Source organism: Pseudomonas sp. Mn2068, assembly GCF_049319725.1.
Classification (GTDB): Bacteria; Pseudomonadota; Gammaproteobacteria; order Pseudomonadales; family Pseudomonadaceae; genus Aquipseudomonas; species Aquipseudomonas gingeri.
The window spans coordinates 1-55,719 of sequence record NZ_JBMOUG010000014.1; the positions used below are offsets into that span (position 1 = coordinate 1).

Annotated in this window: 58 protein-coding genes (1 of these 58 only partly in view); 45 read left to right on the forward strand and 13 right to left on the reverse strand. The window is 63.3% G+C overall.

From position 1 onward, the window contains the following. Positions 1–200: 200 nt before the first annotated feature. On the reverse strand, positions 201–1,940 hold the full coding sequence (locus tag ACL9RJ_RS25330) for a dipeptidase (RefSeq protein ID WP_212810687.1): 1,740 nt from the start codon (positions 1,938–1,940) through the stop codon (positions 201–203). 69 nt (positions 1,941–2,009) lie between these two features. Next, positions 2,010–2,651 carry a LysE family translocator gene (locus ACL9RJ_RS25335; RefSeq protein WP_212810688.1) on the reverse strand — a complete coding sequence of 214 codons (642 nt, stop codon included), beginning with the start codon at positions 2,649–2,651 and terminating at the stop codon, positions 2,010–2,012. A 107-nt stretch (positions 2,652–2,758) separates the two neighbouring features. On the opposite strand from ACL9RJ_RS25335, the gene ACL9RJ_RS25340 reads away from it, so the two are divergent. After that, positions 2,759–3,709, forward strand: a complete 951-nt coding sequence (locus ACL9RJ_RS25340) for a LysR family transcriptional regulator (protein WP_212810689.1) — start codon at positions 2,759–2,761, stop codon at positions 3,707–3,709. A gap of 151 nt (positions 3,710–3,860) precedes the next feature. On the opposite strand, the gene ACL9RJ_RS25345 is transcribed toward ACL9RJ_RS25340, so the two are convergent. Beyond that, a complete protein-coding gene (locus ACL9RJ_RS25345; RefSeq protein WP_017126375.1) occupies positions 3,861–4,268 on the reverse strand; it encodes a PA2817 family protein in 408 nt (135 codons plus the stop codon). 63 nt (positions 4,269–4,331) lie between these two features. Further along, positions 4,332–6,779, reverse strand: a complete 2,448-nt coding sequence (locus tag ACL9RJ_RS25350; protein ID WP_422765787.1) for an acyl-CoA dehydrogenase — start codon at positions 6,777–6,779, stop codon at positions 4,332–4,334. Between the two features lie 247 nt (positions 6,780–7,026). On the opposite strand from ACL9RJ_RS25350, the gene ACL9RJ_RS25355 reads away from it, so the two are divergent. The 4 genes from ACL9RJ_RS25355 to ACL9RJ_RS25370 all read left to right on the forward strand — a co-directional run bounded on the left by ACL9RJ_RS25355 (position 7,027) and on the right by ACL9RJ_RS25370 (position 10,195). Beyond that, on the forward strand, positions 7,027–7,686 hold the full coding sequence (locus ACL9RJ_RS25355) for a transglutaminase-like domain-containing protein (protein WP_177085160.1): 660 nt from the start codon (positions 7,027–7,029) through the stop codon (positions 7,684–7,686). Between the two features lie 43 nt (positions 7,687–7,729). Further along, a complete protein-coding gene (locus ACL9RJ_RS25360; RefSeq protein ID WP_212810690.1) occupies positions 7,730–8,353 on the forward strand; it encodes a glutathione S-transferase in 624 nt (207 codons plus the stop codon). Positions 8,354–8,486: 133 nt separating this feature from the next. Beyond that, positions 8,487–9,419, forward strand: coding sequence for an ABC transporter ATP-binding protein (locus ACL9RJ_RS25365; protein ID WP_017126379.1), 933 nt, complete (start codon positions 8,487–8,489; stop codon positions 9,417–9,419). Further along, positions 9,416–10,195 carry an ABC transporter permease gene (locus ACL9RJ_RS25370; RefSeq protein ID WP_017126380.1) on the forward strand — a complete coding sequence of 260 codons (780 nt, stop codon included), beginning with the start codon at positions 9,416–9,418 and terminating at the stop codon, positions 10,193–10,195. Before ACL9RJ_RS25365 ends, ACL9RJ_RS25370 begins: the two co-directional genes overlap by 4 nt. Before the next feature lie 85 nt (positions 10,196–10,280). On the opposite strand, the gene ACL9RJ_RS25375 is transcribed toward ACL9RJ_RS25370, so the two are convergent. Then, entirely contained in the window at positions 10,281–10,802 is a 522-nt protein-coding gene (locus tag ACL9RJ_RS25375) for a DUF2062 domain-containing protein (protein ID WP_212810691.1), read from the reverse strand. Positions 10,803–10,940: 138 nt separating this feature from the next. On the opposite strand from ACL9RJ_RS25375, the gene ACL9RJ_RS25380 reads away from it, so the two are divergent. The 12 genes from ACL9RJ_RS25380 to ACL9RJ_RS25435 all read left to right on the forward strand — a co-directional run bounded on the left by ACL9RJ_RS25380 (position 10,941) and on the right by ACL9RJ_RS25435 (position 22,557). After that, complete coding sequence (locus tag ACL9RJ_RS25380) at positions 10,941–13,169, forward strand: DNA internalization-related competence protein ComEC/Rec2 (protein WP_422765788.1); 2,229 nt, start codon at positions 10,941–10,943, stop codon at positions 13,167–13,169. Positions 13,170–13,429: 260 nt separating this feature from the next. Next, the gene (locus tag ACL9RJ_RS25385) at positions 13,430–14,065 is read left to right on the forward strand and encodes a MotA/TolQ/ExbB proton channel family protein (protein ID WP_017126384.1); all 636 of its coding nucleotides are present in this window, start codon (positions 13,430–13,432) and stop codon (positions 14,063–14,065) included. Continuing rightward, positions 14,062–14,490: an ExbD/TolR family protein gene (locus ACL9RJ_RS25390; RefSeq protein ID WP_017126385.1), complete on the forward strand. Its 429-nt coding sequence runs from the start codon at positions 14,062–14,064 to the stop codon at positions 14,488–14,490. Before ACL9RJ_RS25385 ends, ACL9RJ_RS25390 begins: the two co-directional genes overlap by 4 nt. After that, a complete protein-coding gene (lpxK, locus tag ACL9RJ_RS25395; RefSeq protein ID WP_177119669.1) occupies positions 14,490–15,500 on the forward strand; it encodes a tetraacyldisaccharide 4'-kinase in 1,011 nt (336 codons plus the stop codon). Before ACL9RJ_RS25390 ends, lpxK begins: the two co-directional genes overlap by 1 nt. A gap of 26 nt (positions 15,501–15,526) precedes the next feature. Beyond that, complete coding sequence (locus ACL9RJ_RS25400; protein ID WP_010447200.1) at positions 15,527–15,712, forward strand: Trm112 family protein; 186 nt, start codon at positions 15,527–15,529, stop codon at positions 15,710–15,712. Beyond that, entirely contained in the window at positions 15,709–16,473 is a 765-nt protein-coding gene (kdsB, locus tag ACL9RJ_RS25405) for a 3-deoxy-manno-octulosonate cytidylyltransferase (protein WP_177085152.1), read from the forward strand. Before ACL9RJ_RS25400 ends, kdsB begins: the two co-directional genes overlap by 4 nt. Beyond that, entirely contained in the window at positions 16,473–16,937 is a 465-nt protein-coding gene (locus tag ACL9RJ_RS25410) for a low molecular weight protein-tyrosine-phosphatase (protein ID WP_017126388.1), read from the forward strand. Before kdsB ends, ACL9RJ_RS25410 begins: the two co-directional genes overlap by 1 nt. After that, positions 16,934–17,953 carry a UDP-N-acetylmuramate dehydrogenase gene (gene murB / locus ACL9RJ_RS25415; RefSeq protein ID WP_422765789.1) on the forward strand — a complete coding sequence of 340 codons (1,020 nt, stop codon included), beginning with the start codon at positions 16,934–16,936 and terminating at the stop codon, positions 17,951–17,953. Before ACL9RJ_RS25410 ends, murB begins: the two co-directional genes overlap by 4 nt. Before the next feature lie 231 nt (positions 17,954–18,184). Next, positions 18,185–18,655, forward strand: a complete 471-nt coding sequence (locus ACL9RJ_RS25420; protein WP_017126390.1) for a (2Fe-2S)-binding protein — start codon at positions 18,185–18,187, stop codon at positions 18,653–18,655. Then, the gene (locus tag ACL9RJ_RS25425) at positions 18,652–20,970 is read left to right on the forward strand and encodes a xanthine dehydrogenase family protein molybdopterin-binding subunit (RefSeq protein WP_017126391.1); all 2,319 of its coding nucleotides are present in this window, start codon (positions 18,652–18,654) and stop codon (positions 20,968–20,970) included. The genes ACL9RJ_RS25420 and ACL9RJ_RS25425 overlap by 4 nt, the downstream gene beginning before the upstream one ends. Beyond that, the gene (locus ACL9RJ_RS25430) at positions 20,970–21,956 is read left to right on the forward strand and encodes an XdhC family protein (protein ID WP_017126392.1); all 987 of its coding nucleotides are present in this window, start codon (positions 20,970–20,972) and stop codon (positions 21,954–21,956) included. Before ACL9RJ_RS25425 ends, ACL9RJ_RS25430 begins: the two co-directional genes overlap by 1 nt. Beyond that, the gene (locus tag ACL9RJ_RS25435; RefSeq protein ID WP_017126393.1) at positions 21,949–22,557 is read left to right on the forward strand and encodes a nucleotidyltransferase family protein; all 609 of its coding nucleotides are present in this window, start codon (positions 21,949–21,951) and stop codon (positions 22,555–22,557) included. Before ACL9RJ_RS25430 ends, ACL9RJ_RS25435 begins: the two co-directional genes overlap by 8 nt. A gap of 93 nt (positions 22,558–22,650) precedes the next feature. Here ACL9RJ_RS25435 and rne read toward each other — a convergent pair whose 3' ends face one another. Beyond that, entirely contained in the window at positions 22,651–25,995 is a 3,345-nt protein-coding gene (gene rne / locus ACL9RJ_RS25440) for a ribonuclease E (protein ID WP_177116413.1), read from the reverse strand. Between the two features lie 710 nt (positions 25,996–26,705). On the opposite strand from rne, the gene rluC reads away from it, so the two are divergent. The 3 genes from rluC to sppA are packed head-to-tail and all read left to right on the forward strand — an operon-like array spanning position 26,706 to position 29,324. Continuing rightward, positions 26,706–27,662: a 23S rRNA pseudouridine(955/2504/2580) synthase RluC gene (gene rluC, locus ACL9RJ_RS25445; RefSeq protein WP_017126395.1), complete on the forward strand. Its 957-nt coding sequence runs from the start codon at positions 26,706–26,708 to the stop codon at positions 27,660–27,662. Beyond that, complete coding sequence (locus tag ACL9RJ_RS25450; RefSeq protein WP_017126396.1) at positions 27,652–28,314, forward strand: HAD-IA family hydrolase; 663 nt, start codon at positions 27,652–27,654, stop codon at positions 28,312–28,314. The genes rluC and ACL9RJ_RS25450 overlap by 11 nt, the downstream gene beginning before the upstream one ends. Before the next feature lie 20 nt (positions 28,315–28,334). Then, positions 28,335–29,324: a signal peptide peptidase SppA gene (sppA, locus tag ACL9RJ_RS25455; RefSeq protein ID WP_422765790.1), complete on the forward strand. Its 990-nt coding sequence runs from the start codon at positions 28,335–28,337 to the stop codon at positions 29,322–29,324. A 96-nt stretch (positions 29,325–29,420) separates the two neighbouring features. On the opposite strand, the gene ACL9RJ_RS25460 is transcribed toward sppA, so the two are convergent. After that, entirely contained in the window at positions 29,421–29,999 is a 579-nt protein-coding gene (locus tag ACL9RJ_RS25460; RefSeq protein ID WP_422765791.1) for a Maf family protein, read from the reverse strand. A gap of 105 nt (positions 30,000–30,104) precedes the next feature. Here ACL9RJ_RS25460 and ACL9RJ_RS25465 point away from each other — a divergent pair, with 105 nt between their 5' ends. The 22 genes from ACL9RJ_RS25465 (at position 30,105) to lpxO (ending at position 49,480) form a co-directional block, all read left to right on the forward strand. Next, positions 30,105–30,632: a YceD family protein gene (locus ACL9RJ_RS25465; RefSeq protein ID WP_083875327.1), complete on the forward strand. Its 528-nt coding sequence runs from the start codon at positions 30,105–30,107 to the stop codon at positions 30,630–30,632. 13 nt (positions 30,633–30,645) lie between these two features. Then, on the forward strand, positions 30,646–30,828 hold the full coding sequence (rpmF, locus tag ACL9RJ_RS25470) for a 50S ribosomal protein L32 (protein WP_003179396.1): 183 nt from the start codon (positions 30,646–30,648) through the stop codon (positions 30,826–30,828). 3 nt (positions 30,829–30,831) lie between these two features. Continuing rightward, entirely contained in the window at positions 30,832–31,842 is a 1,011-nt protein-coding gene (gene plsX, locus ACL9RJ_RS25475; protein WP_422765792.1) for a phosphate acyltransferase PlsX, read from the forward strand. A gap of 138 nt (positions 31,843–31,980) precedes the next feature. Continuing rightward, positions 31,981–32,919, forward strand: a complete 939-nt coding sequence (fabD, locus tag ACL9RJ_RS25480) for an ACP S-malonyltransferase (RefSeq protein ID WP_177057522.1) — start codon at positions 31,981–31,983, stop codon at positions 32,917–32,919. A 16-nt stretch (positions 32,920–32,935) separates the two neighbouring features. After that, positions 32,936–33,676 (forward strand): 3-oxoacyl-ACP reductase FabG, encoded by a 741-nt coding sequence (gene fabG, locus ACL9RJ_RS25485; RefSeq protein ID WP_177057521.1) that lies wholly within the window; start codon positions 32,936–32,938, stop codon positions 33,674–33,676. A 196-nt stretch (positions 33,677–33,872) separates the two neighbouring features. Then, a complete protein-coding gene (gene acpP, locus ACL9RJ_RS25490) occupies positions 33,873–34,109 on the forward strand; it encodes an acyl carrier protein (protein WP_007987170.1) in 237 nt (78 codons plus the stop codon). A 111-nt stretch (positions 34,110–34,220) separates the two neighbouring features. Then, complete coding sequence (fabF, locus tag ACL9RJ_RS25495) at positions 34,221–35,465, forward strand: beta-ketoacyl-ACP synthase II (RefSeq protein ID WP_177057520.1); 1,245 nt, start codon at positions 34,221–34,223, stop codon at positions 35,463–35,465. Next, positions 35,465–36,280, forward strand: a complete 816-nt coding sequence (gene pabC / locus ACL9RJ_RS25500) for an aminodeoxychorismate lyase (protein WP_177057519.1) — start codon at positions 35,465–35,467, stop codon at positions 36,278–36,280. Before fabF ends, pabC begins: the two co-directional genes overlap by 1 nt. Position 36,281: 1 nt before the next feature. Further along, the gene (gene mltG, locus ACL9RJ_RS25505) at positions 36,282–37,481 is read left to right on the forward strand and encodes an endolytic transglycosylase MltG (RefSeq protein WP_177057518.1); all 1,200 of its coding nucleotides are present in this window, start codon (positions 36,282–36,284) and stop codon (positions 37,479–37,481) included. 19 nt (positions 37,482–37,500) lie between these two features. Continuing rightward, positions 37,501–38,133, forward strand: a complete 633-nt coding sequence (gene tmk, locus ACL9RJ_RS25510; RefSeq protein WP_177057517.1) for a dTMP kinase — start codon at positions 37,501–37,503, stop codon at positions 38,131–38,133. After that, complete coding sequence (locus ACL9RJ_RS25515; RefSeq protein WP_177057516.1) at positions 38,126–39,109, forward strand: DNA polymerase III subunit delta'; 984 nt, start codon at positions 38,126–38,128, stop codon at positions 39,107–39,109. The genes tmk and ACL9RJ_RS25515 overlap by 8 nt, the downstream gene beginning before the upstream one ends. Before the next feature lie 54 nt (positions 39,110–39,163). Further along, a complete protein-coding gene (locus ACL9RJ_RS25520; RefSeq protein ID WP_017905754.1) occupies positions 39,164–39,520 on the forward strand; it encodes a PilZ domain-containing protein in 357 nt (118 codons plus the stop codon). 15 nt (positions 39,521–39,535) lie between these two features. Further along, positions 39,536–40,321, forward strand: a complete 786-nt coding sequence (locus tag ACL9RJ_RS25525; protein ID WP_177057515.1) for a TatD family hydrolase — start codon at positions 39,536–39,538, stop codon at positions 40,319–40,321. Between the two features lie 442 nt (positions 40,322–40,763). Further along, positions 40,764–41,402 (forward strand): TetR/AcrR family transcriptional regulator, encoded by a 639-nt coding sequence (locus ACL9RJ_RS25530; RefSeq protein WP_017126411.1) that lies wholly within the window; start codon positions 40,764–40,766, stop codon positions 41,400–41,402. Positions 41,403–41,588: 186 nt separating this feature from the next. Further along, positions 41,589–42,557, forward strand: coding sequence for a GTP 3',8-cyclase MoaA (locus tag ACL9RJ_RS25535; protein ID WP_177057514.1), 969 nt, complete (start codon positions 41,589–41,591; stop codon positions 42,555–42,557). 246 nt (positions 42,558–42,803) lie between these two features. Further along, a complete protein-coding gene (locus ACL9RJ_RS25540) occupies positions 42,804–43,409 on the forward strand; it encodes a DUF4823 domain-containing protein (protein ID WP_177057513.1) in 606 nt (201 codons plus the stop codon). A gap of 17 nt (positions 43,410–43,426) precedes the next feature. Continuing rightward, positions 43,427–43,990: a DUF1285 domain-containing protein gene (locus tag ACL9RJ_RS25545; RefSeq protein WP_177057512.1), complete on the forward strand. Its 564-nt coding sequence runs from the start codon at positions 43,427–43,429 to the stop codon at positions 43,988–43,990. Between the two features lie 188 nt (positions 43,991–44,178). Beyond that, a complete protein-coding gene (locus ACL9RJ_RS25550; protein WP_177108447.1) occupies positions 44,179–44,892 on the forward strand; it encodes a GntR family transcriptional regulator in 714 nt (237 codons plus the stop codon). Next, positions 44,889–45,893: an ADP-ribosylglycohydrolase family protein gene (locus ACL9RJ_RS25555; protein WP_422765793.1), complete on the forward strand. Its 1,005-nt coding sequence runs from the start codon at positions 44,889–44,891 to the stop codon at positions 45,891–45,893. The genes ACL9RJ_RS25550 and ACL9RJ_RS25555 overlap by 4 nt, the downstream gene beginning before the upstream one ends. A 109-nt stretch (positions 45,894–46,002) precedes the next feature. Next, positions 46,003–47,469, forward strand: a complete 1,467-nt coding sequence (locus tag ACL9RJ_RS25560) for a purine-cytosine permease family protein (protein WP_017126417.1) — start codon at positions 46,003–46,005, stop codon at positions 47,467–47,469. After that, a complete protein-coding gene (locus ACL9RJ_RS25565) occupies positions 47,462–48,388 on the forward strand; it encodes a PfkB family carbohydrate kinase (protein ID WP_103033033.1) in 927 nt (308 codons plus the stop codon). Before ACL9RJ_RS25560 ends, ACL9RJ_RS25565 begins: the two co-directional genes overlap by 8 nt. Positions 48,389–48,580: 192 nt before the next feature. After that, positions 48,581–49,480 (forward strand): lipid A hydroxylase LpxO, encoded by a 900-nt coding sequence (lpxO, locus tag ACL9RJ_RS25570; protein ID WP_177085124.1) that lies wholly within the window; start codon positions 48,581–48,583, stop codon positions 49,478–49,480. A 104-nt stretch (positions 49,481–49,584) separates the two neighbouring features. Here lpxO and ACL9RJ_RS25575 read toward each other — a convergent pair whose 3' ends face one another. Then, positions 49,585–50,187 (reverse strand): hypothetical protein, encoded by a 603-nt coding sequence (locus ACL9RJ_RS25575; protein WP_177109440.1) that lies wholly within the window; start codon positions 50,185–50,187, stop codon positions 49,585–49,587. Positions 50,188–50,428: 241 nt separating this feature from the next. Then, the gene (locus ACL9RJ_RS25580) at positions 50,429–51,295 is read right to left on the reverse strand and encodes a LysR family transcriptional regulator (RefSeq protein WP_422765794.1); all 867 of its coding nucleotides are present in this window, start codon (positions 51,293–51,295) and stop codon (positions 50,429–50,431) included. Between the two features lie 108 nt (positions 51,296–51,403). Here ACL9RJ_RS25580 and ACL9RJ_RS25585 point away from each other — a divergent pair, with 108 nt between their 5' ends. From ACL9RJ_RS25585 to ACL9RJ_RS25595, 3 genes are all read left to right on the forward strand, one after another. Then, the gene (locus tag ACL9RJ_RS25585; RefSeq protein WP_177119040.1) at positions 51,404–51,982 is read left to right on the forward strand and encodes a DUF4865 family protein; all 579 of its coding nucleotides are present in this window, start codon (positions 51,404–51,406) and stop codon (positions 51,980–51,982) included. After that, positions 51,969–52,103, forward strand: a complete 135-nt coding sequence (locus tag ACL9RJ_RS25590) for a hypothetical protein (protein ID WP_017126423.1) — start codon at positions 51,969–51,971, stop codon at positions 52,101–52,103. Before ACL9RJ_RS25585 ends, ACL9RJ_RS25590 begins: the two co-directional genes overlap by 14 nt. Before the next feature lie 63 nt (positions 52,104–52,166). Beyond that, positions 52,167–52,652, forward strand: a complete 486-nt coding sequence (locus ACL9RJ_RS25595) for a GNAT family N-acetyltransferase (RefSeq protein ID WP_017126424.1) — start codon at positions 52,167–52,169, stop codon at positions 52,650–52,652. A 127-nt stretch (positions 52,653–52,779) separates the two neighbouring features. On the opposite strand, the gene ACL9RJ_RS25600 is transcribed toward ACL9RJ_RS25595, so the two are convergent. The 4 genes from ACL9RJ_RS25600 to ACL9RJ_RS25615 form a co-directional block, all read right to left on the reverse strand. Further along, entirely contained in the window at positions 52,780–54,150 is a 1,371-nt protein-coding gene (locus ACL9RJ_RS25600; RefSeq protein WP_177085112.1) for a gluconate:H+ symporter, read from the reverse strand. 153 nt (positions 54,151–54,303) lie between these two features. Next, positions 54,304–55,155 carry a copper homeostasis membrane protein CopD gene (copD, locus tag ACL9RJ_RS25605; RefSeq protein ID WP_177119042.1) on the reverse strand — a complete coding sequence of 284 codons (852 nt, stop codon included), beginning with the start codon at positions 55,153–55,155 and terminating at the stop codon, positions 54,304–54,306. Positions 55,156–55,159: 4 nt separating this feature from the next. Beyond that, complete coding sequence (copC, locus tag ACL9RJ_RS25610) at positions 55,160–55,534, reverse strand: copper homeostasis periplasmic binding protein CopC (RefSeq protein ID WP_177119043.1); 375 nt, start codon at positions 55,532–55,534, stop codon at positions 55,160–55,162. Positions 55,535–55,672: 138 nt separating this feature from the next. After that, positions 55,673–55,719, reverse strand: partial view of a CbtA family protein gene (locus ACL9RJ_RS25615; RefSeq protein ID WP_422765795.1) — the 3' end only. 682 nt of this gene lie beyond the right edge of the window; the window shows 47 of its 729 coding nt (coding positions 683–729); its start codon lies off the right edge, out of view; it ends in the stop codon at positions 55,673–55,675.

The window sequence follows — 55,719 nt, forward strand, 5'->3', positions numbered from 1 at the left end:
GGGAATAGCTCAGTTGGTAGAGCACGACCTTGCCAAGGTCGGGGTCGCGAGTTCGAGTCTCGTTTCCCGCTCCAAATTCAATGAAAACGCCGCTCAGTGATGAGCGGCGTTTTTGTTTGTGCGTGATTTTGTCAACTGCCAGTTGATTTCATGGCGGATCGAGACGGTGGACCCGCCGCGACGGCGGGTCCTGAGCGCACTCAGAGCTTGGGCAACTGCCCGATCCGGCCCATCATTTCGGTAACGATCTGCAGGTCCAGCAGGAACTGCTCCACGGTCTTGAACTCGTTGTCGGTGTGGCCGGTGTACTTGACCTCGGGGCGAGCCAGGCCGAACTGTACGCCGTTGGGCAGTTCATGGACCGAGGTGGCCCCGGCGGAAGTGCCGAACTTGTGGGCCATGCCCAGGTTTTCGCTGGCCACGGCCAGCAGTGCCTTGACCCATTCACCCTCGGGATTGCGGTACATCGGTTCGGCGATCTTGTAGTCGAAGGCCACTGCCACATGGCTCTTCTTGCTCCAGGCGGCCAGTTTGTCGGCGATTTCACGCTTGAGCACTTCCGGGGTCTTGCCCTTCGGTACCCGCAGGTTGACCGCGAGCTTGAAGACCTTGTCATCCAGGCCGACATAGGTCAGCGAAGCGGTCAGCGGTCCCATGAAGTCGTCGGAGAAGTCCACGCCCAACTTTTTGCCCAGGTAGTCCAGGCCCCAGTTGTCGGCGGCATAGCGGGCGGCGTCGGTGATGTGGTTGTGCTTGAGCGCGATCTTGCCGTCGATGCCATGGATGAAGTCCAGCATCCTCGCCACCGGGTTGACTCCCGACTCGGGCTCGGAGGAGTGGGCGGACACGCCGGTGACCGTCAGCGCGACATCCTTGCCGACGACCTTGGCGCTCACTTCGAAGTTACCACCATGGCGCTTGGCATACTCCGCGCCGGCTTTCTGCAGGCTGGCGGCCAGTTCGGCAGGCTTGTCGGTCACCAGGGTGGCGACGGAAGTCGACGGGATCTGGTTGGTCGCCATACCGCCGGTCATCGCGGTGATTTCCGCGCCCTTGCCCTGGGCCTCACGCCGGGCAAAGCTGGCCATCACGGTGCCGTAGCCTTTCTCGGCAATCACCACCGGGTAGCCGCCGTCCAGCGCCAGGTTGTAGGTGGGCGTCGGGTTGTGTTCGAAGTAATAGGGGATGGCGTCACCGCTGGTTTCCTCGGTGGTGTCCACCAGCAACTTGAAATTGCGCGCCAGCGGCAGTTTTTCTTCCTTGATGATCTTCATGGCGTAGAGCGCGACGACGATACCGTTCTTGTCATCCTCGGTACCGCGGCCATACATGCGGTCGCCGATCAGGGTGACCTTGAACGGATCGAGTTTGGTGCCGTCCTTCAGTACCCAGTTTTCCGGGGTTACCGGCACCACGTCGGCATGGGCGTGAATACCGACGACTTCATCGCCGGTGCCTTCGAGGGAGATCTCGTAGACGCGGTTGTCGATGTTGCGAAAGTTCAGGTTGAAGGATTGGGCAAGGCCCTTGATCTTGTCGGCGATCTTGATGAACTCGGGGTTGTCGTGCTGGGCAACGCCGTCGACGTTGAAGGTCGGGATCTCCACCAGCTCGCGCAGGGTTTCCATGGCGACGCTGCCGTACTTCACCCGGGCGTAGATGCCGAGCAGACGGTAGATCTCGTTCTGCTGGTCGGCGGACAGGTTCTTGTTGTCGAGAAAGGCGCTGATGGCCGGGCCGAGGTTGTCGGCCTTGGCCAGGTCGCTCTTGCCCAGGCTTCCCAGGAACTGACGGAAATCCGTGACCGAGCTGTCACTGAAGGTCTTGAGGATGGCCGCGCTCTGTTGCGGGGTGATGTTGGCTTCTGCGTGGACGGTGAAGGCCGAAAGACTGGCCAGCATCAATGTGGTGGTGGCCAGGTGTTTGAGGGCGAAATTCATTGCGGGAGGCATTCCTTTGCAGACTGTTGGTGAGAAATATCTGATCAAGCAGACAGAAACATCCTTGGACTATAAAGAAAGCATCAACCGCCCGGCAAACAGAATCAGCACCACGCCCATGCTGCGCTCGAACCAGTGCCCCATCTTCAGGAACGCCTGGCGTACCCGTTCGCTGGAAAACAGCAGGCTGACCAGGATGAACCACAGCGCATTGATGCTGCACATCCACAGGCCATACAGCGCCTGGATCTTCAACGGCGTCGAGGCGCTGACCACCGTGGTGAAGATCGCCAGGAAGAACAGCGTGGCCTTGGGATTGGTGGCGTTGGTCAGGAAGCCGGTCGAGAAGGCCTTGAGCAAACCTTGCCGGGGCGCGTTGTCCGCTTGTTGCGCGGCGATGTCCGGCCGCGCAGCCTGCGGCTTGCTCCTGAGCAGGTTGATGCCCAGGTAAAGGATATAGCCGGCACCGATGACCTTGGCGACGTTCAGCAACCAGAGCGCGCTATTCATCAGCGCGCCGACGCCGAGCAGGGTGTACAGCACATGCACGGAAATACCCGCACCAATACCGACGGCCGTGAACAGGCCGACCATCCTGCCGAACCGCACGCTCTGGCGGATGGTGACGGCGAAGTCCGGGCCGGGAGCGACCACGGCGAGAAAGTGGATGGTCGCCAGGGCGATGAATTCGTGGAGGTACTGGGAATACATGAGCGGTTCCTGGGCAGAAGGGGGAGGTGATCAGGTTTGTCGGCGACCAGTATAAAAATGGCCGGGGCATGTGATAATCCGATCAAATCTCAATGGACCTGTGCGTCATGAGCATAAATCCTCCCCTTGCACTGCTCGGCGAAATGGCGATCTTCGTCAAGGTGGTCGAGACCGGCAGCTTTTCCGAGGCGGCCCGTCAGCTGGGCTCTTCACCGTCCGTCGTCAGTCGCTCGATTTCCCGTCTGGAAAAGGCCCTGGCGACCCGCCTGCTGCAGCGCACCACGCGCAAGTTGCGCCTGAGCGACAGCGGCGAGGAGACCTTCAAGCGTTGTCGCGACATGGTCAGCGCCGCCCGTTCGGTGATGGAGATCAGCGGCCAGTACACCCAGGAGGCCCAGGGGCTGGTGCGGGTGAGTGTGCCCAAAGCGGTGGGGCGCTTCGTCGTGCATCCGCACATGCCGGAATTCCTGCGACGTTATCCACAGGTGGATGTGCAGATGATTCTCGAAGATCGGCCGGTGGATCTGATCGAGGACAATGTCGACCTGATCCTGCGTATCACCGATCACCCGCCGGTCGGCCTGGTGGGGCGCCAGTTGATGCCCATCGAGCATTTGCTCTGCGCGACCCCGCAGTACCTCGCCGAGCATGGCACGCCGCAGCACCCCCATGACCTGCTGGAACACAGTTGCATCTATCTGGGGGATACGCCCAACGATGCCCGCTGGAAATTCCGCCGGGGCGGCAAGTCGGTCACGGTCGGGGTGCGCGGGCGTTATGCGGCCAATCACACCGGCGTGCGACTGGATGCGGTGCTGCAACATATCGGCATTGGCAGCCTGCCGTATTTCACCGCGCGGCATGCGCTGGAGCAGGGGCTGATCGTGCAGGTGCTGCCGGCGTGGACGTTCCTGGCTTCGTATCACGGCGGCCTGTGGCTGCTGTATACGCCAACGCCCTATCTGTCACCGAAGTTGCGGGTGTTCATCGACTATCTGGTGGCGTGCCTGGCGCGGGAGCCGACGTTGAAATCGACGCAGGGATCAATGTCGCCTTAGGCCTTGAGGGACGGGGCCTGGACACTGCGGCGTGGAAGAACCGGTGGGAGGGGGCTTGCCCCCGAAGGGCGTTCCGAGGTCTTTCAGGTGATGCGCGTTATCGTTCTTCGCGGGCAAGCCCGCTCCCACAGGGGGCGGGTGATGCTCGGCATCAGTGCTTGCTGTCCTGGTTGGACAGGGCCAGCAGCTGCTTTTCCTGGTTCCAGTCGAACGGTTCGTCGTTCTGTTCGGCTTCGTAGCGACGTTCTTCCAGTGCCTGGTACAGCTCCAGCTCTTCGTCCGGCATGTAGTGCAGGCAATCGCCGCCAAAGAACCATAGCAGGTCGCGCGGGACCAGGTGGGCGATCTGTGGATAACGCTGGATGACCTGGCACAGCAGGTCCTGGCCCAGGTACTGGCTTTCGATGGGCTCGACCGGCAGTTGCGCCCGCAGTTCGTCGAAACGTTCCAGGAACAGCGCATGGCTTTCTTCGGGGACCTGTTCGGCTTCACCGACGGCAACCAGAATACTGCGCAGGTGGTCGAGCAGGACCAGGTGATCGGCAACGACGTTGGACATGACAAGGGGCCTCAAGAGTAAAACAGGCGCGAGAGTATAAGGCCCCGCGCCCGTGTTGTCCCGCTAGCGCACCTTGCCGGCGCTCTGGCTCAGTTCTTCCTTGCTGAAGTCATCCACATCGATGACCTTGCGTCGCGCGGCTTCGGCCTTGCGCAAGGCCTCGGCCTCGGCCGGTTGCAGCACCCCGGCTTCTAGGGCCGCGTCGATGGCCGATTCGCCGGCCGCCGGCCTGACCTGGCCGGCCTTGAGTCCGGCGTGCAGTTTCTTCTGCAACTCGTGGCTGGCGCCCAGCAGGTCATAGGCCTGCTGCAACGCGCCGACCGGATCGTCCGCCGATTGCGGGCGATAGCAGCCGGCAAGCACCGCTTCCAGGGCCGGATCGCCCTTGGCCCGGCCGAGTACCGCGGCGACCGCGGCATCGAGGGCATCCGACGGTCCGGTATGGCGACGGCCGAACGGGAACACGATGACCCGCAACAGGCAGCCGAACAGTCGGCTGGGGAAGTTGCGCAGCAGTTCGTCCAGCGCCCGCTCCGAGTGGCCGAGGCTTTCTTCCATGGCCCAGGTGAACAGCGGCTCGAGGTACTCCGGCGAATCCAGGTCGTGGTAGCGCTTGAGCGCCGCCGAGGCCAGGTACAGATGGCTGAGCACATCGCCCAGGCGGGCCGACAGGCGCTCGCGACGTTTCAGTTCGCCGCCGAGCAGCATCATGCTCAGGTCCGCGAGCAGGGCGAAGGCCGCCGCCTGGCGATTCAGCGCGCGGAAATAGCCCTGGCTGAGGCGGTTGCCCGGGGTCGACTCGAAGTGGCCGAGCCCGAGGTTCAGGACCAGGGTGCTGGCGGCATTGCTCACGGCAAAACCGATATGCCTGAGCAGCAGGCCGTCGAACTCCAGCAGCGCCTGGTCACGGTCCTCGCGTCCGGCCAGGGCCATTTCCTTGAGCACGAACGGATGGCAGCGGATGGCGCCCTGGCCGAAGATCATCAGGTTGCGCGAGAGGATGTTCGCGCCCTCCACGGTGATGAAGATCGGCGCGCCTTGCCAACTGCGGCCCAGGTAATTGTTCGGGCCCATGATGATGCCCTTGCCGCCGTGGACGTCCATGGCGTGGCTGATGCACTCGCGACCGCGCTCGGTCAGGTGGTACTTGAGGATCGCCGACAGCACCGAGGGTTTTTCCCCCAGGTCCACGGCGTTGGCGGTGAGCATCCGCGCGCTGTCCATCAGCCAGGCATTGCCGCCGATTCGCGCCAGGGCTTCCTGGATCCCCTCGAAGGCCGACAGCGGCACATTGAACTGTTCGCGAACCTGGGCGTACTGGCCGGTGACCAGGCTGGTGAACTTGGCCGCGCCGGTGCCGACCGCCGGCAGGGAGATCGAACGGCCCACCGACAGGCAGTTCATCAGCATCATCCAGCCTTTGCCGAGCATTTCCTGGCCGCCGATAAGGAATTCCAGGGGAATGAACACATCCTTGCCGGAGTTCGGGCCGTTCATGAAGGCGGCGCCCAGGGGCAGGTGGCGACGACCGATCTCGACACCGGGGGTATCGGTGGGAATCAACGCCAGGCTGATGCCCAGGTCCTCTTCCTCGCCCAGCAGGTGATCCGGGTCATGGGCCTTGAAGGCCAGGCCGAGCAAGGTCGCGACCGGGCCGAGGGTGATATAGCGTTTTTCCCAGTTCAGGCGCAGGCCGAGGACTTCCTGGCCTTGCCACTCACCCTTGCAGATCACCCCGGTGTCCGGCATCGAGCCGGCGTCGGAGCCGGCCAACGGACCGGTGAGGGCAAAACACGGGATATCGTCGCCACGGGCCAACCGCGGCAGGTAGTGATTGCGTTGTTCGTCGGTGCCGTAATGCAGCAGCAATTCCGCCGGCCCCAGGGAGTTGGGGACCATGACGGTGGAAGCGAGGTCGCCGCTGCGGGTCGCCAGCTTCATCGCCACCTGGGAATGGGCATAGGCGGAAAAGCCCTTGCCGCCAAACTCCTTGGGAATGATCAGGGCAAAGAAACCGTGCTGCTTGATGTGTTCCCAGGCGGCGGGCGGCAGGTCCATGGCCTGGCCGATCTGCCAGTCGCTGACCATGGCGCAGAGCTCTTCGGTCGGGCCATCGATAAAGGCCTGTTCTTCTTCGCTCAACTGCGCCTTGGGATAGGCCAGCAGTTTGTTCCAGTCTGGACGACCGCTTAACAGTTCGCCGTCCCACCAGACCGTGCCGGCGTCGATGGCGTCGCGCTCGGTCTCGGACATCGGTGGCAGGACTTTCTGGAACCAGGCGAACAGCGGGGCGGTGAAGAGCCGGCGCCGCAGGTCGGGCAGCAACAGCGGCAGCGCCACGGCGGCGAGGATGAGCCACAGGACCAGCTTCAGCCAGCCATGGCCGTGGACAAAAATACCCAGTGCGACGAGGTACACGGCCACCACGCCAAGCGCGGGAAGCGGGGCGATGCGCCGGTGCGCCAGGTAGGCGACGCCAAGCAGCAGAACCAGTATCCACAACAGCAACATATTCAATCCTCCGTGAAGACAGGGCAAAAACATCCCAGAGCTTAGTCGGCATCTGCTAGGCGGGGTGTCAGAGCTGTGTGTCTAAATCTGTGGGAAAAATCATTTGAATGGCGGTAATCCCTGAACGTCCAAAGCCTTCGAGTCGTTGCAGGAAACCCCCCGGTTGGTCTGTGACTTGGCCGAATCGTCGTTATCGGCGCGCCAGGTCGAGGGCTAGACTCGAGGCTTCCCAGGGGAGACTGCGGCCATGCACGAGTATCTGAATCCAGGACGCTTCATCGATAGTGACCACCCGGCGGTGGTGGAGTTCGCCGAAAGTCGCCGGGGCGCCGGTCGCGATCCTCGGGAGCAGGCCATTCGCCTGTATTACGCGGTGCGCGACGAGATCCGCTACAACATCTACGCCTTCAGCCGCAATCCCGACACCCTGCGCGGCAGTCATGCCCTGGCGGTGGGGCAGAGCTACTGCGTGCCCAAGGCCACCTTGCTCGCCGCCAGCGCCCGGCATTGCGGGATACCGGCGCGGATCGGCCTGGCGGATGTGCGCAATCACTTGTCGACGCCACGGGTTCTGGAGTTGCTCAAGAGCGAGGTGTTCGCCATGCACGGCTACACCGAGTTCTATCTGGACGGACGCTGGGTCAAGGCCACGCCGGCCTTCGACCGCGGCCTGTGCGAAACCTTCGGGGTGATACCGCTGGAATTCGACGGCCTGAGCGACAGTGTGTTCCACCCCTACACCCAGGGTGGCCAGCGGCATATGGAATACCTGCGTGACCACGGGCAGTTTGCCGATGTGCCCGAATCGCTGTTCTACGGGCACCTGGCCGAGTGTTATCCGCATCTGTTCGCCCCCGACGCGATTTCCCTGCGTGGCGACATGCGCAACGATTTGAGTCGTGGCTGATCGGGCGTAGACTGCCTCGGCATTTATCCAACGAGAGGCCGTCATGCTGAAGATCTGGGGTCGGAAAAATTCGTCGAATGTCAGAAAGGCGCTGTGGATTGCCGAAGAACTGGGCCTGTCCTACGAGGCCATCGATGCCGGTGGTGCCTTCGGGGTCGTTGGCACGCCGCAATACCGCGAGAAAAATCCCAACGGCCTGGTCCCCATGATCGAGGACGGCGATTTTGTCCTGTGGGAGTCCAATACCATCGTGCGTTACCTGGCCGCCAGGCATGCCGCCGGTTCCGCCTGGTATGTCGATGACCTGCAGGCGCGGGCCAGCGCCGAGAAATGGATGGACTGGACCACCTCATCCTTTGCCACGCCGTTTCGCGGGGTGTTCTGGGGCGTGTTGCGTACCCCGGCCGAGCAACAGGACTGGACGGCCATCAATGCCTCGTTGAAAACCTGCAGTGAATTGCTGGCCACGGTCGATCAGGCGCTGGCCGGGCAACCGTACCTGTCCGGCGACGAGATCGGCATGGGTGATATTCCCCTCGGCAGCTTTATCTATGCCTGGTTCGAAATGCCCATCGAGCGCCCGTCGCTGCCCCATTTGAGTGCCTGGTACGATCGTCTGAAACAACGTCCGGCCTACCAGCGGGCAGTCATGACAGCGTTGACTTAATACCCACTATTAACGCGGGTTGCTGTACTTGTGCGGCGCTGCCAAGCACCATAGTGCTGGCGCGCCGCTATTGTTTTCGAGCAGGCTTGCCCTTATTTAGAACTTTCTTCCCTTCTTGGTGCATGAATCCGATATGAGTTCCGCTCTGTCCATCCGGCAGCTAACCAAAACCTACGGCAACGGTTTCCAGGCCCTGAGTGGTATCGATCTGGATGTCGCCGAAGGTGACTTTTTCGCCTTGCTCGGCCCCAACGGTGCCGGCAAATCCACGACCATCGGCATTCTCTCGACCCTGGTGAACAAGACCAGCGGCACGGTGAATATCTTTGGCAACGACCTGGACAAATCCCCGGCGGCGCTCAAGCGCAGCATCGGCGTGGTGCCCCAGGAGTTCAACTTCAACCAGTTCGAGAAAACCTTCGATATCGTCGTGACCCAGGCCGGCTACTACGGCATTCCGGCGAAGATCGCCAAGGAACGCGCCGAGCAGTACCTGACCCAGCTGGGCCTGTGGGACAAGCGCGATGTGCCGTCGCGTTCGTTGTCCGGCGGCATGAAGCGCCGGCTGATGATCGCCCGCGCCCTGGTTCACGAACCGCGCCTGCTGATCCTCGACGAACCGACGGCCGGGGTGGACATCGAGCTGCGTCGCTCGATGTGGACCTTCCTCACTGAGCTGAACGAGAAAGGCATCACCATCATCCTCACCACCCATTACCTGGAAGAGGCTGAGCAGCTGTGCCGTAACATCGGCATCATCGACCACGGCACCATTGTCGAAAACACCAGCATGCGCCAGTTGCTCAGCCAACTGCACGTCGAGACCTTCCTGCTCGACCTCAAGCATGCCCAGACGGTCGCTCCGGCGTTGATCGGCTACCCGAGCAAGCTGCTCGACAGTCACACCCTGGAAGTGCAGGTCGACAAGGCGGTGGGCATCACCGCGCTGTTCAGCCAATTGGCCACGCAGCAGATCGAAGTCCTCAGCCTGCGTAACAAAACCAATCGCCTCGAGGAGTTGTTCGTGTCCCTGGTGGAAAAAAACCTGTCGAAGGTGGCGGTATGAGTTCGGAGCTGCAACCCAACCTGGTCGCCCTCAACACCATCGTTTACCGCGAGGTGAAGCGTTTTACCCGGATCTGGCCGCAGACCCTGCTGCCCCCGGCGATCACCATGGTCCTGTACTTCGTGATCTTCGGGAACCTGATCGGCCGGCAGATCGGCGATATGGGCGGGTTCACCTATATGGAGTACATCGTGCCGGGGCTGATCATGATGTCGGTGATCACCAACTCCTACGGCAACGTGGTCTCGAGCTTCTTCGGCAGCAAGTTCCAGCGTTCGATCGAAGAGCTGATGGTCTCCCCGGTTTCACCCCATACGATCCTGATCGGCTACACCCTCGGCGGTGTGTTGCGCGGCCTCATGGTGGGGATCATCGTGACCCTGCTGTCGCTGTTCTTCACCCATCTGCAGGTCCATCACCTGGGCGTGACCGTGCTGGTGGTGGTGCTGACCGCGACGATCTTCTCGCTCCTGGGCTTCATCAACGCGGTCTTTGCACGCAACTTCGACGATATCTCGATTATCCCGACTTTCGTGCTGACGCCGTTGACCTACCTGGGCGGGGTGTTCTACTCGATCACCCTGCTGCCACCGTTCTGGCAGAGCGTTTCGCTGGCCAACCCGGTGCTGCATATGGTCAACGCCTTCCGCTACGGCATCCTCGGCGTATCGGATATCCGCATCAGCGTGGCGATCACCTTCATGCTGGTGGCCACGGTGGTGTTGTATGTCGGTTGTGCGCGGTTGCTGGTCAGCGGCCGCGGCATGCGCCAGTAGCACTGGCCTGATGATCGTTCCCACGCTCTGCGTGGGAACGCCGCGCAGGACGCTCCGCGTCCTCTGTTGTGACGCAGAACGTGCGTTATCCCTTGCGGCGTTGTTCCCGACGCCTCTTCCACTGCCGCGCCACCCACCACCGCCAGTAACCCATGGTTACGCAGTAGCCCAATGCGGCCAGCAACAGCCCGAGAATCACCGATCCGAGCAAGAAGGGTTGCCACAGCGTCGCCAGCTGGCCGCTGATCCAGTCCCAGGTCAGTTCGTCCGGCAGGCTGCGCGGGGGCACCGCCATGACCCAGGCGCCGATCTGGTAGGTGCAGTAGAAGATCGGCGGCATGGTCAGCGGATTGGTCAGCCACACCAGGCTGACGGCAATCGGCAGGTTGCCGCGCACCCAGATCGCCAGGCACGCCGCCAGCAACATCTGCAACGGGATCGGCATCAACGCGGCGAACAGACCGACCGCCATGGCCCGGGCCACCGAATGCCGATTGAGGTGCCAGAGGTTCGGATCGTGAAGCAGTTTGCCGAAGAATCGTAAGTGCTTGTGTTCCCGGATGCTGTCCGGGTCGGGCATGTAGCGTTTGAATAAGCGACGCGGCATAAGGCTTCTCGGTCGGTTCAAGCGGGCAGTATGCCCGGATTCTACGTACGGCCAATTCAGACTTTGTGACAATTAATAAAGCACCTGCCGGGCAGGCGGGCTATTCCGAGAACTGGGGACCGGTTCAAGGAGTGGGGAATGCGCACAGGGATGCTGGCGCTGGCGGCTGGATTGCTGGCCTTGCGGTTTTTGCCGCAGTTGCCGCCTGTCGGAATGCTGCCGGTGCTGTCGCTGGTCGGCCTGATGCTGTTGCCGTTTCGCAGCTATCCCGTTGCCTTGTTCCTGTTCGGTTTCAGTTGGGCCTGCCTGCAGGCGCACTGGGCCCTGGCTGATCGCCTGGCGCTGGCCCTCGACGGCCAGACGCTGTGGCTCGAAGGGCGAGTGGTCGGCTTGCCGCAACCGGGCGATGCCGTGCAGCGCTTTGAGCTGGCGGACGCGACGGCGCGGCGAGGCGTGCTGCCGCGGCGGATCCGCCTGGCCTGGTATGGCGGGCCACCGGTCGGCAGTGGCGAACGCTGGCGGCTGGCGGTCAAGCTCAAGTCGCCGCGGGGGCTGCTCAATCCCCATGGTTTCGATCGTGAGGCCTGGCTGCTGGCGCAACGGATCGGCGCCACGGGGACGGTCAAGGACGGGCAATTGCTGGCGCCCTCCACGGGTTCCTGGCGCGATGCGATTCGCCAGCGGATGCTGCAGGTCGAGGCCCGGGGCCAGGCGGCGACCCTGGTGGCATTGGTCCTGGGGGATGGCTCGGGACTGTCGGCCGAGACCTGGCGCATCCTGCAGGACACCGGGACTGTCCATCTGCTGGTGATTTCCGGACAGCATATCGGGCTCTTCGCCGCCCTGGTCTATGGGTTGATTGCCGGGCTGGCGCGTTATGGCCTGTGGCCGCAGCGCCGGCCCTGGCTGCCATGGGCCTGTGGCCTGGCCTTCGTGGCCGCGTTGGGCTACGGCCTGCTGGCGGGGTTCGGCGTTCCGGTGCAGCGGGCCTGCGCGATGATCGGCCTGGTGCTGCTGTGGCGCCTGCGTTTTCGCCACCTGGGGGCTACCTGGCCGCTGCTGCTGGCGCTGAACCTGGTCCTGCTGTTCGAGCCGCTGGCGAGCCTGCGACCGGGGTTCTGGCTGTCCTTTGCCGCCGTGGCGGTGCTGGTCTTCACCTTCAGCCGGCGTCTCGGTGCCTGGGGGATCTGGCAGACCTGGACCCGCGCGCAATGGACCATCGCCCTCGGGCTGGTGCCGTTCCTGCTGGTCTTGGGCCTGCCCGTCAGCCTCAGTGGACCATGGGTCAACCTGATCGCGGTGCCTTGGATCAGCCTCATGGTGTTGCCGCTGGCCTTGCTCGGCACCTTGCTGCTGCCACTGCCCTGGGTGGGTGAAGCATTGCTGTGGCTGGCCGGCGGCTTGCTGGAACTGCTGTTCCTCGGGCTTGCCCAGGTGGCGCTGCGGATTCCGGCCTGGTTGCCGGAGGCCATCCCGCCGTGGGCCTGGTTGCTGGGCAGCCTGGGCATCCTGCTGCTGTTGCTGCCCGCGGGGGTGCCGCTGCGGCCCCTGGGCTGGCCACTGGCGGCACTGATGGTGCTGGCACCGCCCTCCCGGATGCCAGAAGGCCAGGCCGAGGTCTGGCAACTGGATGTCGGACAGGGACTGGCGATCCTGGTGCGTACCCGGCACCACAACCTGCTGTATGACGCGGGGCCACGCTTTGGCGATTTCGACCTGGGCCAGCGCGTGGTGCTGCCGTCCTTGCGCAAGCTGGGCGTGCGGGCGCTCGACCTGATGCTGATCAGCCACGCCGATGCCGACCATGCCGGCGGGGCCCTGGCGGTGCGCAACGGCTTGCCGGTGGGCCGGGTGCTCAGCGGTGACGCCGCGGGCCTGCCGGCGCAGTTGTTCGCCGAGTCCTGTGTCAGCGGCGAACGCTGGGAATGGGACGGCGTGAGCTTTGCCCTGTGGCAATGGCCGGATGCCACGGACAGCAACCAGCGTTCCTGTGTCCTGCAGATCGAGGCGAGTGGCGAGCGGTTGCTGCTCACCGGCGATATCGATATCCAGGCCGAACAGGCGTTCCTGCAGAGTCCGCTGGCCGTCGCCGGCGACTGGCTGCAGGCGCCCCATCACGGCAGTCGCAGTTCGTCCTCGATGGCTTTCCTTCAGCGGCTGGCGCCCCGGGCCGTGTTGATCTCGCGGGGGCATGGCAATGCCTTCGGCCATCCGCACCCGCAGGTCATGGCGCGCTACCAGGCCCTGGCCATGCAGGTCCATGACAGCGCGGAGCAGGGCGCTGTGCGCCTGCAGCTGGGAGCCTTCGGCGCCGCCCGGTCGCAGCGTGAGCAGAGGCGCTTCTGGCGCTGGCCTGCGGAGGATTGAGCCGGCACAGAATGGCGACCCGGAGCAGAGACTGTAGGAGCGGGCTTGCCCGCGAAGGGGCCCTTGAGGCTGGCGACGCTCTCGAAGACCGCTTCGCAGGCAAGCCAGCTCCCACAGGAGGGCGGTGCACGATGGAGCCTCGGGTGGCTCAAGATTTAAATAACCGGGGGTTATTAAAGCGCAGCAGCATGCGACATCACGTTCTTCGGCCAGACCGACCCCTATGTTAGAGTGGCGCACTTTTTGAGGGGACTGTCACTGTGTGGGAATTGGTCAAATCCGGCGGCTGGATGATGTTGCCGATCATTCTGAGTTCCATCGCGGCTTTGGGCATCATTGCCGAACGGCTGTGGACCTTGCGCGCCAGTCGCGTGACCCCGGAGCATCTGCTCGGGCAGGTCTGGGTCTGGATCAAGGACAAGCAGCTGGACAAGGAAAAACTCAAGCAACTGCGGGCCGACTCCCCCCTGGGCGAGATTCTCGCGGCGGGCCTGGCGAACTCCAAGCACGGTCGCGAGATCATGAAGGAGTGCATCGAAGAAGCCGCCGCCCGGGTGATTCATGAGCTGGAGCGCTATATCAATGCCCTCGGCACCATTGCCGCCATGTCACCGTTGCTCGGCCTGCTGGGCACGGTGCTGGGCATGATCGATATTTTCAGTTCGTTCATGGGTTCGGGCATGACCACCAACGCGGCGGTCCTCGCCGGTGGTATCTCCAAGGCCCTGATCACCACGGCTTCCGGCCTGATCGTGGGGATTCCGGCGGTGTTCTTCCACCGCTTCCTGCAACGCCGGATCGACGAGCTGGTGGTCGGCATGGAGCAGCAGGCGATCAAGCTGGTCGAGGTGGTACAGGGCGACCGTGATGTGGAAATGCCCGAGGGCAGAGCGTGAAATTCCGCCGCAAGCCCCGGGAAACCATCGATATCAACCTCGCGTCGCTGATCGACGTGGTCTTCGTCCTGCTCCTGTTTTTCGTGGTCACCACCACCTTCACCCGCGAAACCCAGCTGCGCGTGGACCTGCCGCAGGCGGTCAGCGGCTCGCCCGCCGAAGACCAGTTGGTCAAGCAACTGGATATCGCCATCAGCGCCGACGGGGTGTTCTCGGTGAACAACCAGTTGTTGCCGAAAAATGACCTGGCGAGCCTGATGGAGGCCCTGCAGAAAGAGTCCGGCGGCGATACCAACCTGCCGCTTTCCATCAGCGCCGATGGCAAGACCCAGCATCAGGCCGTGATCACCGCCATGGACGCCGCCGGCAAGCTCGGCTTCAGCCATTTGCGCATGACCACCGTCGAGGCGGCGCCGGCTCCCTGATGGCACTTTCCGATCGTCTGTTGCGCGCCTGGTACAGCGGCCATCCGGCCCTGGTTCTGCTGCGTCCGCTGGAGTGGCTGTATCGCCGGGTGGTCGACGGCAAGCGGGCGCGCTTTGTCGCGGGCTCGGGGACTATCTACCAGCCTCCTGTTCCGTTGATCGTGGTCGGCAATATCACCGTCGGCGGCACCGGCAAGACGCCGATGATTCTCTGGCTGGTCGAGCATTGCCGGCGCCGTGGCCTGCGCGTCGGCGTGGTCAGCCGGGGTTATGGCGCCAGGCCGCCGAGCCTGCCGTGGCGGGTGCGCGCCGACCAGGACGCAGCGGTGGCCGGCGATGAGCCCTTGCTGATCGTCCGGCGCAACGATGTGCCGCTGATGATCGACCCGGATCGCAGCCGTGCGGTGCAGGCCCTGCTGGCCAGCGAAACCCTCGATCTGATCCTTTCCGATGACGGCTTGCAGCATTACCGCCTGGCCCGCGACCTGGAACTGGTGCTGATCGATGCCGCCCGTGGCCTGGGCAATGGCCGGTGCCTGCCTGCCGGACCGTTGCGCGAACCTCTCGAACGCCTGCAAAGTGTCGATGCGCTGCTGTACAACGGGGCCACCGAGGATGGTGACAAAGGCTTCGCCTTCCACCTGCGACCGACCGCCCTGGTCAATCTGCTGAGCGGCGAACGCCGGCCGCTCGACCATTTTCCGCCCGGACAGGCGTTGCACGCGGTGGCCGGGATCGGCAACCCGCAACGTTTCTTCGGCACCCTCGAAACGCTACACTGGCAGCCAGTGCCCCACGCTTTTGCCGACCATGCCGAATACAGCGCGGCAGCCTTGAGTTTCACGCCGTCGCTACCACTGGTCATGACCGAAAAGGATGCGGTGAAGTGCCAGGCGTTCGCGGCACCCGACTGGTGGTACCTGGCGGTCGATGCGCTGCCTTCCGAGGCTTTCGCGGCCTGGTTCGACACGCAACTGCTGCGCCTGTTGCCCGATCGTCTTTTGCCCTAAACCCGTTTTTATCCAGGGAATCCCTCATGGACACCAAACTGCTCGATATCCTCGCCTGCCCGATCTGCAAGGGGCCGCTCAAGCTCAGCGCCGACAAGACCGAGCTGATCAGCAAGGGCGCCGGCCTGGCATTCCCGATTCGCGACGGCATCCCGGTGATGCTCGAAAGCGAGGCCCGCACCCTGAGCACCGATGAGCGCCTGGACAAATGAGCACCCCGTTCATCGTCGTGATTCCGGCGCGTTTTTCCTCCACGCGCCTGCCGGCCAAGCCGCTGCAATTGATCGCCGGCAAGCCGATGATCCAGCACACCTGGGAGCAGGCCTGTAAAAGCAGCGCCCAGCGGGTGGTGGTGGCGACGGATGACGCGCGGATCGTCGAGGCCTGCAAGGCCTTCGGCGCCGAAGTGCTGTTGACCCGCGAAGATCATGAGTCCGGGACCGATCGCCTGGCCGAAGTCGCCAGCCTGCTGGGGCTGGCGGCGGATGCCATTGTGGTGAATGTCCAGGGCGACGAGCCGCTGATCCCGCCCGTGGTGATCGATCAGGTCGCGGCCAACCTGGCGGCGCACACCGAGGCGCGCATGGCCACGCTGGCCGAGCCGATCGAAGACGTCGAGACCCTGTTCAATCCGAACGTGGTCAAGGTGGTCAGCGACATCAACGGCCTGGCCCTGACGTTCAGTCGCGCCACCTTGCCCTGGGCCCGGGATGAATTCGCCAGGAGCCGCGAGACGATGCCCGAAGGCGTGCCGTTCCGTCGGCATATCGGCATCTATGCCTACCGCGCCGGCTTCCTGCATGACTTTGTCGGCTGGGGCCCGTGCTGGCTGGAAACCACCGAGCGCCTGGAACAGCTGCGTGCCTTGTGGCACGGCGTGCGGATCCATGTGGCCGATGCCCTGGAGGCACCGCCTACCGGTGTCGACACGGAGCAGGATCTCGATCGCGTTCGTCGCTTGCTGGAGGCCTGATGCGGGTTCTGTTTGTCTGCCTGGGCAACATCTGTCGTTCGCCCACGGCCGAAGGTGTATTGCGCCACAAGTTGCGCGAGGCCGGCCTGGCCGAGCATATCGAAGTCGATTCCGCCGGGACCGGCCAATGGCATGTCGGCAAGGCGCCGGACAGCCGCAGCCAGCGCGCGGCACGGATGCGCGGTTATGACCTCTCGGCGCAGCGCGCGCGGCAGGTCAGCGCGGCGGATTTCAACCGCTTCGACCTGATCCTGGCCATGGACCAGAGCAACCTGCGCAACCTCAAGCTGCTGCAACCGGCCCAGGGCAAGGCCGAGCTGGACCTGTTCCTGCGTCGTTATGACGGTGCGGTGGAGGAAGTGCCGGATCCGTACTATGACGAAGAACACGGTTTCGAGCAGGTGCTGGACCTGATCGAACAGGCCAGCGACCGCCTGGTCGTCGAACTCAAGGGGCGTCTATGAGCCTGCAACTGCAAGCCGGGGTCTCCCTCAAGCCGTATAACAGCTTTGGTGTCGATGTCCGCGCGCAGTGGTTCGCCGAGGCCCACAACGACGATGACGTACGCGAGGCCCTGGCTTATGCGGCGCAACAGCAACTGCCGCTGCTGGTGATCGGCGGTGGCAGCAACCTGCTGTTGACGGCGGATGTCCCGGCGCTGGTATTGCGCATGGGCAGCCGTGGCATCCGCCTGCTGAGCGATGACGGCGAACGGGTGGTCATTGAAGCGGAGGCGGGTGAACCCTGGCATCCGTTCGTGCTGTCGACCCTGGCCCAGGGCTGGTCCGGCCTGGAAAACCTCAGCCTGATTCCCGGCACCGTCGGCGCGGCACCGATGCAGAACATCGGCGCCTACGGGGTCGAGATCAAGGACGTGTTCGCCGGCCTGACCGCCCTGGACCGGCAGACCGGCGAGTTGCGCGAGTTCTCCCTGGAAGAATGCCAGTTCGGTTATCGCGACAGCCTGTTCAAGCATGCCGCCGGACGCTGGTTGATCCTGCGTGTGCGCTTCGCCCTGAGCCGGGTCGAGCACCTGCACCTGGGCTATGGCCCGGTGGCCGAGCGCCTGAGCGAGCAGGGCATCAGCCAGCCGAACGCCAGTGATGTCAGCCGGGCCATCTGCAGTATCCGCAGCGAAAAACTGCCCGACCCGGCGGTCCTCGGCAATGCCGGGAGTTTCTTCAAGAACCCGCTGGTATCGGCGGTCCACGCCGCCGAACTGAAGCAGGCGCATCCCGGGCTGGTGGGTTATCCACAGGCTGACGGGCGGGTGAAGCTGGCGGCGGGCTGGTTGATCGAGGCTGCCGGCTGGAAAGGTTTCCGTGAGTGCGATGCCGGTGTGCACCGCTTGCAGTCGCTGGTGCTGGTCAATTACGGCAGCGCCAGTGGCGGGCAGTTGCTCGCCCTGGCCCGCAGGATCCAGGCCGATATCGCCGAGCGCTTTGCCGTCGAGCTGGAAATGGAACCGAACCTGTACTGAAGCTATGCTGATGGCTGCCATGCCAAGCCCTATGTAGTCAGACTACATAGGGCTTTTTTGTGAAAACGGCTTTCCCTTGGCCGGTTAACGCTGTAAATAATGCTTTCAAGAACGGCCGATGAAGTACTCACTTCATGAAAGAGCCGATTAGCCTGAGTCGATCTGCTGCCGTCCGTGCGACGCCTGCGCAGATGGCTCGACCCCCATGACCTGAATAATGCGGGCGTGCCCATGATTACCCTGAAACTCAATGGTCAAGACCATCCCCTGGACGCTACCGAGGACATGCCGCTGCTGTGGGCGATCCGTGACGTGGCGGGTTATACCGGGACCAAGTTCGGCTGCGGCATGGGCCTGTGCGGTGCCTGCACCGTGCACATCGACGGCCTGCCGGCGCGTTCCTGCATCACTCCGCTCGGTGCGGTGGCGGGCAAGAGCGTGAACACCATCGACGGCTTGCACCGCGACCCGGTCGGCCAGGCGGTGCAGCAGGCCTGGCTGGACGGCGGGGTGGCGCAGTGCGGCTTCTGCCAGGGCGGGCAGATCATGTCCGCCACGGCACTGCTCAAGGTCAACCCCCAGCCCAGCGACGAGCAGATCGAAGAAGCGATGGTCGGCAATATCTGCCGCTGCGGTACCTACAACCGCATCAAGACGGCAATCCACAATGCCGCCGCGCACCTGCAGGAGGCCAAGGCATGAGCCAGTCCCTGAACGATTTCGCCCTGAGCAACCTCAGCCGGCGCGGCTTTCTCAAGGGGGTCGGGGTCACCGGTGCCCTGGTGCTGGCAGCGACCTGGGGCTTGCCCGAGGCCTTTGCCGAGGGTGAGAAGAAGTACGGCGCCGATGGCATGCCCAATGGCTGGATCGACGATCCCAAGGTCTATGTCAGCATCGACGCCGATGGCAGCGTGACAGTGACCTGCAACCGTTCCGAGATGGGCCAGGGCGTGCGGACCAGCCTGAGCATGGTGGTGGCCGATGAACTGGAGGCCGACTGGGCGCTGGTGAAGGTCCGCCAGGCACCGGCGGACGAAGTGCGTTTCGGCAACCAGGATACCGATGGCTCGCGCAGCATGCGCCATTGGTACGAGCCGATGCGACGTTGCGGCGCGGCGGCGCGGACCATGCTCGAACAGGCGGCGGCGCAGCAGTGGAAAGTCCCGGTGGGCGAGTGCCAGGCCCGCTTGCACAAGGTTATCCACAGCCCGAGCGGGCGCGAACTCGGCTACGGTGCCCTGGCGGCAGCCGCCGGCGCGTTGGCGGTGCCGGCCCGGGACAGCCTGAGACTCAAGCAGCCGGCGGAATTTCGCTACATTGGCAAGGAGTCGACGCGGGCCATCGATGGGGCGGATATCGTCAATGGCCGGGCCCTGTACGGTGCCGACATTCATTTCGACGGCATGCTCTATGCCACCGTGGCGCGGCCGCCGGTGTATGGCGGCAAGCTCAAGTCCTTCGATTCGGCGGCCGCGCTCAAGGTCCCGGGTGTGCTCAAGGTGCTGGAGATCGAAGCGCGTCCGCTGCCTTCGGAATTCCAGCCGCTGGGCGGCGTGGCGGTGATCGCCAGCAATACCTGGGCGGCGATCAAGGGGCGCGAGGCGTTGAATATCGTCTGGGACAATGGCGATAACGTCAGCTACGACTCCATCGCCTATCGCCAGGAACTGGAGGACTCGTCACGCAAGCCGGGCAAGGTGGTGCGCAACACCGGCAATGTCGACGAAGCGCTGAAACGTGCCGCCAGTCATTTCGAGGCCGACTACTACCTGCCCCACCTGTCGCAATCACCCATGGAGCCGATGGTCGCCATCGCCCGTTTCAACGATGGCCAGTGCGAAGCCTGGGCACCGACCCAGGCGCCGCAGGTCACCCGTGAGCGGATTGCCGAGCGGCTGGGCATCGGCTTCGACAAGGTCACCGTCAATGTCACCCTGCTCGGCGGCGGGTTCGGCCGCAAGTCCAAGCCGGACTACGTCATCGAGGCGGCGATCCTGGCCAAGGCGATGCCGGGCCAGGCGGTGCGGGTGCAATGGACCCGCGAAGACGACATCCACTATTCCTATTTCCATACCGTCTCGGCGGAGTATCTGCGCGCCAGCCTGAACAAGGACGGTACGCCTTCCGGCTGGCTGCACCGCACGGTGGCGCCGAGCATCACCGCGTTGTTCGCGCCCAACATGAACAACGAAGCGGCATTCGAGCTGGGCATGGGTTTCACCAACATGGCCTACGACATTCCCAATGTGCGCCTGGAAAACCCCGAGGCGAAGGTGCATACCCGCGTCGGCTGGTACCGTTCGGTGTCGAACATTCCCCATGGTTTCGCCATCCAGAGTTTTGTCGACGAACTCGCCCACAAGGCCGGGCAGGATCCGTTGGCCTATCAGCTCAAGTTGCTGGGGCCGGATCGCAAGATCGATCCGCATACCCTGAGCGACCAGTGGAACTACGGCGAATCCCCCGAGCGTTACCCGATCGACACCGCCCGCCTGCGCGGCGTGCTGGAAACCGCGGCCAAGGCGGCGGGGTGGGGACGCAAGCTGCCCAAGGGGCGCGGGCTGGGCCTGGCGGTGCACTACAGCTTTGTCACCTATGTGGCGGCGGCCATCGAGGTCGAGGTCAAGGACGATGGCACGCTGATCGTGCACAAGGCCGATATCGCCGTGGATTGCGGGCCGCAGATCAACCCCGAGCGGATCCGCTCGCAGTTCGAGGGCGCCTGTGTGATGGGCCTGGGCAATGCGGTACTGGGGGAAATCAGCTTCAAGGAAGGCAAGGTCCAGCAGGACAACTTCCATATGTATGAAGTGGCGCGCATGTCCCTGGCACCGAAAGAGGTGGCGGTACACCTGGTCACTCCGCCGGGAGAGGTGCCGCTCGGTGGTGTCGGCGAGCCGGGCGTGCCGCCGATCGCGCCGGCGCTGTGCAATGCGATCTTCGCCGCCACCGGCCAGCGGATCCGCAGCCTGCCCGTGCGTTACCAGCTGCAAGGCTGGAACAAGGCGAAGGCCTGATGGACAGCGTCGATCTGAATGTCCTGCGCAGCGTCCTGCAATGGCGCCGCGCCGGCCAGCGGGTGGTCTTGTACAGCGTGGTCCAGACCTGGGGCAGTGCGCCCCGGCAGCCGGGGGCGATGCTGGCCCTGCGCGGCGATGGCGTGGTGATCGGCTCGGTCTCGGGTGGCTGCATTGAAGACGACCTGATTGCCCGGCTGCACGATGGCCGCCTGGCCGCGGACGGGCCGCCGGTGCAACTGGTGACCTACGGGCTGACCCGTGAGGAGGCGGCGCGTTTCGGCCTGCCGTGCGGTGGAACCCTGCGCCTGACCGAGGAGCGGATCGACGATCCCGACTGGGTCGCGCAACTGCTGCGGCGTTGCGAGGCTCACGAAATCGTTGCCCGGGAACTGGACCTGAGCAGCGGCGCGGTGACCCTGCACGAGGCGAGCAGGCACGACGCCCTGGTTTTCGACGAGCAGACCCTGCGGGCCATCTACGGCCCCCGGTGGCGCCTGTTGTTGATCGGCGCCGGCCAGTTGTCGCGGTACGTGGCGGAAATGGCCCGGATGCTGGATTTCGAAGTACTGATCTGCGATCCGCGGGAGGAGTTCGTCCACGGCTGGGAGGAGCACCATGGGCGCTTTGTGCCGGGCATGCCGGATGAGGCCGTGCTGAATATCCAGACCGACGAACGCACCGCCATCGTTGCCCTGACGCACGACCCGCGGCTGGACGACATGGCATTGCTCACGGCCTTGAACTCCAGGGCCTTCTACATTGGTGCCCTGGGCTCGCGGGTCAACAGCCGCAAACGCCGGGACAATCTCGCGGCGCTGGGCTTGAGCGAGGAATCCATCGCCCGCCTGCATGGGCCGATCGGCTTGCATATCGGCAGTCACACGCCTTCGGAGATCGCCTTGTCGTTGCTGGCGGAGATCGTCGCGATCAAGAACGGCGTGGAATTGCGGCAGAAAAAACCGGAGCTTGCGGTCAGTGAGTAACCGGGCGGCGGCGATTATCCTGGCGGCGGGGCAGGGCAGCCGTTTTCGGCAGGTCGCCGGGGCGGACCAGGACAAGTTGTTGGCGCCTTGTCGTGGGCGTGACGGGATAGTGCGGCCGGTGCTGGAACAGGTGCTGGGCAGCCTGCCTGGCGGTCTTGGCGAGCGGATCGTGGTCACCACGTCTGATCGTGCCGAAGTGATTCGCCTGGCGCGCGCCCATGGCTGTCGGGCGGTGTTGCTGGATTCCTCCGGGATGGGCGAGAGCATCGCCGCAGGAGTCGCCGCCACCTCCGGTGCCGGCGGTTGGCTGGTGGTGCTCGGCGATATGCCGTTTATCCTGCCGCAGACGTTCGCGCGGGTACTGGATGGCATGGCCAGCGACCTGATCCGGGTGCCGACGCTGTCCGGTCGATATGGCCATCCGGTGGGCTTCGGGAGCGGTTTCGGGGCTGCGTTGCGGGGATTGTCCGGGGATCGTGGGGCCAAGTCCCTGTTCGCGACGGCCAGGGTTCAATCAGTAGCGGTCGAGGACCCCGGGATCACCTGGGATATCGATCTGCCCTCGGCCCTGGTATTTCCCCTTTCCAACACGGACACCTGATCGTTTCCACGTCCTCGGCGCATCACGTTCCCGGCGCATAAAAAAAGCCCCGCCTGCATCGCTGCAGGCGGGGCTTTTCAATTACCGCCGGAGTCAGGCGAGGGGTTTAGGCTCGTGGGCTTCTTCCAGGGCTTTTGGCGTGTGCTCGATCACTTCTTCGACGGATTGCAGGTTCTCGTCGATGGTCGGCGCAGCCGGTTCGCTTTCAGCGTGTACAGCAGGCGCCGGAGCGGCCTCCTGGACAACCTCGGCAACCGGTTCGGCAGTCACCTGCGCTTCCACGGCAGGAGCCGCGGCTGCGGCAGCCAGTTCGGCAGCCTTGCGGGCTTCTTCTTCACGCTTGCGGCGACGCACTTCACGCGGGTCGTTCGGCGCGCGGCCATTGCTGGACACGACCACTGCCGGTGCTTCTTCCACCACTGGCGCGGCGACTTCGGCAACCACAGGCGCTTCGACCGGAGCCGGTTGAGCCACTACAGGCTCGGCGGCAACCGGTTCGGCAACCACAGGTTCGGCGACTGGCGCCGGAGCGGCTTCGACGACGGCTGGTTCAGCGGACCATTCGAAGGTCGCCTGGACCTCCTGGGCGGGCTCCGGAGCTTTCTCGACCGCGGCTTCAACGACTGCTGCTTCAATGATCGGTGCGGCGACCACAGGTGCTTCTTCAACCGCTGTTTCAGCAACCGGGGTTTCGACTGCTGGCTCAGGTGCCACGAACACTGGCAGTTCGGCAGCTACGGCGGGCTCAGCCGGCGCTTCGACCACCGGGGCGGCCTCGACAACCGGAGCCACTTCCACTTCCGGGGCAGCAACCGCTTCTACCGGAGTCGTCGCTTCCACCACCGGTGCTTCGACGGCCGGGGCTTCTTCGACGGCGGCGGTAGCGCGTTCAGCCTGCTGGTGCGCTTCGGCTTCAGCCGGGGCGCTGATCACGCTGCTGGCGACAGCAGCGGTCACGGCCAGGCCGGCAGCCAGTTCGTCAGTGCTGGCTTCGCCCTGATTGCCTTCGCCGCCTTCTTCGGAGCCTTCGATCACATTGCCGTTGGCATCACGCTGACGCTCGCGACGGTTGCTGCGACGACGCTGGCCGCGGGAGCGACGGCGTGGACGATCACCACCTTCGGCGTTGTCCTGGCCATCGTCCTGCAGTTGCTCTTCGCCCTGCAGCACTTCCTCTTCTTCACCGACCGCGGCGGCCTGTTCGGCGCGTGGCTGGCGTTCTTCACGCGGTGCACGTGGCTGGCGCTCTTCTCGTGGGGCACGGGCCGGACGCTCTTCAGCGACAACCGCGGCAGCGGCACCGGCGACAGCGCCGACTGCCGGAGTGGCATCCAGCGGTTCGCGCAGTTCACGCACGCGTTCTTCACGCTCGCCACGTGGCTTGCGATCTTCACGTGGGGCACGCGGTGCACGTTCTTCGCGTGGAGCGCGCGGTGCGCGTTCCTCACGGGCTACGGCCGGGGTTTCTTCACGGGCTTCGCGTGGTGCACGTTCCTCGCGGGCTTCACGTGGGACACGCTCTTCGCGTGGTGCGCGTTCCTCGCGTGGTTCACGCGGTGCACGTTCTTCACGTGGCGCACGCTCTTCGCGCGGCTTGCGTTCTTCATCGCGGCGACCATTACGGTTGCGGCTCTGCTGACGACCGTTGCGGCGCTCTTCGTTGCGGGCTGGGCGCTCGGCGGCCGGTTTCTCGACCACGACCGGTGCGACCGGCTCTTCCTTGGTGGCGAACAGGCTGACCAGGGACTTCACCAGGCCCTTGAACAGGCTTGGCTCGGCAACCGGAGCCGGGGCGGCAGCCACCGGGGCGACCACTTCGGTCGGCACCGGCGCGTTGGCGCGGGCCGGGGCGGTCTTGACCGCGGCTTCCTGGCGAACCAGGGTGCGGGTCGCGGCGGCCGGCTGGACTTCCTCGACTTCGGCAGCGGCAGCGGCGATTTCGTAGCTGGACTGGTTGGTGTGGGCTTCCGGGCTGTCGTCGCGCAGACGTTGCACTTCGAAGTGCGGCGTCTCGAGGTGATCGTTCGGCAGGATCACGATACGGGCACGGGTGCGCAGTTCGATCTTGGTGATCGAGTTGCGTTTTTCGTTGAGCAGGAACGCGGCAACCGGGATCGGCACCTGGGCGCGGACTTCGGCGGTGCGGTCCTTCAGGGCTTCTTCTTCGATCAGGCGCAGGATCGCCAGGGACAGCGACTCGACGTCACGGATGATGCCGGTGCCGTTGCAGCGTGGGCAGACGATGCCGCTGCTTTCGCCCAGGGACGGACGCAGGCGCTGACGGGACATTTCCAGCAGGCCGAAGCGCGAGATGCGACCGACTTGCACGCGGGCACGGTCGGCTTCCAGGCATTCGCGGACTTTTTCTTCCACGGCGCGCTGGTTCTTGGCCGGGGTCATGTCGATGAAGTCGATCACGATCAGGCCGCCGATGTCGCGCAGGCGCAGCTGGCGGGCGATTTCTTCAGCGGCTTCCAGGTTGGTCTGCAGCGCGGTTTCTTCGATGTCGCTGCCTTTGGTGGCGCGTGCCGAGTTGATGTCGATGGACACCAGGGCTTCGGTCGGATCGATCACGATGGAGCCGCCGGAAGGCAGTTCGACAACGCGCTGGAAGGCGGTCTCGATCTGGCTTTCGATCTGGAAGCGGTTGAACAGCGGGACGCTGTCTTCGTACAGCTTGATCTTGCTGGCGTACTGCGGCATCACCTGGCGGATGAAGGTCAGGGCTTCGTCCTGGGCCTCGACGCTGTCGATCAGCACTTCGCCGATGTCCTGGCGCAGGTAGTCGCGGATGGCGCGGATGATCACGTTGCTTTCCTGGTAGATCAGGAAAGGTGCGGAACGATCCAGGGACGCTTCCTTGATCGCGGTCCAGAGTTGCAGCAGGTAGTCGAGGTCCCACTGCATTTCTTCGCTGCTGCGGCCCAGGCCGGCAGTGCGCACGATCAGGCCCATGTCGGCAGGTGCCACCAGGCCGTTCAGCGCTTCACGCAGTTCGTTGCGTTCTTCGCCTTCGATGCGACGGGAAATGCCGCCGGCACGCGGGTTGTTCGGCATCAGGACCAGGTAACGACCGGCCAGGCTGATGAAGGTGGTCAGGGCGGCGCCCTTGTTGCCACGTTCTTCTTTTTCGACCTGGACGATGACTTCCTGGCCTTCGCTCAGGACGTCCTTGATATTGACGCGGCCTTCAGGGGACTTCTTGAAGTATTCGCGGGAGATTTCTTTCAGCGGCAGGAAGCCGTGGCGCTCAGAGCCGAAATCGACAAAGGCAGCCTCGAGGCTTGGTTCGATGCGAGTAATCCGGCCTTTATAGATGTTGGCCTTCTTCTGCTCGCGTGCACCGGATTCGATATCCAGGTCGTAGAGGCGCTGGCCGTCTACCAGTGCAACACGCAACTCTTCGGGTTGAGTTGCGTTAATCAGCATTCTTTTCATGTAGTACCGTCGGTTTCCGGGCTGCCGGAAACGGCGTTCGGCACACACGACTTCTCACGGTCGGTGTCAGGTGCGTCAGGAGTGGTTGGCCACTCCAGTGTCTAGCGAGATTTCGACCTTCAGGCGAAGTCGCGACTGACGCTTCCTGCTTGCTGTGGTGGCATAAGCACCGCTTAAGCAAAACTGAGTCAGGAGGAGGAATCAACCGCGGGTGTGGACGATATGAAGCGTCTTGAACAAGCCTAATGCTACACAGTCCGACGGTTGTGCATCTCCACCCTACACGTATCCCTGATAATTCGGGTGCTGCCGCGCGCAGAATCCGCAGCGGGTTGGCATTTACCGTGAACGCCGAAAGGGGAGTTCACGCATCATGGCTAATCAGGCGTTGTTTCCGGCACTCTCGCTCGGGCTTGTCCTGCGACTGACTGCACTTTGTGAACTGGCCGTGAATATCGGCTCGGGATGACGAGTGGTTACTCAGTTTCCCGGCTCGCTTCAGGCCTCATGTCACCTGCGCTCGTTACAATCACGAACCTGCCATGTGTAGCGAAAGCCCCGTAGGACGGCCTCGCGTCCTGATGAATTGCGTTGGTCAGGGTCGGCTGTTTGCCGTTGTTCCTCTGTCCGGCCGCTTTTGGCGGCGTTCGCGACTATAGCAGCAATGATTAAGTGCTTCAATTCCATAAAAAATTGTTATCATTCGCGGCATGACGACGACTACCCCCCCGACCCCAGGCGTCCAACTGCTTGAGGTCTCGCCGGAATATGCCGGCCAACGCATCGACAATTTTCTTCTCGCCCGGCTCAAAGGCGTGCCCAAGACCTTGATCTACCGCATCTTGCGTAAAGGCGAAGTGCGAGTGAACAAGGGGCGGATCAAGCCCGAGTACAAGCTGCAGGCTGGAGATATCGTTCGAGTTCCTCCCGTGCGCGTTCCCGAGCGCGACGAGCCTGTGCCGCTGGCCCAGGGCCTGTTGCAGCGCCTGGAGGCCTCGATCGTGTTCGAGGACAAGGCGCTGATCGTGATCAACAAGCCGGCCGGCATTGCCGTGCATGGCGGCAGCGGCCTGAATTTCGGCGTGATCGAAGCCTTTCGCCAGTTGCGCCCGGACGCCAAGGAGCTGGAACTGGTGCACCGCCTGGACCGTGACACGTCCGGCCTGCTGATGATCGCCAAGAAACGCAGCATGCTGCGCCATCTGCACGAGCAATTGCGCGGCGATGGCGTGGACAAGCGTTACATGGCGCTGGTCCGTGGCCGCTGGGACACCGCCCTCAAGCAGGTGCGGGCGCCGTTGCTCAAGAGCAACCTGCGTTCCGGCGAGCGCATGGTCGAGGTCAACGAGGAGGGCAAGGAGGCCTTGACGGTGTTCAAGGTCCTGCGCCGCTTCGGCGACTTCGCCACGATGGTCGAAGCCAAGCCGGTGACTGGCCGGACCCACCAGATTCGCGTGCACACCTTGCACGCCGGCCATTGCATCGCCGGTGACAGCAAGTACGGCGAGGAGGGTTTCACCAAGGAGATTCGCGACCTGGGTGGCAAGCGCCTGTTCCTGCACGCCTACATGCTGACCGTGCCGTTGCCCGATGGCGGCGAGCTGAAGTTGCAGGCGCCGGTGGATGAAATGTGGGCCAAGACGGTGGAGCGGTTGAGTGCGGTCTGATTACAAGCTGCTGATTTTCGATTGGGACGGCACCCTGGCCGATTCCATTGGTCGGATTGTCCAGGCGATGGGCGAGGCGGCCGAACGGGCCGGCTGGCCCAAGCGCGATGATCCGGCGGTCAAGGGGATTATCGGCCTGGGCTTGCCGGAAGCCATCCGTACCCTCTACCCGAGTATTTCCGACGAAGAGCTGGTCATTTTTCGCCAGCACTATGCCGACAGTTACATTGCCCTGGAGGCGGTGCCTTCGCCGTTGTTTCCGGGCGTGGTGGAGTCCATGGAGGCATTTCGCGCCGCGGGCTACCAGTTGGCCGTGGCGACCGGCAAGGCCCGTCGCGGGCTGGATCGGGTGCTGAAGGCCCATGGCTGGCTGGATTACTTCGATATCACCCGGGCCGCCGACGAAACCGCGAGCAAGCCGCATCCGTTGATGCTCGAAGAGATTCTTGCCCATTGTGGCGTGCCGGCGTCCCGGGCGCTGATGGTCGGTGATTCGGCGTTTGACCTGCAGATGGCGCGCAATGCCGGCATGGACAGCGTGGCGGTCGGCTACGGCGCCTTGTCGCTGGATGAGTTGCGAGTGTTCGAGCCGCGTTTGGCGATCGATGGTTTTCCTGAATTGCATGCCTGGCTGAATCGCCAGGCCCATTGAGTCTATTGGGGTGAGCACGCATGGCAGATGAGTGGAGCGCACCGCCCAAGGCGAGTGCCGCCGAGGGCGACGATAAAAGCTGGAAACTGCTGGAAAAAACGCTGCTGGCGGGCGTCCAGGAGCAGCGTCGGGCGCGGCGCTGGGGGATTTTCTTCAAGTTGCTGACCTTTGCCTACCTGTTGGTCGCGCTGCTGATGTTCTCGCCGCTGATGGACATGGAAAAGAGCGCCGGTCGCGGTGCCCACTACACCGCCCTGATCGAGGTGCGCGGGGTGATCGCGGACAAGGAGTCGGCCAGTGCCGACAATATCGTCAGCAGCCTGCGCGAGGCTTTCAAGGATCCCAAGGTCAAGGCGGTCATCCTGCGTATCAACAGCCCGGGCGGTAGTCCGGTGCAGTCGGGTTATGTCTATGACGAGATCCGCCGGCTGCGCGGCCTTCACCCGGATACCAAGCTCTATGCGGTGATTTCCGATCTCGGTGCCTCGGGGGCTTACTACATTGCCAGCGCGGCTGACCAGATCTACGCCGACAAGGCCAGTCTGGTCGGCTCCATTGGCGTGACGGCGGCGGGTTACGGTTTTGTTGGCACCATGGAGAAGCTGGGGGTTGAGCGTCGTGCCTACTCTTCGGGTGAACACAAGGCGTTCCTCGATCCGTTCCAGCCACAAAAGGCGGATGAAACCCGCTTCTGGCAAAGCGTGCTGGACACCACTCACAACCAGTTCATCGACAGCGTCAAGAAAGGGCGTGGTGATCGTCTCAAGGATAAAGAGCATCCCGAGCTGTTCTCTGGTCTGGTCTGGTCTGGTGAGCAGGCCTTGCCCCTGGGGCTGATCGATGGTCTGGGCAGTGCCAGTTCCGTGGCCCGTGACGTGATCGGCGAGAAGGAGCTGGTGGACTTCACGGTCCAGGAGTCGCCTTTCGATCGCTTCTCGAAAAAGCTCGGTGCCAGCGTGGCCGAGCAGTTGGCCATGTGGATGGGCTTCCAGGGGCCGACCCTGCGTTGATGATTGCGAGGCCCCTGTAAGGAGCCCGGCTCCTACAGGTTTGATCGTTCCCACGCTCTGCGTGGGAATGCCTCCCAGGACGCTCCGCGTCCCGCTTCAGGGAATCTCGACCCCTTCGGCCAACAGCATATCCACCAGTCGGATCAACGGCAGGCCCACCAGGCTGGTGGCATCTGGCCCCTCTGTACGTTGAAACAGGCTGACACCCAATCCTTCCGCCTTGAAGCTGCCCGCGCAGTCATAGGGCTGCTCGGCCCGCAGGTAGCGTTCGATGCGCTCCGGATCGAGCTGGCGCATATGCACGGTGAACGGTACGCAGTCGACCTGGCAGTGGCCGCTCTGGCTGTTGAGCAGGGCCAGGCCGGTGAGGAAGGTCACGCGGGCACCGCTGGCCGCCAGCAGTTGCTCGCGGGCCTTGTCGAAGGTGTGGGGCTTGCCGATGATGCGCCCGTCGAGCACGGCGACCTGGTCCGAGCCGATGATCAGGTGTCGCGGATGGCTGGCGGACAGGGCGCGGGCCTTTTCTTCGGCCAGGCGCCTGACCAGGGCCTCGGCGGATTCGCCGGGCTGGTAGCTTTCGTCGATATCGGGCGAGCTGCAGGTAAAAGGCAGGCGCAGGCGGTCGAGCAATTCCCGGCGGTAAACCGAGCTGGAGGCGAGTAACAACGGCAGCATGGGCTTCTCCTGAGGGTAGCCGGCGATTCTATCCAGAGGCGAAGCTGACGGACAGGGCTGAATTTCCTTTGACATGGGCGGGTGCATCCCTATAATGCTGCGCCTATGTTGAATGACCCGATTCCACCTCACGTTGACCCGCGCAAATTAGCTGACCGTGGCACCACCCTTCAAGGTGAACTGCTGCTGGCTGATTTGGAGAGACTCTGCGACCCGCTTTCCGACAACGTCGGTACGGTGCAGGCCAAATTCGTTTTTGAACGAGATGAACGTAAGTCTGTGGTTATCCACAGCTTTATCGACACCGAAGTCAAGATGGTTTGCCAGCGTTGTCTTGAGCTGGTCACCCTGCCGATTCACAGCGAATGCAGTTATGCTGTGGTGAAGGAGGGTGCGAATACCCAGTCGTTGCCGAAAGGTTATGACGTGCTGGAACTGGGCGAAGATCCTTTGGATCTGCAGGCGTTGATCGAGGAAGAGCTTCTGCTCGCCTTGCCCATTGTGCCTGCTCATCATCCGGAAGAATGCCAGCAGCCGGACGGGCTCGAAGAGCCTGAGCCGAGCGAGGACGAGGTAACGCGGTCCAACCCGTTCAGTGTATTGGCGCAGTTAAAGCGTGACCCAAACGTTTAGGAGTTAATCAATTATGGCTGTTCAGCAGAACAAAAAATCCCGCTCCGCCCGTGACATGCGTCGTTCCCACGATGCTCTCGAGGCTAGCACCCTGTCCGTGGAAAAGACCACCGGTGAAGTTCACCTGCGTCACCACGTATCGCCAGAAGGCGTATACCGTGGCCGTAAAGTGATCGACAAGGGCGCTGACGAGTAAATCTTGTCCGCTCAGATCATCGCGATCGACGCAATGGGCGGGGACTTCGGTCCCCGCAGCATTGTCCAGGCCAGTATTGCCTGCATGTCCGCTACACCCTCGCTGCACCTGACCCTTGTCGGTCAACCCTCCCTCCTTGATGAATTGATTGCTGGCTATCCGGCTGTTGATCGCGCGCGCCTGACGATTGTCCCGGCGGCCGAGGTCATCACCATGGATGAGCGGCCGTCCCAGGCCTTGCGTGGCAAGCCGGACTCGTCGATGCGGGTGGCGCTGCAGTTGCTGCGTGACGACAAGGTTCAGGCGGTGGTCAGTGCCGGCAATACCGGTGCGCTGATGGCCCTGTCGCGTCATGTGCTCAAGACCTTGCCGGGCATCGATCGGCCGGCGATGGTGGCGGCGATCCCGACCCGGCGTGGTTATTGCCAGTTGCTCGACCTCGGGGCGAACGTCGACTGCAGTGCCGAGCACCTGTTCCAGTTCGCCGTGATGGGCTCGGTGGCCGCCGAGGCCCTGGGCGTGGTGCGGCCGCGGGTGGCCTTGCTGAATGTCGGTACCGAAGACATCAAGGGTAACCAGCAGGTCAAGCTGGCGGCCGGTCTGTTGCAGGAAGCTCGCGGGCTGAACTATATAGGCTTCGTCGAGGGGGACGGGCTGTACCGTGGCGAGGCCGATGTGGTGGTCTGCGACGGCTTTGTCGGCAATATCCTGCTCAAGTCCAGCGAAGGCCTGGCGACCATGATCGCCGCGCGGATCGAGGCGTTGTTCCGTCGTAACCTGGCGTCGCGGGCGGTCGGCCTACTGGCCTTGCCGTTGCTCAAGCGCCTGCAGGCCGACCTGGCACCGGCGCGCCACAATGGCGCGAGTTTCCTCGGCTTGCAGGGTATCGTGGTCAAGAGCCATGGCTCCGCCGGCGTGCAGGGTTTGCAGAGTGCCATCCAGCGCGCCCTGATCGAGATTCAGGAAAACCTCCCCGAGCGCCTGCACGGACGCCTGGAGGAACTGTTGCTTTAGGCGTTTTGCCTGGCAAATGCTTAAATGTGACCGCTCGGTTCAACGTGCCATCCAACTGAGGCATTCAATCAAGAATTTCTGGCGTTCCCATGGTGGGACCTCAACTCTCCGACGACAAGATCATTAGGGGCTCGTTTCATGTCTACCTCCCTCGCATTCGTCTTTCCAGGACAGGGCTCGCAGTCCCTCGGCATGCTGGCCGAGCTGGGCGCGCAGTACCCGCTGATCCTGGAAACCTTCGCCGAGGCCTCCGAGGCCCTGGGCTATGACCTCTGGGCACTGACCCAGCAGGGGCCGGAAGAGCAACTGAATCAGACCGACAAGACCCAGCCGGCGATCCTCACCGCTTCGGTGGCCCTGTGGCGCCTGTGGCTGGCTGAAGGCGGCAAGCGTCCGGCCTATGTCGCCGGCCACAGCCTGGGTGAATACAGCGCACTGGTTGCTGCCGGCAGCCTGAGCCTGGCCGATGCCGTTCGTCTGGTCGAGCGTCGCGGTCAGCTGATGCAAGAGGCCGTGCCGGCCGGGCAGGGCGCCATGGCGGCGATCCTTGGCCTGGAAGATGCCGATGTGGTTACAGCCTGTGCCGACTCCGCCCAGGGCGAAGTGGTCAGTGCGGTAAACTTCAATTCGCCGGGCCAGGTGGTGATCGCCGGGGCCAAGGCCGCTGTCGAGCGCGCCATGGAAGCCTGCAAAGCCAAGGGGGCCAAGCGCGCATTGCCGTTGCCGGTCAGCGTACCGTCACATTGCGAGCTGATGCGTCCGGCTGCCGAACGCTTCGCCGAATCGGTTGCGGCCATCGACTGGCAGGCACCACAGATCCCGCTGGTGCAGAATGTCAGCGCCGGCGTCGCCGCCGATCTGGATACCCTCAAGCGCGACCTGCTGGAACAGCTCTACAAGCCGGTGCGCTGGGTCGAGTCCGTGCAGTACCTGGCGGCCCAGGGCGCGACCGAACTGGTCGAGTGCGGCCCGGGCAAGGTCCTGGCCGGCCTGAACAAGCGTTGCGCCGATGGCGTGAACACCTCCAACCTGAATACCCCGGATGCCTTCGCCGCCACGCGCGCGGCACAGGCCTGAATTAGGAGAAGCCTGCATGAGTCTGCAAGGTAAAGTTGCACTGGTCACCGGCGCCAGCCGTGGTATCGGCCAAGCCATCGCCCTCGAATTGGGTCGCCTGGGGGCTGTGGTCGTCGGTACCGCGACATCCGCCTCGGGTGCCGAGCGCATTGCCGCGACCCTCAAGGAACATGGTATTCAAGGTACTGGCCTGGAACTCAACGTCACCAGCGACGAGTCCGTGGCCGCAGTCCTGGCGAGCATCACCGAGCAGTTCGGTGTGCCGGCGATCCTGGTCAATAATGCCGGTATCACCCGCGATAACCTGATGATGCGCATGAAAGACGATGAGTGGTACGACGTGGTCGATACCAACCTCAACAGTCTGTTCCGCCTGTCCAAGGGCGTTCTGCGTGGCATGACCAAGGCGCGTTGGGGCCGAATTATCAATATTGGCTCGGTTGTGGGTGCCATGGGTAACGCAGGCCAAGTAAACTACGCGGCAGCCAAGGCCGGCCTCGAAGGTTTCAGTCGCGCACTCGCGCGTGAAGTCGGTTCGCGGTCGATTACGGTAAACTCGGTTGCTCCAGGTTTCATCGACACCGATATGACCCGCGAATTGCCCGAGGCACAGCGTGAAGCCCTGCTGACGCAGATTCCGCTGGGCCGTCTCGGCCAGGCCCAGGAGATCGCGCAAGTGGTCGCTTTTCTGGCTTCGGACGGTGCGGCTTACGTGACTGGGGCTACAATCCCGGTGAACGGCGGGATGTACATGTAATTCAAATGTGACGGATTGCTTCAAAAAAATGTCATACCAGCTGTCTAAAATCCGTTATAAAGCTGCAACTTATTGATGGGCAGAGGGCAAAGGGGGACGAAGGCTGAAGCTTTCGGTTGAAAAGCTGAAAAGCCTTTCTATACACTTACCCACCGGCCAGCTGCCTGAATTTTTCCATTAGGAGTGAAAACAAGGTATGAGCACCATCGAAGAACGCGTCAAGAAAATCGTTGCCGAGCAACTGGGCGTCAAGGAAGAAGAAGTGGTCAACACTGCTTCCTTCGTTGAAGACCTGGGTGCCGACTCCCTTGACACCGTTGAGCTGGTGATGGCTCTGGAAGAGGAATTCGAGACCGAAATCCCTGACGAAGAAGCTGAAAAAATCACCACCGTACAAGCTGCTATCGATTACGTTACTGCCCATCAGGCGTAATAGTTTGTAATCGTTGCCCGCTGTCATGGAAAAACCGCACTGCCATCATGGCGTGCGGTTTTTTCTTTAGGTGTGAGGCAAAGTGTCGTCAACAGGATAAAGGAGAGTGCTGTGTCGCGTAGACGCGTCGTAGTCACCGGTATGGGGATGTTGTCGCCATTGGGTACGGATGTTCCGAGTACCTGGCAGGGCATTCTGGCTGGCCGCAGTGGCATTGGTCTGATCGAACACACAGACCTTTCTGCCTATACCACCCGTTTTGGCGGCTCGGTAAAAGGCTTCAAAGTCGAAGAATATTTGTCGGTCAAAGAAGCCCGCAAACTCGACCTGTTCATTCAATACGGCCTGGCTGCCGGTTTTCAGGCGGTGCGCAATGCCGGCCTGGAAGTTACCGACGCCAACCGCGAACGCATCGGCGTGGCCATGGGCTCGGGTATTGGCGGTCTGACCAATATCGAGGAAACCAGCCGCACCCTGCATGATTCCGGGCCACGGCGCATTTCGCCGTTCTTCGTGCCTGGCTCGATCATCAATATGATTTCCGGCTTCCTGTCCATCCACCTGGGTGCCCAGGGGCCGAACTACGCCATCGCCACCGCCTGCACCACCGGTACCCACTGCATCGGCATGGCGGCGCGCAACATTGCCTACGGCGAAGCCGACGTGATGATTGCCGGCGGCGCCGAGATGGCCGCCTGCGGCCTCGGCATGGGCGGCTTCGGTGCTTCGCGCGCGTTGTCGACCCGCAACGACGAGCCGACCCGTGCCAGCCGTCCGTGGGACAAGGGCCGCGACGGCTTCGTGTTGTCCGACGGCGCCGGTGCGCTGGTACTGGAAGAGCTGGAGCACGCCAAGGCGCGTGGTGCCACCATCTACGCCGAGCTGATCGGCTTCGGCACCAGCGGCGATGCCTACCACATGACCTCGCCACCCGCCGACGGCGCCGGTGCGGCGCGTTGCATCGCCAACGCCCTGCGTGATGCCAAGCTGAATGTCGATCAGGTGCAGTACGTCAATGCCCACGGCACCTCGACCGCGGCCGGCGACCTTGCCGAAGCCCAGGCGATCAAGACGGTATTCGGTGAGCACGCCTACAAACTGGCGGTCAGCTCGACCAAATCGATGACCGGTCACCTGCTGGGTGCCGCCGGGGCGATCGAGGCGATCTTCAGCGTCCTGGCGATCAACGACCAGGTAGCGCCGCCGACCATCAACCTCGACGAGCCGGACGAAGGCTGCGACCTCGACTTCGTGCCTCACGAAGCGCGGCGCATGCCGATCGACGTGGTGCTGTCCAACTCCTTCGGTTTTGGCGGTACCAACGGCTCGCTGGTGTTCCGCCGGTTCGCCGAGTGATGCAAAGCTGGGTCGACGGTCAGCCGGCGGATTCGTTGCCGCTCAAGGACCGTGGCCTGGCCTACGGCGATGGTCTGTTCGAGACCATTGCCGTGAAAGCCGGGCGTCCGCTGCTGCTGGAGCGGCACCTGCAGCGCCTGGCCGAAGGTTGCCAGCGCCTGGGCATCACTACGAACCAGGCGTTGATCCGCAGCGAGCTGCTGGTCTACAGCGCCGCCATGGGCGAGGGTGTGCTCAAGCTCATCCTCACCCGGGGTGACAGCCTGCGCGGTTACGCCGCCGCCGCCGATGCGGTGCCCCGGCGTATCCTCCAGGGCAGTCTGCCAGCGGCTTATCCACCGGCCCTGCAAAACCTGGGCATTCGTCTTTTCCCCTGTGTCACCCGCCTGTCCGAACAACCCCTGCTGGCCGGTCTCAAGCACCTCAACCGGCTGGAGCAGGTGCTCGCCCGCAGTGAGTGGCAGGATGCCGAACATGCCGAAGGCTTGATGCTCGATGGCGCCGGGCGGGTGATCGAAGGGGTCTTCAGCAACCTGTTCCTGGTACGTGGCGGCGTGCTGTTCACCGCTGACCTGAGCCGGTGCGGTGTGGCCGGCGTCATGCGTGCCGAGTTGCTGGATCAGGCCCGTGCTCTGGCTATCCCTGTGGATATCTCGGACATCAGCCTGGAGCAACTCCGACAGGCCGATGAGGTCTTTCTCTGTAACAGCGTCTACGGCGTCTGGCCGGTTCGTGCATTTGCCGATCTGAGCTGGTCGGTGGGTCCGCTCACCCGTAAACTGCAAGGTATTGCCCGCGCGTTATTGGATGTTTGAATTGAGACGTAAATTCTTGGTGCTGCTGCAGACAGGTCTGGTGCTGGCGGGATTGGCGCTGGGCGGATCGGCCTGGAAGATTCATTCGGCGCTGGAGCAGACCCTCGACCTGACGCAGGAGCAATTGCTCGACGTGCCGGCCGGCGCGACCCCCACCGGGACCTTCAATCGCATGGAGGCCGACGGCACCCTGCGCGATGCGTTCTGGCTGCGTCTGTACTGGCGTTTCAACCTGTCCGCCGTGCCTTTGCACAGTGGCGAGTATCGCCTTACCCCGGGCATGAATGTGCGTGCGCTGCTGGGCCTGTGGCAGCGTGGCGAAGTGGTGCAGTACAGCCTGACCCTGGTCGAGGGCTGGAACTTCCGGCAGGTACGCAGTGCCCTGGCGAAAAACGACAAGCTCCAGCAGACCCTCAACGGCCTCAGCGACACCGAAGTCATGAGCAAGCTGGGCCATCCGGGTGTGTTCCCGGAAGGTCGTTTCTTCCCGGACACCTACCGCTTCGTACGCGGCATGAGCGATGCCGAACTGCTGGAAAAGGCCTACGACCGCCTGGACAACGTACTGGACCAGGAATGGCAGAAGCGTGCCGCCGACGCCCCCTACACCGACCCCTACCAGGCGCTGATCATGGCGTCGCTGGTGGAGAAGGAAACCGGCGTACCCCAGGAGCGCGGCCAGATCGCCGGAGTCTTCGTGCGGCGGATGCAGATCGGCATGCTGCTGCAGACCGATCCGACGGTGATCTACGGCCTGGGTGAGCGCTACACCGGCAAATTGACCCGCGCCCACCTGCGTGAGGCCAACCCCTACAACACCTACCTCAACACCGGCTTGCCACCGACACCGATCGCCATGGTCGGCCGCGAAGCGATTCATGCCGCGCTGAACCCGGTGGCGGGCAACAGCCTGTACTTTGTCGCCCGGGGCGATGGCAGCCATGTCTTCTCCGACGACCTGGACGCTCATAACAACGCGGTGCGCGAGTTCCAGCTCAAGCGACGAGCGGACTACCGTTCGAGCCCGGCGCCGGCGGTAGCACCCTCTACGGCACCCGCCACCGTGCCGGCAGTTGTTCCCGGCGCCGAGCCGAAGCCGGCCCCGGACACCACTGAACCCGCCGCGGCGCCCCTCGGCGCCCCGACTGAAGCGCCGCCCGCGTCGGACCCCGTCGCACCCGAGACGAAGGACGCGCAATGACTCTGATTAAGGACTGCCTGTGACCGGCTTGTTTATTACCCTGGAAGGCCCGGAAGGCGCCGGCAAGAGCACCAATCGCGAGTACCTGGCCGAGCGCTTGCGCGCCCGGGGCATCGATGTGCTGCTGACCCGCGAACCGGGCGGTACGCCCCTGGCCGAACGTATTCGCGAATTGCTGCTGGCCCCGAGCGATGAAGCCATGTGTGCCGACACCGAACTGTTGCTGGTGTTCGCCGCCCGTGCCCAGCACCTGGCCCAGGTGATTCGCCCGGCCCTGGCGCGGGGGGCGGTGGTGTTGTGCGATCGCTTTACCGACGCCACCTATGCCTACCAGGGCGGCGGTCGTGGCTTGTCCCGGGAGCGAATCGCCACATTGGAAACCTTTGTCCAGGGCGAGTTGCGCCCGGACCTCACCCTGGTCTTCGACCTGCCGGTGGAAATCGGCCTGGCCCGCGCCAGTGCGCGTGGCCGGCTGGATCGCTTCGAGCAGGAAGGGCGGGTGTTCTTCGATGCGGTGCGCAGTACCTACCTGAAGCGTGCTGAAGCCGACCCGGCACGTTATCGCCTGGTCGATGCCGCCTTGCCGCTGGCACAAGTCCAGCAAGCGCTGGACGGCCTGCTGCCACTGATCCTGGAGCGGCATCGTGGCTGAAGCCTATCCCTGGCAGGACGCCCTCTGGCAGCAACTGGCCGGTCGCACGCAGCATGCCCATGCCTATCTGCTCCACGGCCCGGTGGGGATCGGCAAGCGGGCCCTGGCCGAACGGCTGATGGCGCTGCTGCTGTGCAAGAGCCCGCAAGGCCTCAATGCCTGCGGCCATTGCAAGTCCTGTCTGTTGCTGGCGGCGGGCAGTCACCCGGACAACTACATCCTCGAACCGGAAGAGGCGGACAAGGCGATCAAGGTCGACCAGGTTCGCGATCTGGTCAGCTTCGTGGTGCAGACCGCGCAACTGGGCGGGCGCAAGGTGGTGCTGATCGAGCCGGTGGAGTCGATGAACATCAACGCCGCCAACGCCTTGCTCAAGAGTCTCGAAGAGCCGTCCGGCGATACCGTGCTGTTGCTGGTCAGCCACCAGTCCAGTCGCTTGTTGCCGACCATTCGCAGCCGTTGCGTGCAGCAGGCCTGTCCGCTGCCGGGCGAAGCCATGAGCCTGGAGTGGCTGGCCGGGGCCTTGCCCGATTGCAGCGAAGAAGAGCGTGCCGAGCTGCTGACCCTGGCGGCCGGTTCGCCTCTGGCGGCGGTCAGTCTGCAGGCCCAGGGCGTGCGCGAACAGCGGGCGCTGGTGGTGGACGGAGTGAAGAAACTGCTCAAGCAACAGCAGTCGGCCACGCAGTTGGCCGAGGGCTGGAATGCCATTGCGCTGTTGCTGCTGTTCGACTGGTTCTGCGACTGGTCGAGCCTGATCTTGCGTTATCAACTGACCCAGGATGAAGCTGGCCTGGGCCTGCACGATATGCGCAAGGTGGTGCAGTACCTCGCGCAGAAAACCTCGCAGGAAAAGGTCCTGAATATCCAGGACTGGATCCTCGCCCAGCGGCAGAAGGTGCTGAGCAAGGCCAACCTCAACCGGGTGCTGCTGCTCGAAGCCTTGCTGGTGCAGTGGGCAGCGTTGCCGGCGAACTAGCCGTACAGGCCACCAAGCGCCTAGAATCGGGTTATCTGCATTTCGGGAGTCCGCATGAACGAACCCATTGGTCCAGGCCCGCGCAACGGTATCCTGTCCCTGACCATCAAGGACAAGTCGGTGCTGTACGCGGCCTATATGCCCTTTATCAAGAACGGCGGCCTGTTCATCCCCACCAACAAGAGCTACAAGTTGGGTGACGAGGTGTTCATGCTGCTCAACCTGATGGACGAGCCGGAGAAAATCCCGGTCGCCGGCAAGGTCACCTGGATCACTCCCAAGGGCGCCCAGGGCAATCGCGCGGCAGGTATCGGCGTGCAGTTCAACGACGGCGACAACACCGCCCGCAGCAAGATCGAAACCCATCTGGCCGGCGCCCTCAAGTCCGACCGTCCCACCCATACGATGTAGTTGTCACTCTATCCCATGCTTGTAGATTCCCATTGCCACCTCGACCGTCTTGATCTCGCCGAACACCAGGGCTCCCTGGATGCCGCCCTCGAAGCGGCGCGCCAGCGCGGGGTCGGGCATTTCCTGTGCATCGGTGTCAGCGCCGATAACGCCGCCGGGGTGAAGGCCCTGGCCGAGCGGTATGCCGATGTCGACTGTTCGGTCGGCGTGCACCCGCTGGACGTCAAGCCCGAGGCGACGCCGGCCCTCGACTGGTTGTTGCGCGAGCTCGATCATCCGCGCGTGGTGGCCATCGGCGAAACCGGCCTGGACTATCACTACGAGCCGGAAGCGGCCGACTTGCAACAGGCGTCTTTCCGCCTGCACCTGCAGGCGGCGCAGAAGACCGGCAAGCCGGTGATCGTCCATACCCGTGGCGCCCGCGCCGATACCCTGAGCCTGTTGCGCGAAGCACAGCTGCCCCAGGCCGGCGTGCTGCACTGTTTCACCGAGGATTGGGACATGGCCCGCGCGGCGCTGGACCTCGGGTTCTATATCTCGCTGTCGGGGATCGTGACCTTCCGCAACGCCGATGCCTTGCGCGATGTGGCCCGGCAGGTGCCGGCCGATCGCCTGCTGGTGGAAACCGACTCGCCTTACCTCGCGCCGATTCCCCATCGGGGCAAGCCGAACCTGCCGCAGTACGTGCGCGATGTGGCGGATTATCTGGCGATGTTGCGCGGGGTGCCTTACGAGCAGTTCGCCGAGCAGACCACCGAGAACTTCAAGCGCTTGTTTCCGCTGGCCCATGTACGTTCCTGAGCGTCGTTGTGGGAGCGATCCCTTGACCTTGAAAGCCAAATCGCAGGCAAAAAAAACCCGGGTTCTGGGGGGGTGAATCCGGGTTAAGACCATTAGGAGTAAAACAAAGGCGCGCGGTCCCTTGGCACCTTTATCGGCGCGTCACTTGGGGGAGATGTCGCGCCGACACTTCAAGTATTGGCCAGTATCGCGTCACGTCCAGTCAGGCCTGCTCGTTTTTTAAACAGATTTGGAATACCGGCGCTTCGGTTGAGTTCTCATTGCTCGGCACCGCCTCCGGGTCTTGCCTGAATGCGACGCTCCGTGACCCGGACGAAGACTTTTTGACCGATAAGGTCTGATTCGTCGACAGTGAAAACGAAAAGCCTCGGATGATTCGTGCAATTTGGTGCGGCTCAGGCATAATACTTGGCTTCGATTTTGCCCCTACAGACCTTTTCTTATGCATAAAGAACCCCGTAAGGTCCGTGAGTTTCGTCGCCGCGAGCAAGAAATTCTCGATACCGCGCTAAAGCTGTTCCTCGAACAGGGTGAAGACAGTGTCACCGTCGAGATGATCGCGGATGCCGTCGGTATCGGCAAAGGCACCATCTACAAGCACTTCAAGTCCAAGGCGGAGATCTACCTGCGCCTGATGCTCGACTACGAGCGCGACTTGAACGAATTGCTGCACTCGGCCGACGTCGACAAGGACAAGGAAGCACTGTCCCGCGCCTACTTCGAATTCCGCATGCGCGACCCGCAGCGTTATCGACTGTTCGATCGCCTGGAAGAGAAGGTGGTCAAGGGCCATCAGGTCCCGGAAATGGTCGAGGAACTGCACAAGATCCGCGCCTCCAACTTCGAGCGCCTGACCTTGTTGATCAAGGGCCGTATCAGCGAAGGCAAGCTCGAGGACGTGCCGCCGTATTTCCACTATTGCGCCGCCTGGGCGCTGGTGCACGGCGCGGTCGCGTTGTACCACTCGCCGTTCTGGAGCAATGTGCTGGAGGATCAGGAGGGCTTCTTCCAGTTCCTGATGGACATCGGCGTGCGCATGGGCAACAAGCGCAAGCGCGACACCGATACGCCGGTAGCCTGACCGGCGCGGTATACTGGTGATGGTCCTGTAGGAGCCGGCTTGCCGGCGAAGAATGATAGCGCGGTGCGGCTTGAATTCCGCGTCGCTTGAATCGCCGGCAAGCCGGCTCCTACGGATAGGACTTGCTAAAAGTTGATTTTCAAGTCAGCTTTTAGTCTGTGCCAGAGTCCATCGCCGGAGTGTTCCATGATCGTTGACCGTCAAGGCAGGCGTTTTCGCAACCTGCGCATCAGCCTGACATCCGCCTGCAACTATGCCTGTACCTATTGCGTGCCCAATGGCAAGCGGCTGGTGGCTGCCCAGGATGAATTGTCGGCCGAAGCCATGGCGCGGGGTGTTGCCTACCTGATCGAGGCGGCCGGTATCGAGCGCTTGCGTATTACCGGCGGCGAACCGCTGGTCAGTCCCAAGCTGGAAGCCTTCATGGGCGCGGTGGGCAAGATGGGCTTGAGTGATATCAGCCTGACCACCAACGGCCAACTGCTGACACGCAAACTGCCGTTGCTGGTGGAGGCCGGCATCCGGCGGATCAATGTTTCCCTCGACACGCTCGACCCCGAAGCGTTCCGCAGCATTGCCCGTGGCGGCGATCTGGCGAGCGTGCTCGATGGCATGGACCGGGCCCGCGCGGCGGGGCTGAAGATCAAGGTCAATATGGTGCCGCTGCGCGGACAGAACCTGGACCAGGTGATGCCGCTGCTCGACTACTGCCTGGAGCGGGGTTACGAGCTGCGTTTCATCGAATTGATGCGCATGGGGCATCTGGCCAGCGACAACAATGCCTTTCTCCAGCAGTTTGTCAGTCTCCAGCAATTGCTCGGGCTGATCGGTGAGCGCTACGAATACCTGCAGGCCAATGCACCGGTCGACGCGACCGCGGTGCGCTACGAGATTCCGGGGCAGGGCTATTTTGGCGTGATCGCCAATGAAAGCGTACCGTTCTGTCGGACCTGCTCGCGCTTGCGCCTGTCCTCCACGGGATGGCTGCATGGCTGCCTGTCGTCGAGCAATCGGCATTACGTCGGCGACCTGTTGGACAAGCCGCGCCACGAAGCCCTGCCGGCGTTGCAGCGGCTGCTGGTCAAGGCCCTGGGCGACAAGCAGGAAGTGGCCTTCTCCGGCGGGGCGACGGTGATGAAAATCATTGGTGGCTAGGCATATCCACACCTCTATGTAGGCGCGGAGCTTGTGTGGGAGCGGGCTTGCCCGCGAAGCTTTTAGCGGCTTCACTGGCCTCTTCGCGGGCAAGCCCGCTCCTACAAAAGCCTGCTTCCACATGAATCAAGCAGTATCCCCCTGGGCTTGAAGCATGCCCCGCCCCCTCTGACTGACCAATCTGGCGCGGAAGCTGCATCACGCGGCTATTCGCCGGTTTTCCGTCACCGGCCTCTGGAGGATAGGATGCGTAGCCTGGTTATGCTGCTGGCGTTTTTGGCGCTGGGCGGCTGCATGAAAGTCAGCGATCTGGGAGAGGGCGCGCGTTATCAGATGAGCGACGCGGGATTGCTCGATCATAGCGATACGCGCCGGATCCATTCCTTCCGCATTCAGCCTGACTCCTTCATCTACATTGCCCAGGGTGCATTCACTCCGCCCGGCAGCGCCTATCCACGGCCGAACGTGGTGGCCGAAGAGGCCTTCAACGGCTTTGTCGAATACTTCCCGATGGTCCGTCGCGCCCGTGCGCCGGAGGGCCTCGACGAGGCCATGGCCGAAGCCCGCTCCGCCGGTGCCCACTACCTGCTGTACACCCGTTTCGCCAAGGCCGACGACCGGATCGGCAACTACGACGAATGGGCTGACCAGGAAGCCGTCGATCGCCTGGGGATCGACAGCGGCGTGATCCAGATCATGCTGATCGAAACCAGCACCCAGTACCTGATCGATACCGCGCGGATCAAGAGTCGTGGCGGTTTACTGACGTTCCATGACAACAAGCCGCAGGACCTGATCGCCAAGCCACTGGCCGAATATGCGCGTAGTCTATTGGGCTTGAGCGATCAGTAAGTCATTTCGGAGTGAGCATGAGTGAACCAGGCAAGGCCAACGACCTGTTGGCACAGATTCCCAGGACGGAAAAGGGGCTGCCGCCGGTTCACCTGTGGAATCCGGACTTCTGCGGCGATATCGACATGCGTATCGCCCGCGACGGTACCTGGTACTACCTGGGCACACCCATCGGGCGCAAGCCGATGGTCAAGCTGTTCTCCACCATCCTGCGTCGTGACGGCGACGATTATTTCCTGATCACCCCGGTGGAAAAGGTCGGCATCAAGGTCGACGACGCGCCTTTTGTCGCCGTGACCCTGGAGGTCCAAGGGCAGGGCGAGGCGCAGCAACTGTGCTTTACCACCTATGTCGACGAACAGGTCAGCGCGGGTGCCGAGCATCCGATCCGGGTGCTGATCGATCCCGTCAGCCAGGAGCCGACGCCGTATGTGCATGTACGCAGCAATCTCGAAGCGCTGATCCACCGCAACGTGTTCTACCAGTTGGTAGAGCTGGCGGTCACGCGACAGATCGACGGCCAGTCCTGGCTGGGCGTGTGGAGCGGCGGTGAGTTTTTCCCCATCGGCCTCGAACCCTGAGGTGGTTCCGCCTGCCGACGGATCACGAGCAAGCTTGCTCCTACAATGACCGCAACCAGACCTTGAGATGACGCGCACTCTGTAGGAGCCGGCTTGCCGGCGATAGCACCCTCAAGTACATCGCCATTCATCCCTTCGAAAAATAAACTCCTTGCATCGACAAGCCTGTTTCGGTTATCAATTTGTACATGATTAGACATGTTCGATTTGATAAGAAAAAACGGGTGGTCGATGAGCTGATCCGGCGCATCGAAAGCGGTCTTCTCGAAGACGGCTTTCTGCTGCCGGGCGAGCATCAGTTGGCCGAAGAATTCTCGGTGAGCCGTGGCACGCTGCGCGAGGCCCTGGCCGAGCTCAAGCGGCGCAACTACATCGCCACCCAGAGCGGCGTCGGCTCGATCGTCACCTATGACGGCATCGCGCTCGACCAGCGCGCGGGCTGGGCCCAGGCCCTGGCCGACACCGGTGCGCTGATCAACACCGAAGTGTTGCGTTTCGAGGCCGTGCAGCGTCCGGACCTGCTCAGTCGCTACGGCACTGACCGGTTCATCGCCCTCGACCGGCGGCGGCGCAACACCGAAGGCGTCGTGGTCTCCCTCGAACATTCCCTGATGCCGGCCAGCGGCGGCCTGGAAAGCCTGCCCGAAACCGGCCTGATCGATAACTCCCTGACCATCACCCTGGCCGCCCACGGCTTTATCGGCGAGCGTGGCGACCAGTGGATCGGTGCCGAACCCCTCGGCGCAGAGGACGCCGAGCTGCTCGGGCGTCCCGTGGGCACCGTGTTCCTCAAGGCCCTGCGCACCACCTATGACAAACAGGGACGTTTCATGGAACAGGTCGAAAGCCTGCTTGATCCCTTGCATTTCCGCCTGCACCTGGCTTTTGGAAACCCGACATGACCCCGACGCACCGCGCCCTCGGCGCATTCTATGGCCTGGCCCTGGGCGACGCCCTCGGCATGCCGACCCAGTCATTGAGTCGTAGCCAGATCCAGGCGCGCTTCGGCAGCATCCGCACCCTGGTGGACGCCGGTCCGGACCAGCCGATTGCGCCGAACATGCCCGCCGGTTCCATTACCGACGACACGGAACAGGCGATCCTGGTCGGCCAGTTGCTGATCGACGGGCAGGGCCATATCGATCCGGCCGTGCTCGCCGAACGCCTGATCGCCTGGGAAGCGGTGATGCAGGCCAAGGGTTCCCAGGACCTGCTGGGGCCGTCGACCAAGCGCGCGATCGAAATGATCCTCGCCGGTCACAGCCCTGAAGAGGCCGGACGCTACGGCACCACCAATGGCGCGGCGATGCGTATCACGCCGGTGGGCATTGCCGCCGATATCGCCGAGCCCGGGCGTTTTCTCAAGGTCGTGGTGCAGGCCTGCCAGGTCACCCACAACACTAACCTGGGCATCGCCAGCGCCGCCGCCGTGGCCGCGGTGATCTCCAGCGGGATCAACGGCAAGAGCCTGGCGCAGGCGCTGGAGGTCGGCACCGAGATCGCCTTCGCCGCCGAACAGCATGGCCACTGGGTTGCCGGTGGTCGCATCGGTCCGCGCATCCGCTGGGCCCGGCAACTGAGCGCCGACTGCGCCGATGCCGATCTCGCCGATCTGCTCTATGACGTGGTCGGTACTTCCGTCGCCAGCCAGGAGTCGGTGGTGGTCGCCTTTGCCCTGGCCCAGCGCGTGGCCGAGGGGCGCCTGAGCGCCTTCGACGCGACCTGCCTGGCCGCCGGTATCGGCGGTGACACCGACACCATCGCCGGGATTCTCGGCGCCATGCTCGGCGCCTGCGACGGCCTGGAGTGCTGGCCGCCCGAACTGATCGCACAGATCATCGAAGTCAACGGGCTGGAACTGGTTCCACTGGTTCAAGGGCTGATCGCCCTGCGCACCGCCTGAATAAACAAAACGCAACGGACTGCAGAAGAAGGGGGCCGGAGTGGCCCGGGTTTCACTACGCCTTCCGCACTGCCCACAACCACAACAATGGCATCAGGAGCTGAACACCATGACCTCATCAAACGCCGGGCAAAGTGCCGGGCAACTGGAAACCCGCGGTATCGAACCGGCTCCCGAAGCGGAGTGCAACGGCCATCCCCTGCAGCTGTTCTGGGTCTGGTTCGCCGCCAACATCAGTATTCTCGGCTTGCCGCTGGGGGCGACCCTGGTGGCCTTTCGCGGCCTGGCGATCTGGCAGGCGATCATTGTCGCCATCATCGGTGCGGCGGGCTCCTTCGCCGTGGTGGGGGTCATCTCCATCGCCGGTCGCCGCGGCCGGGCACCGAGCCTGACGTTGTCGCGGGCGATCTTCGGGGTGCGTGGCAATATCGGCCCGACCATCGTTTCGCTGATGTCGCGCCTGGGCTGGGAAACGGTCAATACGACCACGGCGGCCTTTGTGCTGCTGTCGCTGTGTTCGATCCTGTTCCACTCGCCGGTCGAAGCCAAGAGCGCACCCGCGCTGACGCTGCTGTTCATCGCCATCTTCGTGTTGCTGACCCTGTCGGTTTCCGGCCTGGGCCACGCCACCTTGCTGGTGATCCAGAAGTGGGCGACCTACGTCTTCGGCGCCCTGAATATCCTGGTCGGCGGTTTCCTCTGCGCCACCATCGACTGGAGCGCGGTGTTCAACGCCACGCCGGCGCCGATGAGCGCGATGATCATCGGTATCGGTACCATGGCGGCGGGCACCGGCATCGGCTGGGCCAACGCCGGGGCGGATATGTCGCGCTACCAGCACAAGAGCGTCAAGGCTGCGCGTCTCGTCGCTTCGGCGGCTTTCGGTGCGGGTATCCCGCTGGTGCTGCTGATCACCCTCGGCGGCCTGTTGTCGGTGGGCAACCATGACCTGGCACAAGCCACCGACCCGATCATCGCGATCCGCGACATGCTGCCGACCTGGATGGCGGTGCCGTACCTGATCACCGCATTCGGCGGCCTGCTGCTGTCGAACAACCTCTCGGTGTATTCGGCCGGCCTGACCACCCTGACCCTCGGCCTGAAGGTCAAGCGCGTGCATGCGGTGATCGTCGATATCGTGGCGATCTTCGCCGGCTCCATCTACTTCATGCTGATCGCCGACAGCTTCTACGGCCCGTTCATCACCTTTATCTCGCTGCTGGCCGTGCCGATCACCGCCTGGGTCGGGATCTTCGTGGTCGACCTGCTGCATCGTCATGTCTACAGCGCCAAGGACCTGCTGGACGTCAGTCCGACCAGCGCCTACTGGTATCGCGGGGGTGTGGAATGGCGTGCGTTCGGTGCCTGGGCCGTAGCCATCGTGCTGGGCTTCAGTTTCACCACCATCGGCACCACGGCGGAGAACATCTGGTTCCGTGGTTTCCTGTCCGATTCCTGGCTGGGTCACAACGGCCTGGGCTGGATCGTCACCTTCCTCGTGGCAGGCGGTATCTACGGCCTGCTCGGCGGCGCGGCGGATCGTCGTGCGGCCTTTGTAGAGAATGCCAATGGCTAGATTGCTGCATACCGGCCAGGTCATGGTTGACCTGGTCATTTCCCTCGACCAGTTGCCGGTCAGTGGCGGTGACGCCCTGGCCAATGCCGCCAGCTTCGAAGCCGGTGCCGGTTTCAATGTGATGGCCGCCGCCCGGCGCAACGGCCTGGCGGTGGTCTACCTCGGTCGTCACGGCAACGGCCGCTTCGGCGAACTGGCCCGTCAGGCGATGGTGGCGGAAGGGGTCGAGATCGCCCTCGACAGCGACAAGGAAAAGGACACCGGGCTCTGCGTGTCCCTGACCGAAGCCAGTGCCGAGCGCACCTTCATTTCCCATATCGGCGCCGAAGGCGGGCTCTCGGCCGCCGATCTGGCGCGGGTTGCGGTACAGGCCGACGACTATGTCTATGTCAGCGGCTACAGCCTGCAATACCCGGACAAGGTGCAGGCGCTGCTGGACTGGGTGCTTGCCTTGCCGAGGGAAGTGACGGTGGTGTTCGATCCGGGGCCGCTGGTCAACGCGCCGGACTCGGCACCCATGGCGGCCCTGCTGCCGCGTATCGATATCTGGACCAGCAACAGTGTCGAATCCCTGCGCTTTACTGGCGCCGTGGATATTGCCGGCTCCCTGGACAGCCTGACGCGGCGTCTGTCCGACGGTGCCCTGCTGCTGGTGCGCGACGGCCCGGACGGTTGCTGGATCAGCCGGCACGGGGAGCGCCGGCATATCCCCGGCTTCAAGGTGACGGCGGTGGATACCAATGGTGCCGGCGACGCTCACTCCGGAGTGTTCCTCGCCGGGCTGGCGGCGGGGCTCGATGCTGCCCAGGCAGCCCTTCGCGCCAATGCGGCGGCGGCCCTGGCGGTGACCCGCTGGGGGCCGGCAACCTCGCCGGGTGCTGACGAAGTGGATGTCCTGGTCGCGGGGCTGAAGTCGTAAGGATGTAAGAAAAATCTGTAATAGATTGCGCTTTTGTCTTCTGCTTAAGTAGGAAGTGCTGGAAACCACGGCAGCGGCTGTTCTACCCTAGTACGTTGGCTACTTTTCTCGATACCCAGCCTCCGGAGGCTCTGCTCCAAGGCTGGTGGTCGGGTGAAGTCAGCGTATTCTCCGACTTCTGTGACGACGCCCGTGAAACTCATCATCATTGCTGTTTACGTATTGTCCATCGCGTATGTACACCTGCGCGGTAAAGTCCGGCACAAGCTGGGTCGCCAACTGAGCGACCACTCCAGCTTCCTGGCACCGATCAACTGCTTCCTCTATCTGTTTTCGAAGATCCCCAGCCGACCGTACCTGCAGACGACGGACTTCCCCGAACTCAAGCCGTTGCAGGACAACTGGCAGGCGATCCGCGAGGAGGCCCTGGCCTTGCTGCGGGCGGGTGAAATCAAGAAATCCGAGCGGCCCGACGATGTCGGTTTCAACTCCTTCTTCAAGACCGGCTGGAAACGTTTCTACCTGAAATGGTACGGCGACAACCATCCCTCCGCCCTGGAGCTCTGCCCGCGTACTACCGAGCTGCTCAACGGCATCGGCACGGTCAAGGCGGCGATGTTCGCCGAATTGCCGCCGGGTTCGAAGCTGGTCCGTCACCGCGATCCGTATGCCGGTTCGCTGCGCTACCACCTGGGGCTGGAAACGCCGAACGACGCGGGTTGCTACATCAACGTCGACGGCCAGAACTACCACTGGCGCGACGGCGAGCCGGTGATGTTCGACGAGACCTTTATCCACTACGCGGAAAACACCACCGACAAGGACCGCGTGATCCTGTTCTGCGATATCGAGCGGCCGATGAAATATCGCTGGGCGGCGGCGTTCAACCGCTGGTTCAGCCGCAACGTGATGGCGGCTGCCGCGGCGCCCAATGGCGACGGCGATAAGACCGGCGGGATCAACAAGGCCTTCACCAAACTGTACGGCATCCGCCTGCGCGGCAAGGCGCTGAAGAAGACCAATCGCACCCGCTATTATCTGGAAAAATGGGCGATCTTCGGTGGCCTGCTGGCGTTGTTCCTGCTGATCTAGCGCCATTTCCGCGATCGATTGCAGCAATGAATCGGCCGGGCTCCCAACGGGAGTCCGGCCGATTTTTTTCAAGCGTTCCGCAATGGGTCGCCAGGGGCGATCAACTAGATACCATCCTGCGGGTGCAATGTACGCTTGGCCAGGTCCTCGGGACTCTTCTGCTGCCAGACCGGCCAGTAATCGGCGCGTTTCTCTTCCACGCTGCCCTTGTTGCTCTCGAACCACGACAGCGATTTCGGCGAGTTGTCGACCAGTTCGGTGTTCTTGATCAGATCGGTGACGTCCTTGCTGCCGGCGCTGAACTCGGCCTTGCTGTCTCTACTGACCGGCCACAGCGAGAAGCGGGCTTTCCAGGCACCCATGCGTGGCGTCACGACGCTGTAGTAGGTCTTGCCCGGGGCCAGGTCGGCTTCAAGGAAGTCGGCAGCTTCGGAAACCACCATGAAGGTGTGCTTGCCCGGGGTGGTCGGGTAGTTGATCTTGCTGCCGTTGGCCATGATTCCGATAAACCGGGTCTGGCCGCCGGTGACGTCATACAGCGAGGCATCGATGATCTTGCCGACGAACGACGAGCGCATGAACACCACCTGGGCGGCGGTCGGTTCGGCGGTCGGGATGGTTTGCGTGGGGACTACCTGCATCGGGTTGCCGGCACAGCCGCCCAGCAGTGCAGCGGCGGCCAGCAGCCACAAATGGATAAAGCGCATTGAATGCTCCTTGGTCTTGAACTCGAGTTATTCCCTACTCAGGTGCGCCGCGGCAAAGACGTGTTCGCCGCTCCGGACATCTTTCAGGCCCGGCCTTTAAACCATGAAGGCATTTGGCTATCAAGTGTTTTCGATTTTCTCCGGGGATGAGTTTTCCCTGTCTGTGCGGGCCTCGTATACGTCGGATTGATGTCGTGGCCTGGATTCGGGGGCCGGACCCACATCAACCCTTACCACGCGGTCAACGCTCCAGCACCCCCCGGAACGCCGCGCTCAAGGCCCGCAGTGTCTCCTGGGAGCGGGCGTCCGTGGGCCGTGAATGCAGGATGATTTCGGTCACCGGCAGCGCCGGAAGTCCCAACTGTTCGCCGACTTCGACAGCACCGGCCGGAGCCACCCGCCTTGCCAGCGCGGCGACGCCGAGCCCGGCACTGACCGCCGCGCCCACCGCCATGACGCCGCCGCCGATAAACACTTCGGTCCAGGCAATTGCGGCGTCGTCCAGTACCCGTACCGCCAGGTGGCGCACGCCGCACGGCGCGGCCATGGTTGCCAGGCGCAGTACGCTACCCGGCACATGCTGCCAGGTCGGCGCGGCGAACCAGCCGAAGCGCTCGACCACCAGCACTTCACCGTCGTGGCGGTCGCCCTCGCTGCGCACGATGGCGGCGTCCAGTTCGCCGCGGTCGAAGGACGCGCTCAGGTCCCGGGACGATGCGATGCGCACCTCGATGATCAACAACGGATCGTAATGGGCCAGTCGGCTCAGGAGCACCGGCAGGTCGGGCCCGGCGACATGATCGCTGATACCGATGATCAAGCGTCGGCTCGGCGGCGCGCTCATGTCGCCGAGGGCGCGTTCATGGGCCTGGAGCAGGGTCCGCGCCGCCTGGATGAATTGCTCGCCGGAAGGCGCCAGGCGCACATGCCGTGGCGTGCGCTCGAGCAAGCGATAACCGAGGCGCTCCTCCAGACGCTTGAGCTTCAGGCTGATGGCCGCCTGGGAGGTGTCCAGTGCCTGGGCGGCGCGGGTGAAGCTGGCGAAGTCGGCAATCAGGACAAAGGCCTGGACGGTGTCGATATCGAGAGGCCTGCTGATGTCTGTCATATCTACCTCTTATCACACATATATCGGTAGATATCTTGTTGTAATCATCGACCTTGCGCAAGCTGGCTCCAGGTTTTCCACAACCGGTTTTTCCCAAGGAGCGCGATCATGTTTGCCAAACAGTATTCCCACCGCTTGCCCGCCAACTACGACATGGATCTGATCCGTCGCCGTGCCGCTGAACTCGGACCGCTCTGGGACGATGCCCGCAGCCTGTTGTTCAAGGCCTTTATCGCCCGGGAGCGCGGCGTCTTCGGTGCCTCGGCCAACCAGTATGCGTCGGTCTACCTGTGGTCGGATCCGGCCGCCGCCGCTGCCTTCCTGATGGATGAGCGGTTCCAGAAGGTGATCGATTCGTTTGGTCGTCCGCAGATCGAGGCCTGGTTGCCCCTGGATTTCCAGCTGGGCACGGCGCTTGAGGCGCGGGCGCTGTACCGCGAAGAACTGGCGGTCGACCCGGAAGCCGATCGCGCCCGGTTGCTGGCAAGCGAGATCGAGCGCAACCAGGCTCTTCTACGCCAGGAAGATACCTTCGCGGTCTTCCTGGCACTGGATACCGCGAGCTGGCGGCTGGTGCGCATCACCCTGTCGTCAGGTCATCCGGACCGCAGTCGTGCCAGCGAGGCCTACGAAGTGCTGTACCTGGCCCAACCCGGTGTCGAGAGCCGGCGTCATGGACGGGCGTGACGAGCAGGGGCAGGCCAGCCGCGCGCTGCTTGCCCATCTGCTGGGGATGGGCGTGGGCGCAGGGCTGATCCTCGGCCTGACGCTGCTGGCCTGCCTGCTGTTGCGAACGAATTTTCGTTGAAATGATTCAAGCGGCAACACAATCCGAATAGCATGGGCGTCTCCATTGATTCCGGAAGCGCCCATGTCCCTCGAAATACGCGAAGCCCGGCCCAGCGATGCGCCGCAGATCCTGGCCTTTATTACCGAACTGGCGGACTACGAACGGGCGCGTCACGAAGTGATCGCCAGTGTCGTCGACATCGAGCGCAGCCTGTTCGGCGAAGGCGCCACGGCCCACGGCCTGATCTGCCTGCGGGACGGCGAACCGGTCGGTTTCGCGGTGTTTTTCTTCAGCTACTCGACCTGGCTCGGGCGCAATGGCCTGTACCTGGAAGACCTCTATGTCTCGCCACAACAACGCGGCGCCGGGGCGGGGAGGAAGCTCTTGCGGCATCTGGCGAAGATCGCCTGCGCCAATGATTGCGGACGCCTGGAGTGGAGTGTGCTGGACTGGAACGAGCCGGCGATCCGCTTCTACGAGTCCATCGGCGCGCAACCCCAGAGTGAATGGGTGCGCTACCGGATGGACGGCGAAGTGTTGAAGAACTTCGCCTATTCGCAGGACTGAACAGCGATCCTGAAAACCCCGCGAAACCTGTAGGAGCTGGCTTGCCAGCGATAGCGATGTCACATTCACCACCGCCATCGCTGGCAAGCCGGCTCCTGCAGGAATCGGGTTCAACCTGGGCCGATGTTTATTGCAACCACTGCCACAACAGCAGCGTGCCGATCAGCCCGACCACCGAGACGATGGTCTGCAGTACCGACCAGACCCAGATGGTCTGCTTGAGTTGCAGGCCGAAGTACTCGCGCACCATCCAGAAGCCGGCATCGTTGACGTGGCAGAAGAATACCGAGCCGGCACCGATGGCCAGCGCCACCAGGGAACTCTGGGTGGTTGCCAGGCCCGCCATCAGCGGGGCCAGGATGCCCGCGGTGGTGGTGGTCGCCACGGTGGCCGAACCCGTCGCCTGACGCAAGGCCACGGCGATCAGCCAGGCCAGCAGCACGTAGGACATGTTCGCGCCGGTGGCGACCTTGCTGATGGTGTCGCTGATCCCGGCTTCCAGCAGCGTCTGCTTCAGCCCGCCGCCGGCGCCGATGGTCAGCAACAGCACGGCAATCGGCGCGAGGCTCTTGCGCAGCACGTTGCCGACCTGGTCGCGGGCCATGCCGATCGACCAGCCGAGGCAGATCACCGCGGCGATCACCGCGAGGCCCAGGGCGATCAGCGGTTCGCCGAGAAACTTCAGGGTGATCGCCAGGTTGCTTTGCGGCGCCATGGCGACTTTCGCCAGGGTGCTGCCGAGCATCAACAGCACCGGCAACAGAATGATCAGCAGCGAGACGGCAAAGCTCGGCTTGCGCCGGGTCTCGACCTTCGCCGTGAACAGGGCGCCGAGTTCCGCCGGTTCCTTCACATCCAGGCGCTTCGACAGCCAGATGCCATACACCGGGCCGGCGAGCATCACCGCCGGAATGGCGATGCACAAACCCAGCAGCATGGTCATGCCGAGATCGGCGTGCAGGGCGCTGACGGCGATCAGCGGCCCCGGATGAGGTGGCATCAGCGCGTGCAGGGTGGTCATGCCGGCGAGGGCCGGGATCGCCACCTTGAGCAGCGGCTGGCCGGATTGCCGGGCGATCACGAAGATGATCGGCACCATCAGCACCAGGCCGACTTCGAAGAACAGCGGCAGGCCGATGATCATTGCCACCAGCGCCATCACCCAGGGCAGCGACTTGCCGCGGGCGTGGCGCAGCAACGTCGATGCGATGCGGTCGGCGGCCCCGGATTCGGCCATCAGCGCGCCGAGCATGGCGCCCAGGGAAATGATGATCCCGGCTTCGCCCAGGAGGCTGCCAGCGCCTTTGCTGAACGCCTTGGCCACTTCCTCTGGCGGCAGGGACGCGCCGAGCCCGGCGACAAAAGTGCCGATCAGGATGGACAGGAAGGGCGGCAACTTGGTGAGGCTGATCAGCACGATGATGGTGGCGATGGCCAGCAGGCAGCAGACGATCAGGCGGGTGTCGTGGGCGAGCCACGCGGCATGTGAAAGATCCAACGGAAACCCCTTCTTGTAATATCTTGTTACGCGGTTGGAAGGAATATACCTGATCAATTCATATAGATGACTATCTGACACGGGTTTTTTACCAACGGCCGTCTGAAAGTCCCGGACGGTTTGCGTCGGTCGCGAGCAGTAACCGAAGCGGCTTCAGTCCATCAGCATCGGCGGCAATGTGCCCAGCAGCGATACCGCGAGGATCGCCCCCAGTCCCAGCAGCCATTCGAGCGTCACACTGCGGCGCAGGACGCTGAAGTGTCCGCGCCGGCTCATCACCAGGTTGAACAGCGCCAGCCCCAGCATCAGCGCGACCATCAGCACCTTGATCAACAGGATCAGGGCAAAGCCGCTGAACAGCGGAGTCGGCCAGACGGCACCGGTGAGCACGCGCACGTTGATCATCCCGGTGACGATGATCGTGGCGACCAGCAGGTAGCCGAGGTTGCTGAACCGGCGCAGCACCCGGTCGATGTCATGTTCCGCCGGTTTGCCCAGCACCAGGGCGAGCAACATCAGTCCGCCGATCCAGGCACCGACACCGCTCAGGTGCAGCAACTGGTTGAACATCAGCAGCCGGCCACCCAGGCCGTCGAGCATCGCGCCGTGGCCGACCGGAGCCAGGGTCGCCAGCAGCAGGAAGGCAAGCAGAAGATTGAGCCGGGGAGAGGTATTGGCCCGGAGCCCAATCAACAGCAGCAGGCCGAACCCCAGGTGCCAGCTCCAGACCTTGCCGAAGAAAGTGCTGCCCAGCACCAACTGCAGGGTGCCGAGGTGGAACGCGTCGGCCCCATCGCCGGTCATGCCGGCGGTGGTCAGCAGCAGCCAGGCGATCGCACTGAGCGAGGCCAGGCCGGCCATCCAGCGTTTGGCCCGCGACAGGCGCAGGTCGAGGATCGCGCAGGGTGCCGGTCCGAGCAGCAAGGGCCTGAACAGACAGGCCCCGAACAGCGACAGGACCATGGTGAAATGCAGGAAACGGCACAGGACCATGGCGCTTTGCATGAATTCAGTTGCCCACCTTGAAGCCGTAGTTGCCTTCGCTCTTGTGGGTGTCGACCGAGACCGCATGCCATTCGACCTTGTAGTCGCCGGCCTTCAGCGGGGCGGCCGGGGTCACGATGAGGGTTTTCTTGTCGGCCGGATCGGTGACGATGCTTTTCACTGCGACCGGGACGCCGTCACTGCTCAGCCCGACCTTGCTGAATTGGGCTTCGACCCCTTCGCTGAACACCAGGCGCAATTCGCTCGGGGCGCTGACGGTGCTGTCCGCCGCCGGGGTCTGGCTTTTCAGGTGTGCATGGGCGAACGCGGAACCGGCCGCGACGCAAGCGCCGAGCAGGACAAGGGTATTCAGGGCTTTTTTCAGGTGGGGAAATGACATCGATCAGTACCTTGATGGCGGAAACAGGTGAGGATGATGCGAGAGAACGTGGGGCAACAATAGCCGGTACAGAGGGGTTTGGCACGAAGGAGCCGGGGGCAGCCGGCTCCTTTTTTGTAATGCAGTCGCCTGGTCCGATCAGCCGAGCACGCAGTGGCCCTGGCGCTTGAGGGCGCGTTCGGTCA

Bases quoted from the DNA above. Each gene is read 5' to 3' on its own strand.
- ACL9RJ_RS25330 (WP_212810687.1), bottom strand. From the start codon at position 1,940: ATGAATTTCGCCCTCAAACACCTGGCCACCACCACATTGATGCTGGCC.
- ACL9RJ_RS25335 (WP_212810688.1), bottom strand. From the start codon at position 2,651: ATGTATTCCCAGTACCTCCACGAATTCATCGCCCTGGCGACCATCCAC.
- ACL9RJ_RS25340 (WP_212810689.1), top strand. From the start codon at position 2,759: ATGAGCATAAATCCTCCCCTTGCACTGCTCGGCGAAATGGCGATCTTC.
- ACL9RJ_RS25345 (WP_017126375.1), bottom strand. From the start codon at position 4,268: ATGTCCAACGTCGTTGCCGATCACCTGGTCCTGCTCGACCACCTGCGC.
- ACL9RJ_RS25350 (WP_422765787.1), bottom strand. From the start codon at position 6,779: ATGTTGCTGTTGTGGATACTGGTTCTGCTGCTTGGCGTCGCCTACCTG.
- ACL9RJ_RS25355 (WP_177085160.1), top strand. From the start codon at position 7,027: ATGCACGAGTATCTGAATCCAGGACGCTTCATCGATAGTGACCACCCG.
- ACL9RJ_RS25360 (WP_212810690.1), top strand. From the start codon at position 7,730: ATGCTGAAGATCTGGGGTCGGAAAAATTCGTCGAATGTCAGAAAGGCG.
- ACL9RJ_RS25365 (WP_017126379.1), top strand. From the start codon at position 8,487: ATGAGTTCCGCTCTGTCCATCCGGCAGCTAACCAAAACCTACGGCAAC.
- ACL9RJ_RS25370 (WP_017126380.1), top strand. From the start codon at position 9,416: ATGAGTTCGGAGCTGCAACCCAACCTGGTCGCCCTCAACACCATCGTT.
- ACL9RJ_RS25375 (WP_212810691.1), bottom strand. From the start codon at position 10,802: ATGCCGCGTCGCTTATTCAAACGCTACATGCCCGACCCGGACAGCATC.
- ACL9RJ_RS25380 (WP_422765788.1), top strand. From the start codon at position 10,941: ATGCGCACAGGGATGCTGGCGCTGGCGGCTGGATTGCTGGCCTTGCGG.
- lpxK (WP_177119669.1), top strand. From the start codon at position 14,490: ATGGCACTTTCCGATCGTCTGTTGCGCGCCTGGTACAGCGGCCATCCG.
- ACL9RJ_RS25400 (WP_010447200.1), top strand. From the start codon at position 15,527: ATGGACACCAAACTGCTCGATATCCTCGCCTGCCCGATCTGCAAGGGG.
- kdsB (WP_177085152.1), top strand. From the start codon at position 15,709: ATGAGCACCCCGTTCATCGTCGTGATTCCGGCGCGTTTTTCCTCCACG.
- ACL9RJ_RS25410 (WP_017126388.1), top strand. From the start codon at position 16,473: ATGCGGGTTCTGTTTGTCTGCCTGGGCAACATCTGTCGTTCGCCCACG.
- murB (WP_422765789.1), top strand. From the start codon at position 16,934: ATGAGCCTGCAACTGCAAGCCGGGGTCTCCCTCAAGCCGTATAACAGC.
- ACL9RJ_RS25420 (WP_017126390.1), top strand. From the start codon at position 18,185: ATGATTACCCTGAAACTCAATGGTCAAGACCATCCCCTGGACGCTACC.
- ACL9RJ_RS25425 (WP_017126391.1), top strand. From the start codon at position 18,652: ATGAGCCAGTCCCTGAACGATTTCGCCCTGAGCAACCTCAGCCGGCGC.
- ACL9RJ_RS25430 (WP_017126392.1), top strand. From the start codon at position 20,970: ATGGACAGCGTCGATCTGAATGTCCTGCGCAGCGTCCTGCAATGGCGC.
- rne (WP_177116413.1), bottom strand. From the start codon at position 25,995: ATGAAAAGAATGCTGATTAACGCAACTCAACCCGAAGAGTTGCGTGTT.
- rluC (WP_017126395.1), top strand. From the start codon at position 26,706: ATGACGACGACTACCCCCCCGACCCCAGGCGTCCAACTGCTTGAGGTC.
- sppA (WP_422765790.1), top strand. From the start codon at position 28,335: ATGGCAGATGAGTGGAGCGCACCGCCCAAGGCGAGTGCCGCCGAGGGC.
- ACL9RJ_RS25460 (WP_422765791.1), bottom strand. From the start codon at position 29,999: ATGCTGCCGTTGTTACTCGCCTCCAGCTCGGTTTACCGCCGGGAATTG.
- ACL9RJ_RS25465 (WP_083875327.1), top strand. From the start codon at position 30,105: ATGTTGAATGACCCGATTCCACCTCACGTTGACCCGCGCAAATTAGCT.
- rpmF (WP_003179396.1), top strand. From the start codon at position 30,646: ATGGCTGTTCAGCAGAACAAAAAATCCCGCTCCGCCCGTGACATGCGT.
- fabD (WP_177057522.1), top strand. From the start codon at position 31,981: ATGTCTACCTCCCTCGCATTCGTCTTTCCAGGACAGGGCTCGCAGTCC.
- fabG (WP_177057521.1), top strand. From the start codon at position 32,936: ATGAGTCTGCAAGGTAAAGTTGCACTGGTCACCGGCGCCAGCCGTGGT.
- acpP (WP_007987170.1), top strand. From the start codon at position 33,873: ATGAGCACCATCGAAGAACGCGTCAAGAAAATCGTTGCCGAGCAACTG.
- pabC (WP_177057519.1), top strand. From the start codon at position 35,465: ATGCAAAGCTGGGTCGACGGTCAGCCGGCGGATTCGTTGCCGCTCAAG.
- ACL9RJ_RS25520 (WP_017905754.1), top strand. From the start codon at position 39,164: ATGAACGAACCCATTGGTCCAGGCCCGCGCAACGGTATCCTGTCCCTG.
- ACL9RJ_RS25525 (WP_177057515.1), top strand. From the start codon at position 39,536: ATGCTTGTAGATTCCCATTGCCACCTCGACCGTCTTGATCTCGCCGAA.
- ACL9RJ_RS25530 (WP_017126411.1), top strand. From the start codon at position 40,764: ATGCATAAAGAACCCCGTAAGGTCCGTGAGTTTCGTCGCCGCGAGCAA.
- ACL9RJ_RS25535 (WP_177057514.1), top strand. From the start codon at position 41,589: ATGATCGTTGACCGTCAAGGCAGGCGTTTTCGCAACCTGCGCATCAGC.
- ACL9RJ_RS25540 (WP_177057513.1), top strand. From the start codon at position 42,804: ATGCGTAGCCTGGTTATGCTGCTGGCGTTTTTGGCGCTGGGCGGCTGC.
- ACL9RJ_RS25545 (WP_177057512.1), top strand. From the start codon at position 43,427: ATGAGTGAACCAGGCAAGGCCAACGACCTGTTGGCACAGATTCCCAGG.
- ACL9RJ_RS25550 (WP_177108447.1), top strand. From the start codon at position 44,179: ATGATTAGACATGTTCGATTTGATAAGAAAAAACGGGTGGTCGATGAG.
- ACL9RJ_RS25555 (WP_422765793.1), top strand. From the start codon at position 44,889: ATGACCCCGACGCACCGCGCCCTCGGCGCATTCTATGGCCTGGCCCTG.
- ACL9RJ_RS25560 (WP_017126417.1), top strand. From the start codon at position 46,003: ATGACCTCATCAAACGCCGGGCAAAGTGCCGGGCAACTGGAAACCCGC.
- ACL9RJ_RS25565 (WP_103033033.1), top strand. From the start codon at position 47,462: ATGGCTAGATTGCTGCATACCGGCCAGGTCATGGTTGACCTGGTCATT.
- ACL9RJ_RS25575 (WP_177109440.1), bottom strand. From the start codon at position 50,187: ATGCGCTTTATCCATTTGTGGCTGCTGGCCGCCGCTGCACTGCTGGGC.
- ACL9RJ_RS25580 (WP_422765794.1), bottom strand. From the start codon at position 51,295: ATGACAGACATCAGCAGGCCTCTCGATATCGACACCGTCCAGGCCTTT.
- ACL9RJ_RS25585 (WP_177119040.1), top strand. From the start codon at position 51,404: ATGTTTGCCAAACAGTATTCCCACCGCTTGCCCGCCAACTACGACATG.
- ACL9RJ_RS25590 (WP_017126423.1), top strand. From the start codon at position 51,969: ATGGACGGGCGTGACGAGCAGGGGCAGGCCAGCCGCGCGCTGCTTGCC.
- ACL9RJ_RS25595 (WP_017126424.1), top strand. From the start codon at position 52,167: ATGTCCCTCGAAATACGCGAAGCCCGGCCCAGCGATGCGCCGCAGATC.
- copD (WP_177119042.1), bottom strand. From the start codon at position 55,155: ATGCAAAGCGCCATGGTCCTGTGCCGTTTCCTGCATTTCACCATGGTC.
- copC (WP_177119043.1), bottom strand. From the start codon at position 55,534: ATGTCATTTCCCCACCTGAAAAAAGCCCTGAATACCCTTGTCCTGCTC.